Origin of the sequence: Puniceibacterium confluentis (genome assembly GCF_007923445.1) — a bacterium.
GTDB classification, from domain to species: Bacteria; Pseudomonadota; Alphaproteobacteria; order Rhodobacterales; family Rhodobacteraceae; genus Puniceibacterium; species Puniceibacterium confluentis.
In genome coordinates, this window is sequence record NZ_VOJI01000023.1 from 1 (window position 1) to 46,106 (window position 46,106).

Genomic DNA, 46,106 nt, shown 5'->3' on the forward strand with positions numbered 1-46,106 from the left:
GACCTGCACACCCGCCCCGCCATCGCGCGGGGCTTTTCCTTGGAGCGGACAATGACCTTCACCAAATGGCTGCAGTCCCGGCTGACAGCCCACCAGTTCCCCTGCGGTCCCGTCGACGGCATCGTTGGCGATCTCACCACCGCCGCGCTGCGGGCGTTTCAGGCGGCAAAGGGTCTGAGTGTCACCGGTACCGCCACGCCCGAGACCGTGACCTTCCTGCGCATGAGCGCCACCGATTTCGCGGCCCCGATGCCGGAGCGGGCGCACAGCGACCCGGCGGCCGTCTGGCCGCGCCAGAGCGATGTGCCGGAGGTCTTCGGCGCGGTTGGCGAGACCCAGACCACGATCGAGGTGCCCTTCGACATGGTGCTGGCCTGGGACACCTCGCACCCTCTGCGGCGGATGACGCTGCACCGGCAGGTGGCCGGCAGTGCGCTTGCCGTCCTGAACCGGGTGGCGGAGATCTATTCGGAGCGCGAGATCAGGGATCTGGGGCTGCACCTGTTCGGCGGATCGCTGAACGTCCGGCGCATGCGCGGCGGCAGCAGCTATTCGATGCACAGCTGGGGCATCGCGATCGACTTTGATCCGCAGCGCAACCAGCTGAGTTGGAACCGGCCCCGGGCGCGGCTGTCGCAGGAGGACGCCGCGCCGTTCTGGACCGCCTGGGAGAACGAAGGCTGGGTGAGCCTTGGCCGGTCACGCAATTTCGACTGGATGCACGTGCAGGCGGCGCGCCTGTGATCCGCTGCCCCCTGATCCCCATTACCGACCGGCGCCGCGCGCTGGCCTTCTCCGCGGCTGCGGCCGCCTCCACGCGGCGTGGCCGCTGAAAGGAACTGACCCATGAACAACCAAGTGAAATCGTTTCTCGCCTCCAGGACGATCTGGGGCGCCGTGATCGCCGTGGCCCCGCAGGTGCTGAGCCTGCTGGGCGTCACCGTCACCGCGGGTGATGCAGCTGAGACCGTCGGCTGATCGAGGCGATCGTCTCGGCGATAGGTGGCATCCTCGTGGTCTACGGTCGCGTGACAGCCACCAAGGGCATCGGGCTGTGAGGGCGCTGATAGTCGTGCTGTATCCCTACGCGACCGCTGTGCGCAGATAGCGCCGTTTGCAAACTCAGCCCTTTGACGCGATCAGGCGACTTTTCGTGCTGCACTGCCGAAAGAAGAAGCTGACGTTCGCCGCAGGCGCATTATCAAAGCACGGCCGACGGGCTGCAGTGCGGACATAGCGTGAATTCGCTGCTGTTGCTCTAATGTCTGCTTTCAATTTCTCCGGTCAGCAGAGGGAAGCATCCGACTTCGACTGCAAGCCAAGCCAATCGACAAAGGCGACAGCCTCGTCGGAGGGATGATCAGGCGTCAGCGCGACGTAGCGCTGGCCAGAGGGCCGAAATCCGAATGGGGCAAAAAGCCTGCCAGCCGCAAGATCATCCCGGACAAGAACCTCCGGCGCTATCGCGACACCAAGCCCAGCGGTCGCGGCTTCCAGCATGAAGTAAAAATGCTCAAACTCTTGCCCACCTGACGGGATAGGATTTCCGGTCGTGCTGCACCATTCAGCCCACGCGGCAGGCCGGGTCCGCGTGTGAAGTAGAGGCAGAGACGACAGGTTCTCCCTGACCTGCGACCCAAAAGCTTCCAGAAGAGTTGGGCTGAGGACCGGCCCGACTTCATCCGCAAACAACTCAGTCACATTCGCTCCGTCCCACGGACCTGGCCCAACTCGAACTGCAACGTCGAAGCGGTCCCGAACGAAGTCTACTGGCGCGTCATCTGCTGTCATACGCACGTCGATGCCGGGATGGACTTCGCGAAAATTGAACAGGCGCGGGATGAGCCAGCGCATCGCGAATGTGCTGAGACAGGACAAATCAAGCGTCCGCTTGTCTCGGCGCTGCACCCGCAGAACCGCAGCTTCAATACGGTCGAGAGCGTCTTGAAGGGCGGGCTGAAGATCAAGCGCGGCTTGGCTCGGGGTGAGTCTGTTGCGTGGCCCAACAAAGAGCGACACGCCTAGGATTTCTTCAAGCCCTCGGACCTGTCGGCTTACGGCCCCATAGGTCACGCCCAACTCCTCAGCTGCCAGCTTCATCTGACCATGCCGCATCGTCGCCTCGAAGGGCGTTGAGGGGGAGCATTCCGCGTTTCATGTGCGAATATCTCACTTACAAGTTGAGAAAACATCGTTTTTAATGACGTATCGGCAATACTATAAACGGTTATGGCACATGAATACTCCTTCCGCTTCGCCGATACCACTATCCCGAATACGATCACCTGGGATCATTTGGCGCTTTGGTATCGAAACCTTGTCACGCGCCGGGCTCTGTCCCGCCTGACTGCTGACGGTCTGCGGGATGTGGGGATCAGCGAAGCGGACCGCGTGATCGAGACCGCCAAGCCGTTCCGGCGCTGACGCATGGAGAACCACGTCTTCGCAGCCGTGCTGGTTGCCGCGTTCCTGCACGCGGGCTGGAACTCGGTCGTCAAGCTCGGGCTGGACCGGGTTTCGACGGTTCTGCTGCTGGCCCTTGTTCAGGCATTGATTGCGATCCCTATCTTGCCGTTCGTGCCCAGACCGGCGACGGAGGCGTGGTCCTGGATCGTAGCAGCTGCCGTGCTGCATACGGGATACAAGGTTTTTCTCGTTCATGCCTACGCCCATGCCGACCTCAGCCAAGCCTACCCTTTGGCGAGAGGCACCGCCCCTCTGATCGTGACGCTGGTATCGGTCATTTTCCTAGGTGTGTCGCTCGATCCGGTTTCTCTCCTCGCCATCCTTTGCATTTCCGCCGGTATACTTGTCATGGCGGCGCGCGGGTCAGCCGATGGCCGAATGCGGGGAAAGGCGCTCTTCTACGCCATGGGAACGGCAGGGTTCACGGCCAGCTACACGCTGGTGGACGGAATCGGCGCGCGGATCGCGGGCACATCATCGGGTTTTATCCTCTGGATGGTGATCGGTGATGCGATTGGCATGATTGCATATGCCCTTTGGACGCGGGGACGTTCGGCTCTTCCAGCTATCATACCCGCATGGAAGACCGGGATCGCAGCTGGAGCTATGTCGCTCGGCTCATACTGGATCGCGGTGTGGGCGTTCACACAGGCTCCGATTGCGCTGGTCGCGGCGCTGCGAGAGTCGAGCATCCTCTTTGCCGTCCCGATCGCAGCATTCATCCTGCGGGAGCCGGTGAGCGGGTGGCGTTGGTTGTCGGCCTTAGCGATTGCAGGAGGCGTTGCATTGATGAAGGTATGAATTTTCTCGAATGCGGGCGTTGGTGCAGCGCGCAGCATCGGTCAAGATGGGCTCGAAGATGACTTGCGGCAGCGCAGCATGAGGTCAGCCGTCCAAAACCGCCTCCGTGAGCGCGTCATGCGGCTACAACCAGCCCTATCTTGCCTTTCGCGCCTAGCACATCAACCGCTGTGCTGCAGTTGCGCAATCCTGCAGGAAGTTTCCCTTAAGCGGACTCCCGCAGCGCTGCTGAGGCGCTCGAAGATGCTATAGGCTGTTCGACCGCCAACAACGCGCAGAAAGCAGTCGCTGCAAAGTTGCGAACCGTGATCGCGCTAGAACGACTGTTCCTCGACACCTGCGGCCCTTAGTCTGGCTTCCAACGCTTCAACCTCTCGTACGTCAGAAAATGGCATTGACCTGAAATGCCCAAACGGCAACTCCAGATTCTTGATCATGTCCCGGAAATTTTCAGTTCTGATGATCGACGGATTGGCCGAAGCTGCAACAGCGTAGACCATCGCGTGCCATGAGGACTTTGGTGACCTCTCATGGGCTTCTTTGGAATACTGAATTGCGGCGTCGGCATTGCCGGCCAGGGTCCAGGCCAATCCGATCAGCGATTGAAAATATGGGAACTGAGGGTCGATTGTCGTCAGGCAAACGAAGGAATGCATCCGCTCAATTCCGGCAATGTGCTCTCCTGCCAGGATATCGCTTGTGGCGAGTGTCAGATGTGCAAGGTAGAAATTCGAATTGATTGCCAGGGCACGGGCGCAATCGGCGCGACACCCGGCGTGATCCCCGCGCAGCCAAAGCCGCAGGTTGGCGCGCGTGCGAAATGCAAAACTGGAAGACGGGCCAACAGCGACCGCCTTGTCGGCCAGCGACATTGCCCAGTCGGTTTCGCTATTGCTGGGAACAATCCGGATCAACGGATGCATCTGTGTTGCCGAATGTGCAAGCAGTGCCAGCGCCTTGGGATTGCCCGGAGACATCTTGACAGCGGCCTGAATGGTGGCGCGGGCGATCATGGTATCCTGGACTGTGACGCGGCTGTAGAAAAAATGCGATTTGGCCAACAACTGCTGGAGATCCAGTCGATCGTCGGGAATATCTGCAAATCTTTCACCGTCATGGGTGATAACGCTGATGCGCAGTACGCTAGCGATTTTTCGGGCCACTTTCTCTGCAAGCCGATGGGTTTCCGAAAGGTCGAAATCGAAAGACTCTGCATAGAAATGCCCGCGCGACTTCACTTCGAAGAGTGAGAGGAAGAGTTTGATGCGATCGCCGGACACACTCGCGCGACCCTGAACAACATAATCGGCCGACGATGGAGTGCTGTCCATCGTGAATATTCGCACACCGGAGCGCGGCGCGGTGACCAGCACCAGTTTATTGCGGAAGTCTTCCGCGAATTCCCGGCCTAACTGCGAATTGCCCGCGCATTGAATTTTGTCGATCAGGATGCCTGGCTTCAGGCTAGTGGCAGGAGCGGGCTGGTTGATGTCGAGGCGGTATCCCGTTCTGGAAACTGTCCGGATGATTTTCCGGTCTGAATCGCGTATCGCCTTTCTGATGCCCTTGATGCATTGCACAAGGCTGTCGTCGCTAACAAAAGTCTTGCCCCAGACCGTGCGGACCAGATTGTCCTTCGAGACAACCTCGCCCGGTGTTTTTGCAAGCTCGCCCAACACCAGTGCCGACTGATGGCGCAGCGGAACTGGCTGCCAGTCAATGTTGAAAAGCGCCAGAGTCGCGGTGTCGAACCAGAAGTCCCCGAATGAAATGATTTCAGAATTTTTCAGATTCTTTTCGGGTGGATTTCCTGACATCTCACGGCCTCTGAGGAATACTGGCAACACATAGCACAGGGCAGATATGGCCTGCGCATTTTCTTCGGGGAGCCAACCATGAGTAAACGTGCTTACGAAACTTTCGTCGCCGCTGTCGCACTGTGCGCCATCCCCCTTTCAACTGCTTTGGCGGAGACCACGCTCACGCCGGTGCTGACCATCCCGATCCAGGGCATGCCGAACACAGAGGCCAAGATCCTGATGTTTGACGTCGATCCTGGGTGGAAAACGGATCACCACATCCATCCGGGCCATTTGTTTGTCTACATATTGGAAGGGTCGCTGCAGTTGGACGTCGACGGCTCGGACCCCGTCGTATATTCGGTCGGCGAAGCATTCTACGAATTGCCGGACCTTGGAATGGTCGGTTCAAATTTCAGCACATCCGACCGTGCGAAGTTCGTGGTCTTTCAATTTGGCGAGGCAGGTAAGCCGCTTATGATCGCACAATAGTACAGGCAAAGGGGCTCGACGAAACGATGCGTGCGGCGGAGGAGGTGGAACCCTTCGCCAAACTGAACATGCCTAGGCGTCTCCCTGCGCATAGTCGCCGTCGGTGCGCCCCGCAGAATCAAAGTATGCAGCATCGCCTTGCCGAGCGCCGGCTTTCGGGAAACTGGCTTCGGAATCTCGCTCCTGCAGCAGAGAGGGCGCTGCGCCAGGCATGAATGTCGCGAAAGGGCTGCCTGCGGTCATCTGCAGTAGTGCCGACAGCAATCTAGGCCGCCGATTAGCGCGCCGCGGTGCCGTAAGGCGGCATTGAGCCCGAAGTACCGAATGCTGCGCGATGAACAAATGTCCGCGATGCCGTCTTCCTGAGAACCACGGTGCAGCGTTTTTGCTGCGCATCAAGCCACGGAAACAGTCAAGTTCGCGCCCGACGGGCCCTCAAAAAATGTGACGCAGCTTTCGACGAACGTCTGGACCAGTTTTCGTTTCGGCCCTGGTGCAAAACCCAGTGAGAGTGTGACGCCGCTGTTGCTGTCCCGGATCGGTAGGCAGCGTATGTCTTGTCCTGCGTAAGTCGGCAGATCCCGTGGTTTCATGTTCAGCAGGGAAATCCCGATTTTCGAGGCGACGAGCGACCGGACCATTTCAGTTGAATTGGCGGTTGCCACGATGCGCAGGTCTCCGCCGTTCTGTTCGAGCAGATCCAAGTAATACCCACGTGCAGCCGGTCGATCCAACAGTATCAGCGGTTCGACGACGATTTGGGAAACGCTTACCGTCTCATGCTGGGCAAGCGCATGGTCCATGGGACACAGGCAATAGGTGGGCGCATGGATAAGCGGTTGCGTCTCGATTTGCGGATTGGGCAGTTCTTCGACAAACAGGATCACATCGAATTGCCCATCCATCAAACCAGTCTGGACAGAGTTGTTGTCGCCTTCGGTCAGCGTAAACGTCACGCCGGGATTGGCCTCCAGCATCTGCGCGGCAAGCATCGGTAGAAACGCCGGAGCGATCGGCGCGTTGTATCCGATGATCAGATTACCTGAGAGGTTCGATTGAAGATCGGAAACGCTCGTGAGCAATCCATCGTAGCGTTCCAGCAGATCATCAATACGCCGTCCGACATCTCGGCCTGCGGCGGTCGGAAAGATGCCCTTGGCCCGGGCGCGCGTGACAAGCGCCATACCGAATGCGGCTTCCGCCTGATCCAATGCAGCCGCGATAGCGGATGGTGTGACGTGCGTGGCCCCAGCCGCGCCCGTGATGCTGCCATGTTTCAAGGCGGCCTGTACGTAGCGCATGGCTCGGAGAGAAAGTGTCACGGTCAAACCTCGGAATTTCTGAGGTAATACCATATTTAAAAAGAATTTTCAAAGGATAATGCATTTGTCAGGGTGATCGCGGCAAGGGATCAAGGAGCGCAGCATGAAGTCCAGGACCAAAGTCGTCGTCATCGGTGGCGGCATCGCGGGCTGCTCGACCCTGTATCACCTCACGCAGGAGGGATGGTCCGACGTGGTCTTGGTCGAACGGGATGAACTGACGTCCGGCACCACATGGCATTCGGCGGCGCAGGTCACGAATTTCGGCATGACGCAGACGATGGTGGGCCTCAAGTCCCACTCCATCGACCTTTACAAGAAGCTTCGGGACGATCCGGAGTATCCCGTTGGCTATCATCACGGCGATGGCGGCATTCGCCTGGCCAACACCGAAGAGCAGATGCAGGGATATCGGCATTTCGCGTCGATGGCGCGGGGCATGGGCGTGGAATACGAGGTGATCGACGCCGCGGAATGTGCGCGCCGCCACCCGCTCATTTCCACCGGGAACCTCCTCGGTGGACTTTGGGATGGCGAGGACGGTGATATCGATCCAGCCCAGCTCTGCCAGGCGCTTGCCTTTCATGCCCGCAAGGCCGGGGCAAAGGTCTACCGCAACACCCCCGTAACCGGGCTGACCCAGCACAAGGACGATACCTGGACCGTGCATACACAGCATGGTGATATCGATTGTGACATCGTGGTCAATGCAGGCGGATACCGCGTGAACGAGATCGGGGCGATGATGGGCGTGCAGCATCCCGTCGCGTCGATGGAACATCAGTATTTTGTAACCGAAGATATTCCCGCCATCGCAGAGGCCGGGCATCGTATGCCTCTCCTGCGCTGTCCTATATCCGACTACTACTCCCGTCAGGAAAAGGGCGGCCTTCTGGTCGGCTTCTACGAACAGGACTGCAAGACGTGGGGAATGGACGGGATCAGCCCGAGCTTTTCGAACGACCTGTGCCCTGACGATCTCGACCGCGTGATGGACGTTCTCGAGGGCGCTTTCGAGCGGATGCCCGTCCTGGCGGAGGTCGGGATCAAACGGGTCGTGAACGGCCCGATCACCTACACCATAGACGGTGCGCCTCTGGTCGGCCCAATTCCGGGAAAACGCAACGCGTTCTGTATCATCGGCTTGAGGGCCGGGCTGGGTGAAGGCGGCGGTCATGGCTGGCTTCTGGCGCAGCAGATCGTGCATGGCGAGGCGTGCTATGACACTTGGGTGATCGACCCGCGCCGGTTTACCGGCCATGCAACCGTAGAATTGACCGCGCGCAAGGCGATTGAGGATTACCAGAACGAATTCCGATTTCATTTCCCGCACGAACGCCGCCTTGCAGGACGGAATGCCAAGACAACGCCCCTGACGCCTGTTCTGGCAGCCGAGGGCGCGGAATTCACCGTTGTGAACGGGTGGGAGCGTGTTGATTACATCAAGCCTTCTCCCGAATTTCACCCGTCGCTCAGCTTCGATTTCGACGAAGCCTTCGATGTGGTCGCCGCGGAGGTCGCCAATGTTGCAGAGAACGTGGGTATGGCGGAGGTGAACGGTTTCAACCGCATCGAGATCACCGGGAAGGATCGTCACGCGTTCCTTGATCGCATGATTTGCGGGACCGTTACCAATCGCGACGGCCGCGTCGGGCTGGGGTATCTACTGAACCATCATGGATGCGTAAAAGCAGAGGCGACCGTGGCTAACCTATCCGCATCGGATCGCGGGCCGGATCGGGTTTGGTACGGATCGGCCGCCGCCTCGGAGTACCATGACATGGATTGGCTTAGGGCGCATCTGGATCCGGGGGAAGATGTGCAGCTTCGTAGCTTCACCAATGATCACACGATATTGGTGCTGGCTGGGCCAAAGGCGCGCGCCGTGCTCTCCGAGTGCGTGCGCGGCGACTGGTCAAGGGCGGCATTCCCATGGCTTTCCGTTCGCGAATGTTTTGTCGGGTTCGCACGCGCCGTGGTGATGGGCGTCAGCTTTTCGGGGGAATTGGCATATGAAATCCACTTGCCAAACGCATCGCTCTATGCAGCCTATCTTGCTTTGCGCGAGGCCGGGCGGGCGCATGGCCTAAAACTCTTCGGCGCGCGGGCCATCGACTCCATGCGGATGGAGAAAGGGTTTCTGCACTGGAAAGCCGACCTGATTACCGAATTCGACCCGTTCGAGACGGGCCTTTCCCGATTTGTGAAACTTGAAACACAGGATTTCATCGGCAAAGCGGCACTCCTGAAACGGCAGGCTGCCGGACCGCAAAGCAAGCTGGTCACGCTAAGGATCGAGACTGACCACGCCCCGGCACACCCGGGCGCGTCACTCGTGCAAGGCAACACAGTGGTTGGCACCATCACGTCCGGCGACTACGGCCACCGCGTCGGAATGAACCTTGCTTATGCCTTTGTGAAACCCGATTTTGCCGCTGTCGGATCAACGCTGCAGCTGGACCTGTGCGGCGAACACATCGCTGCGCATATTATCGAACCTTCACCCTATGATCCCAGGTTCGAACGCATGCGGGCTTGAATAGTCCCTCTCAGACCTTCCAAAGCAGCCACTGGCGCAACGGCAGCGAATTCACACTTCGTCCCGCACTGCAGTTCTTCGGCCTTCAGAAATGTTGCACGACGCATGAACGGCAGCAATGCGAATGCTGCGCTGCGGCGTTCCGCCAGACTCAAGGCGACAACCAGGTGTAATTTGCAGGATTCTGCAAAAGGTGCTTTCTGCGCATCGCTGCCTGTCGAGTGGTCTGCAGCATCGAGGAATGCAGCATCAGCTGCTCGAGCGTCAGCTTCCGGGAAGTTGCCCTCGGGATCTCGCACATGCAGCATCGACGTCGCTGCACCAGGAACGAATGTCGTGGATGGGCTGGGAGCCGCCGACTGCTCCTATAGCATCCATGCAAGACTGTCCGTCCGTTGTGGACTCGGAGCCGACTTGCGGCAGTGCAGCACGAGGTCATCCGCCCAAAACCGAATCGGTGATCGCCGCAGTGGGCCGCAGCCAGCCCTTCTGTGACCATTGGTGCGTGGCGCAGCATTGAGCCGAGCCCAGGACATGAGGGCGGGAAGCGGACCTTCGCTGCATCCGCGTGCCTCGAGGGCGTCGAAGAAGTACCGGACTTTGGCGGCGTCCGGCTCCAAGGCTTGATCATTAGTCAACAGTCGATCAGATTCTAGGTGAATTGATCCCATACGCTATTCGTGGATCGAAGCTTCTCAGGCTCAAGAGTAGTCAATCCCCTTCACAGCAACATGTAACTCTGGGCGTGCTGCCATCACCTGTCTTGCCATCGTTTCCAAATGTTCGACTACATCTTTCAACGACATCCACGCATTTGTATCGGGGTGCCGCCATCGTTTCGCTTTAGCTTGGCAAATTAGGAGACACCCGGCACGACAATTGTCATGTTGCAGGTATTGACCGACTAGCTGGTCGCTTAGAGCATGCTCTAACTCGCGAACGCTCCATGTCTCTCTTTTCAATTCGACTGTCGCATACCCGGGCATAGCCCTCGGGTGAAACCGGATATCTGTTCGGTTCTCATCGACTACAACAGCTTCTTGTGTGAAATCAAAAACGCCGTGATCTGCTTTGCGAAGCCAGAAAGCTATTGAGCGACGCAGTGCCGTTTCCTGATCTAGAGGTCGAAGCGTGTCGACTGGAGAATCTTCCGCATGCAAAATGTCATGCTCGAATGTGTCGAGTTTCGTCATCATGGCCGTGAAAAGCGATTTGTGGTCGAACGGAACGAACGCACCGTCTCGGTCTAGGGTCAGGATTCATAACCAATAGATGACGGTTGCCGCGAGCGCGATGGCCGAGAGGAAGACCTTTGGGCATCTATCGTGTCGGGTCGCCACGCGCCTCCAGTCCTTGAGCCGGCCGAACATGATCTCGATGCGGTTGCGCCGCTTGTATCTCCGCTTGTCATGGCGCACAGCCGTCTTGCGCTGTTTGCGGCCAGGGATACAGGCACGTATCCCTTTGTCTTTCAATGCTTCCCTAAACCAATCGGCATCATAGCCGCGGTCGCCGAGAAGCCATTCCACATTCGGCAGGCTGCCCAGCAGAGCCCGCGCGCCGATGTAGTCACTGACTTCTCCGGCGGTCACGAACAGGTTGAGCGGGCGCCCCTGGCTATCGCAGATGGCGTGCAGCTTGGTATTCATGCCGCCCTTCGTTCGACCAATCAGGCGTCCACGCCCCCCTTTTTCACGCCCAGGCTGGACGCTGTTCGGTGGGCTTTGAGGTAGGTCGCATCGATCATGACGGTTTTCTCTTCGGCGTGTTGGTAATCCTCCCCAAAACTAAGGTGATGCGGACGTAGAATTTTCTCAGCAAGATGACTGAGGAGAATCTGATGAAGATGACGAGATTTAGCGAACCCCAGATCCTTGCGATCCTACGCCAGGCCGAGGGCGGTGTGCCGGTGGCTGAACTGTGCCGCGAGCACGGCATGAGCTCAGCGTCCTTCTACAAATGGCGGGCAAAGTATGGCGGTTTGGATGCGTCCATGATCAGCCAGATGAAGAGCTTGGAGGACGAGAACAGGCGATTGAAGCGCATGTTTGCGGACCTGAGCATGCAGGCCGATCTGCTGAAGGAAGCTCTTGGAAAAAAGTAGATCGGCCGTCTCAGCGTCGCGAGATGGCCGCCAAGGCCGTGGAACATCGAGGGGTCAGCATCGCACTCGCCTGTCGGGCGTTCGGGGTGAGCGAGACGTGCTATCGCTACAGCCCGTTGCTCAGCGACGAGAACGAGCTGATCGCTGACCTGCTGGTCGGCCTGACCGACGCCCGCAAGACGTGGGGATTTGGGCTGTGTTTTCTGCATCTGCGCAACGTCAAAGGGCACCCGTGGAATCACAAACGTGTCTATCGCATCTACTGCGCCTTGGAACTGAACCTGCGGATCAAGCCGCGCAAAAGGCTGAAGCGGGAGGTGCCGGACGCTCTGGCTGTGCCCGAGAGGCCGAATGTGACCTGGTCGATGGATTTCATGGCAGATCGACTGGCTGACGGTCGTGCCTTCCGGCTGCTGAACGTCCTGGATGACTTCAACCGGGAAGGTCTGGGGATCGAGGTGGACTTTTCCCTGCCCGCCGAGCGGGTCATCCGGAGCCTCAACAACATCATCGAATGGCGCGGCAAGCCCAGGACCATCCGCGTGGATAACGGCCCTGAATACATTAGCCATGCGCTGCTGGAATGGGCTGAGAAACACGGCATCGCCCTCGCGCACATCCAGCCGGGCCAGCCGCAACAGAACGCCTACATCGAGCGCTACAATCGCACGGTCAGGCACGAATGGCTGAACCAATACATCATCAACAGCATCGAGGAGGCCCAACACTTTGCCACACAGTGGCTCTGGACTTACAACAATGACCGACCGAACATGGGCATCGGCGGCATCACACCCGCAATGAAACTGAAAATGGCTGCGTAAGTTCTACGACCTCGTCCCGTTAAAAACGGGAGGATTACCCAGGATGAAACATGCCACAGACTTTGGCCTCGGTGTGGAAATCTCGGCGTTTCAACGCAAGCCCTCAGTGTCGAGCTTCAATCCGTCACAGTGATAGATTTCTTTAAGTTCGCCGCCCGGAGGCCACCCGCAATGCGCGACCGTAGTGGGCGGTTCGGCCTGGTGGGGCAAGAAGGGGGTATCGGGTTAATGGAAGACCGCATCATCCATTTCTGAAGCAGCTCGCCCGAACAGGCTCAATTTTATCGCGTTAACTCTGTATTGTGACCTCGAAATAAACCGTACCGTTTTCTTGAGGCAGCAGAGATCCACTGCATTGCCATTGTAAACTGCCTTGATAGCCACTCGACGTAGGGGTGGTAGTGAGATTGCAGAGAAAATTAGCCGGGGTATCCACGACATCCGGCGCGTTCGCGGTGAGGCTTGTATAGGCGGGAGTCGTGTCGCCAATCGAGATCGCTGATATCGGCGCATTGCCAGAGTTGAGAAAGCTGATCCGATAAATCAGAACATCGCCTGCTTCGCCAGAGTTCCGGGTTGAAAAACCGGTGCCTGTGGTGAGGTCGCAGGCGCCCTGCGAAGCATTGCAAACCTGTTTCTCAAGTTCCACGGCGTTTGCGCCGTTGATGGTCACGAGATCGGTATTCGAGATCACGACGCTCTCTGTCGTGCCGGTGAATGTGGCATTGGCCGTCAGGTCGAAACTGACGGCAGTCCCCGCCGGGCTGGCGTTGGACGTCTGGACAGAGGCGACGATGCACACCTCGTCATCCGCGAGGCTGGAGATGGGCGCGTCGATCGCGGTGTCGCCCGGCGAAATGCCGAAATCACATCCGAAGTCGCGCCACAGGGAGATGCTGGTGATCCCCGGCGTGCTTTCGGCGATGTTCGCCACGGCAAAATCAGTGCTTATGTCGGACGTCGCGATAAAGCGGTGACCAATGTCGATGCGGCCGCCGCTTTGAACCACGACTTGCCGGTCGGAGGTTAGGGTCGGGTCGTCGACGACCCCGAAATTCAGCTCGGCGTAACTTGTGTTTACTGCTGGAGTAAAGGTGAGGCTGCCGTCCTGCCTGTCAGCGTCCGTGAACGGGCCAGGGTTGGAAGAGATGTGACGTTCCGTCGGCGCGATCTCGGCCAGCGAAAGGGTCAGAGCGGTCCCGGCATGGCTGTTGTCCACAGTAAAGGAATACGAGCCGTCCGAAAGCGTGCTGGCGGTGGCGATCAGCGTCGTGTCAGCGGCGCGCAGTTCAACCGTGCGCCCTCCGAGACGCTGCTCTGTGCCGTTGTAAAGCCCGTCGTGGGCCGTTCCCCCGCCCGCGCCGTTATCGTTGATCACCTGTCCCTGCAGAGTGATCGTGGCGCTGGTATCGCGGGTCACCGCCACGCTGGCCTCGTCATCGTCGGCAATGCCGTCAGACAAGTCATCGGTCAGAGGGCCGACATCGGGGTCACTGTCTGGATCAGGCAAAGAGCTTGCGATGATTTCAGCAATGTTCGTTGTGTTTCCGGTGTCGCCCATCGTGACACGAATGATCAGCGTTTCAGTCTCGCCAGCCAACACCTGACCTAAATCCCAAAGACCCGTTCCAGCATCATAGGTATCGCCATTGGCCGCAGCATCATCGGACACAAACTCGTATCCGTCAGGGATCAATTCGCTGACTTTAACACCCGTGGGTGAAGCAGGACCCGCGTTGGAAACACTGATTACAAAGTCGATGGCATCACCAGGCTGCGCAGTCGTGATTGGCAGGCCGGTTGCGGCGCTCCGCACAGCCTTGGTGATGGACAGATCGGCGACAGGCGCGTCGGGGTTGACGATTGTCACCTTGTAATCCTCGACTTCGCCGTCGGCATTGAACCCATCGAAGGGATCAGAGGCCAGCGCGCTGCTTGTCGACCAGCGAAGTCGGGCGAATGTGTCGCCATTGATGGCGCTTGCGGGCACGGGAATATCAAGTGTGATGGAGTCGTTGAAAACGCCATCGGTATCGCCCGTACCGCCGTCACGATAGTTGATAGCGACGTGTTCCTCGGTTGAGAAAACACCGTCACCGTCGAAATCAATCCAGACCTGTAGATTGGTAATGCCGGGTTGCCGCAAGGCCGGTGCCAAAAGGGCGTTGGTGTCGCTCAACGTTTCGTGCGTCGTCACGGTCAACGACGATGTGCTGCCTGCCGTGAACGGTGGGAACGCCGCGACAGCATCTTCATCGTCTGAAGCGCTGAGGTCATCGCCATCCGCATTGGCGCTGTGGATCGTGATAATATCGGAGTCTGGCAGCCCGGCACCCAGATAGATCGAGGCCACGACTGCGTGACGCGGGTCGCCGTAACTGGCTGGCGCGTCGCCGCGGTCAACAAGATCTGCCGCAGCGATCACCAAAGAGTAGTCTTCGACCTCGCCATCTGCGGCGTAGTCTGAAAACAGCAAGCCTGACTGGGTGGAATAACGGAACCGCGCATAGGTCAATGCTGTGGTCGCGTCCACCGGAACGAAAACATTGAATTGAATGACACCATCGCCTGCAACAGCGTCATCGCCGGTGCCGTCATCGCGCAGATCTGTTGCAATCCGTTCGCCGAGGGCATCTTCGAAGGCCCCATCGCCGTTGTAGTCAAGCCACGCCTGAAGAAAACCATCACCAACCACATCAACCGAAAGCGTCGTGCTGACACCCTGCGTCAGGACCGGCAGAACAATACCATCTTCATCGTCCTGATTCGCACTGTCATCGCCCAGGGCTCCTGCTCCAGATGCCGGTGCAGCCTCAATATCTGGAGCAACCGCGCCCAAATAGACCGAAGGCACGGTCGGCACGTTGTGTAGCGGCGCACCGTAGCTGATAGGCGCATCCCCATAATCCACACCAATCCCGTTCAGGACACCGACAATAATCTGGGCCTGATCGCAATTTCCGGGGTTGGCGTCTTCGCAAACTTCATAGGTTATCCGGTAGATGCCGGCGGGTGTCGAAGCAGGCACCGTGACACGACCTTCATCTGGGCCGCTGGTCTCAAGGAACGGAACGGGGTCGCCGGGATTATTTGGTGTTGCCACAGTCAAAACGGTCGCGGTCACATTGGCCGCATCGACCGGGACCAGCGCGATTGTGTCATTGGCGAACGCATCGCCGGACAATCCGCCAACGACACCATCCAACGGGCTCGCTGCGAAATCATCGTCCTCGGCGACAATCTGTGTCACGACCGGCGTGCCGACAACGACCGAGGCGGTCGCAGGGCCAACGGTTTCATTGCCGATGATCCCGACAACGCTGTTGCTGTAAACCTTGTCGCCGGCACCGAGCGACACGTTGTAGCGCAGCACAAGCGTGCCGTTCGCCGGAACAACCCAAGTGACGTCAGGCTGGGATTCCCAGACCACCGTGCCGGTCGCGCCCGTGGCAGGCACCGCAGAAGAGTTGCTTTCAGTGACCTCGCTGGTCAGATCGGTCGTGGCAAAGACCATGCCGTCAGGCAGTGTATCTTCGATCCGGTTCAACAGGGTATCGGTGGTCGAGGAATTGCTAAACGTCACGGTAAAGGTCGTCGCCCCACCCTCTGCTGGCAGGATCAACGCAGATGAAGTTTTCTCGACCGTCAGCGGATTGATCCCCGGCAAGAACGTCACTGGCGGCTGGCTGTCAAAGTTGCCAGTGTATTTGAGATTGTTGCCACTGGTCTGGGCCGAATAGGGCTGGGCCGTCGTCGACGCGCCCGAACACATATAGATCAGCTCGTATTTGACATCCAGAAGGTGGCCACTGCCGCCCTGCCGTCCCGGTGCCTGAAAATAGAACTGATCAATTGTTCCGGCGGGAATTGCATCCACCCCGGATGATATGATCTCGACCGATTTGAGGCGAAAGCATTCTGCGTCGAAATCGGTGTTGCCTGCCAGTTGCAGGAAGTATTCGTCATCCGGCGCGGCATTGCCGAACTGGTACTGCACGTCGAAAAACACCGAGTTGCCGATCACGTTGCCCGCCGAAATCGTCGTGATATTGACCAGCCCGCCTGCGCTGGCCGCAATCGAGGACAGCGTGGTCAGACTGGCGGCGCTGCTGACCGTTCCGATGGCGGTGTCGTTGAAATCAAAGCTGATTGCGTCTGTCAGATCGACCGTGCAGGGATAGGTGACAAACCAGTAGACTGCCTGCGACGCGCCGGGCTGAAGGCTGCCGATGGTCTGAACCGGGGCCTGCCCGCCAGTGAAATCAAACCCCGCCAGCGTGTCCAGCCCGCTGACCGTCGCCTGCAATCCCGAAATCGTCGTGAGCGAGGTATTGGTCACGATCCCGCCGATATAGGCAGCACGCGGGCCATCACCACCGTCGCAGTTGTTGCTATCGACGATCATCTTCTGGTTGCCGGTGGCCACATTGCCGGTGGTGAACTGGAACGAGATATCGCCCGGCGTCAGCGCAGCGGCCCCCTTGGCCGACATCGCCAACATGAAGACGGCCATAACCCAAACAATGGCCAAATGTATCGCTTTCAACATACCTACCCCAATCGCACAAAACCTTTGCAACCCATAGCATTCGCCAAGCCGGTTAACGCGGTGTGCATTCGTATATGTTAGTGAGATTTTGTATGGGTTGATGTGCTCTCGGCGCGTCACGAGCGCATCCCGCAGAGAATTTCTGGCGTCAGATGCCTATAAGGCGGGACTGATTTTCGGGCGAGGTGAAAGGTGCTTCCTCGCAGCTGTTTGTAGGCGTTAAACAGGCCTGTTTATTTCCTAAAATCGTGGCTTCAGCCGGTCCGTCGCTTTCTGAGCGAAACTTGGCAGGTGAGAGATAGAGACCCAACGGGTCAGCGGCGCTTTGTCACCACGCTCGGGCAACTGAAAACCCAAAACTGCTGTGCACTTTTCTCCAAGATGCTATTGACCTTGGAGCAGGGAAAACAGCCGTGGCGAATGTCTGCCTCTGGTTCATACCCGACCTTCGCTTCATTATTCACAAGGGTCCGCTTTGGGCCGGTCGCGTCATCAAAGGCGACCACGGTTCGCAAGTTTGCAAGGTCCGTTTACTGCGCTCCTCGGACCCTCCAGTTAACCGTTTCCCTCAGGCCTGCCCCGGCGCTACATCCGCGCCATGCACTATCTCCACCTCGCTTGCAGCTCCGGCCACTCGGATGAGATCCCCTGGCGTTCGCCGTCAGGGGCTGTCCGCGCTAAGATTCTGGCGCGTGCGCGTTGCTCTTTATGCGGCGTTCGCGGGGCCATCGACATGCGGCTGATCTGGTCGCCGGGGGCCAATGCGCTGAATGGGGCGAGGGTGGATTAACGGTTCCCAAATTCCCGATTTGTTCAGGATTTGTCCGGTATGTTCCGCCGTACCCCTGGGAAACACATTCTGATGTATTTCAATGCAATAGGGCCTGTGTAGCCTCGTTTACACCGAAGATGTCAGCGGTTCGAGCCCGTTATCACCCACCATTTTTCAGGCACCTGGGCGGAAATTGCGAAGTGCACAGGGGTTCATCGAACCTAAGCTCCCCTTTTCAGCGTTGCAAAATCAAGTACATCAACCGCGTCCTGCATGTGCCGCGGCGGGTAGCGGGCATAAGTCGAGAACGTCACAGCGGTGTTGGAGTGACCCAGCACCTGGCTGACTTTCTCAAGCAGCATTCCCATCGAAAGCATCGTAACGGCTGCTGGGTGGCGCAGATCATGGATGCGCACATGCCCGATGCCGGTGCGGCGCACGGCGGCGGTAAACCCGGTCCGGATCGACGCGACCCGGCTCCCGGCACATTCGACAACGTGATCGGACAACGCGGCCTCATATGCCGCCAGAAACGCGGGCCGGGTGGCATTGTTCATCGGCAGGATCGCGCGTCACGGCGTCGTCAATGCGCAGGTTGGTCGTGCCCGGGTCAAAGTTCATGCGGTCCCACGTCAGATCCAGAACGGCGCCAAGGCGTCCGGCGGTCCCGAGCAGCAGCACCAGAGCGAGCCTGACGTGCGGGCCGTGCGCCCCGTCGATCAGTGCCCGGGCCTCGCAGCGGTTCAGGATGCGCTTGTCCGTCTGCGGTTTTTCCGGACGCCGGGTTTTCGGCGCGCGGTCAATGGCGCGCGCGTCCTCAGCAAAGCGCATAGGGTTCAGCAGGTGCCCGAGTTCGGTCCAGACCGTGCCCTTCGCCCTGCCTGCGGCCTTTCGGGCGCGGCCAGGTGAGGGGGCGACTTCAAGTCAGGTGGAACATTCCGGCCGAAACAACAAGTGACCGGAACCCCGCCCCGTCATCGCGCGGGGCTTTTCCTTGGAGCGGACAATGACCTTCACCACATGGCTGCAGTCCCGGCTGACAGCGCACCAGTTCCACTGCGGCCCCGCCGACGGCATCGTCGGGGATCTCATCACAGCTGCGCTGCGGGCGCCTCCGCGCGGCGTGGCCGCTGAAAGGATCTGACCATGAATGCTCAAGTGAAATCGTTTCTCGCCTCCAGGACGATCTGGAGCGCCGCGATCGCCGTGGCACCGCAGGTGCCGAGCCTGCCGGGCGTCACCGTTACGGCAGGTGATGCAGCTTAGACCGTCGGCCATGTCGAGGCGATCATCTCCGCAATCGGCGGCATCCTCGTGGTCTACGGTCGCGTGACAGCCACCACGGGAATCGCGCTGTGAGGGCGGCTGTGCCTCTTTGCGACCGCCGCAGGGGCACAGAACATTGTTTGCGGAGACCGGCATTAGCCCGAACCGGCAACCATAGGCGCACTCAAGCGTCGCAAAATGGATAGACGCCCGCTGGTCGAAACCCTATCCGGGGGCCATGATCAGCGTTGCTGCCTCCACCCCGTCTACGGACCGCATCCTTGCAGGTGTCGCCCTGATGCTGGGGTTTTGCGTGACTGCTCCCCTGCTTGATGTGGCGGCCAAGCTGGCGTCGGACAGCGTGCCTGTTGGGCAGATCACGGCCGCACGCTTTGTTGTGCAGTGCGCGCTGATGGCGCCATTTGTCTGGGTCATGGGGTTGTCGTTGCGGGTGGCGCGGGGGCAATGGCTGGCGCTGCTGTTTCGCGCGGTGTTCCTGTTGGTCTCGACCTTCTGTTTCATCGCTGCAATCCGCGTCATGCCCCTGGCCGATGCCCTGGCGATTGTGTTCGTGGCCCCGTTCATCGTGCTGCTGGTGGGCAAGTTCTACCTGGGCGAAGATGTTGGCCCGCGCCGCGTGGGGGCAGCGATTGTGGGCTTTGTGGGTGTTCTGTTCGTGATCCAGCCCAGTTTTGCGGCCTTTGGCTCGGTGGCGCTGTTTCCACTGGGCACGGCGGTGGGGTTCGCATCCTACATACTTGTGACGCGAGGGCTGTCGCGGCGGATGCATCCCGTTGCCTTGCAGTTCCACACCGGCCTTGTTGCCAGCCTGCTGTGCCTACCGGTGCTGATGCTGGCACAAGGTACCGGGGCTGAGCAACTTGATCCGGTTTGGCCCGAAGGGCTTGCGTGGCTCTGGCTGCTGGGCGTCGGATTTTTCGCCACGCTCAGCCATATGATGATGACCTATGCGCTGTCTCTGGCGCCTTCGGCCACACTGGCGCCACTACAATATCTGGAGCTGCCGGTGGCTACGTTGCTGGGCTATCTGGTGTTCCACGATTTTCCCAACCCGCTGACCTTGACCGGCATCGCCATCATCATCGGCGCAGGGCTGTACATGATTCACCGCGAAAGAATTACCGCCCGCCAATTGATCACCGAGCGCGCCGCACCACCGATATAAGGTGGCAGGCACTTTGTGACAGAAAGAGCCCACAGCGGTCAGTTGGCCTCGCGTCAGATGCTGCACGTGCAATCGTCGGGTCTCTGCGCACCGCTGCTCGTCGGCCTTGGTTGAATGATGTGCCTGCGGGGACGCCAGCTTCTGCGCGCGGCATCGCAGCATGAAACGTCGCCTGATCGCGTTATAAGCCTGAGTTTGGCAAGGTCACAATTCTGCGCTTTGCTGTCGTTCCCGCAGCCCCTCGTCGTCGCGGCGCAGCGCCCGCAAAGCCGACCTTCATTGCATGCTGCAGCATTTTCACGTGTTCAATGTCCGCTCTGCGGACAAGCGGACGTTCCGCAAACTACGTTCGGCGGGCCGAGGAATATACACTGCGGCATCCCTTGCGCAGACCGTGTTCACTTCCCATCCTTCCGGGGGTCACCGGATTATGTTTGCAAGGCTAACCGCTTATGATTGAAACTTGGATTCCGTTATTGGTTGGACTTGTCCTGCTGGTAGCTGGCGGAGAGCTGCTTGTCCGCGGCGCGGTGCAGGCTGCGGAACGGATCGGCATTTCACCCCTGGTGATCGGCCTGACCCTCGTCGGCTTTGGCACCTCGATGCCTGAGCTGGTGACCTCGGTCCAAGCGGGGCTGGGCGGGTTCCCTGGCATTGCCTTCGGGAACGTCGTTGGGTCCAACATCGCCAACATTCTCCTGATCGCCGGCATATCCGCACTGATCTGCCCGATTGTCGTCGCCCGGTCAGCGCTCAGGAGAGATGCCGTCGTGATGCTTTTGGTCGCCGTCGCGTTCGCAGGGCTGGCCTTGCTGGTGCCGATGGGGCGCGTGGTGGGCGCCGGCCTGATCGCTCTGCTGATCGGCTACATCTGGTTCGTGATCCATCAGGAAAGGGCTGCGTCCGACGGCGGGGCCATTCATGACAAGGCCGCCGCCCTGGCGGGGATCGACCCAGGCATCGCCCCGCCGCACGACCGGGACGGCTTGATGATGCCGCTGCTGATTGCTCTGGTCGGCTTGGTCCTCGTCGTGGTCGGCGGCTCCTTCCTGGTGAACGGCGCGGTTGCCATTGCGCGCAACTTGGGCGTCTCGGAGACGGTCATCGGCCTGACGATCGTCGCAGTCGGAACCTCGATGCCGGAGCTTGTTACATCGGTGATCGCCGCGCTGAAGCGACAGGGGGACATGGCGTTCGGCAACATCGTGGGCTCGAACATCTACAACATTCTCGGGATAGGCGGGACCACCGCGCTCATTGCACCGTCCCACGTGCCGCAGGAGATCGTGCGTTTCGATGCCCCGGTGATGGTCGCTGTCTCCCTGGCGCTTGTTCTCTTCGCTGCGACCGGGCTGCGGATCGGACGCCGGGAGGGTGCCATTCTGGTCGCGGGATATGTTGCATATGGCTGGCTGCTCTGGCCCTGATCCCTAAGGACCAGCAAGGCAGTCCGAAGCCGACAACCAGTGGCTCGGTTTTCTTGCATATTGGCTCGCGCCTCGGTCACACCTCCGGCCGCCATCCGAAGAAAACCGTGGACAAGACTCCATCGTGAAAGGCTCGAAGCGGCGGTCGTTGCCCGCACAAGCGTGGCACACCCCACGCTTCCGGCCCGAAGCGGTCCTGCCCAGCACACCAGACCTTCGGCGTATGGTCAGTCACGTCGGGCGGGAAGCAGGTGGGGTGGGTGAAGCAGACAATCTGGTGGCGCTGGTTTCCGAGAACGGATCTGGCTGTGCAAAGGTTTTGCCAGGGCATATGCTCGTTTCACTTTGCCTTCTCCGAAAAGGAATTCCGGTCGATGTCTGGACGAGAGGTAGATCACGGCGGGCCCGAGGCCGGGAGGCTGACGTCGCCAACGGGCGTTGTCCTGGCCTACGAGGTAGAAGGACGTGGCCCGCCTCTCATTCTCGTCCATGGCAGCTTTAGTAACCACCATTCTAACTGGGCTTTGATTACACCGAAACTGGTTCAGCAATTTACCGTGTTTTCTCTCGCACGCCGTGGGCGAGGCGGAACGGATGCTACTCGGAATCACAGCCTCCTCGACGAAGCTCATGATCTTGGGGCATTGATCGAAGCAATCAATGACAAGGTTTTTCTTATTGGCCATTCCTACGGCGCACAGGTGGCACTTGCAGCGACAGGCCTGTACCGGGCCAATATCCGAAAGCTCGTCCTTTACGAGCCCCCGAAGCCGGAGAGCGTGCCCCCCAAGATACTCAGGGAACTCGAGCGCATTTCGCGAAAAGGGGACTGGGCTCTGCTTGCCGAGACGTTCTTTCGCAAGGTACTCATGGTTCCCCCGAGAGAGCTTGAAGAGCTGCGTCAATCGGTATCCTGGTCCACCATCGTCGGTGACGCCTGCGCCTCACTTCATGATCTGATCGCGCTGACAAGCCATGACTCCTCCGCCGATCACTTTGGTTCGCTGGATATTCCAGTGCTGCTACAGGTCGGCAGCGAAAGTCCCCGCGACATGTTTGCTACGGATTTGCTTGCTCGCGTGCTGCCCGATGTGCGCATTGAAGAACTGAAGGGACAAGGCCACGAAGGAATGAATACGGCCCCAGATTATTATGCCCGCTCGCTGCTCGACTTTTTGAGGTTGTGACGACCCGAACATCGGACAGTCGGTCGGACGACTTCGCTGGGTAACCGCGACTGGTTTCGCCCACACGTGGGCCGCGCGAGCCGAAGGCCAGCCAGAAGTCACGGCGTCGGCGCCTCGAATGGAGAAGCAGGGTAGGTTCAAGGGTCGACGTCGTCGTTTGCCGCAAGGGGCCCGAATGACCGCTCACGGGCGAATAGCATTCGTTCGCTGCGTTTTGCGCCTATGTCCGGAGTGCGGACCGACGCTGTCGTTCGCTGCAATTGTTGCCTTCATGCTTTTCCGCGCCTCTCCCAGCCAGGGAAGATTAGCCGAAAACTCCTGCTTCAAACGATCCGGTTTTCAGGGAACACGTCAGCAGGAGTGGAGCCAACCGGAGCCACGGTCGGTCAGGGAAACGCGAATGGACTGCTCTGACATGTCCGCCCACGCACCGTTCGACACAAATCCTTTAGCCTGAAGGGTGTTGCCTATGTCGGCAAAGCTCAACTCCCCGACGGAAAAACGCTTTCGTTTGGAAGCACCGCCGCGTCGCCACTCCTTTTTTATCGCGTGAATGACCAAAGGCGGCGTTTCCACGAAAGCTTTGACATGGCGCACCAGAAGATCAATAGCGGTCGAGTTTCTTCTGGCTATGATGGCGACGCGCTGGTCGCGCGGCATGGCCATGGCAAGCAAATGCAAAGCGGAGCCGTCTGCGGCAATCACATGACGCGCTGCGCGATACCGGGAGATCTGCACCTCCAGACTGTGCGCTTGCGGATGAAAGATTTCATAGCCTTCGCGCGCCAGTAGCTCTTCGAGATAGGTCTCGCCCAGGATCGAGCCGAGCTCAGGGCTCAGTCGTGACCGGCTGATATAGAGTTTCTCGGGGCCATCCGGGGTGACGGTAGGGGCAAAGCGAGATGCAAATTGCCGCCGGACCTTGCTGGTTCCTGCGGAAATTTCACCAAGTCCCAATCCCTGGCCCGGAACGAGCAAACGCTCTACGCGCGTCGGGGCTTTCAGGACATGGATGGGAAGATTGACCCCCATCAGGTCAAAGAAGCGCTTTTGAAAGCCATTCAAGTGCTTGGTGCGTGGGCATTTGTGCGTGAACACCACACCTGCAATCGGCTCCTCGATCTCGTCGAGCGCCCAGAGGCGCCCCGTGCTCTCGGTCAGGAAATGGCCGAAATGTGACCGCATGGTACCACCCCAAAGCCACTGCCCGGGCAGAGTGTTGGTCACCTGCTCGGGCATGTCCGGTTCGATCGTCAGGGCGCGGTGTTTGCGCCAGGTTGCACCGTGGTGGCAGTACTGGCCCTTTGCATCCATGACACCACAGGCCTGCACGAACCCGGACTGCGTAGGCGGTACAACGGTTGCGTGCCTCAGGGTCACGATCGACTCGGACCAGCCGCTTGTCGACAGGGGTTTGGCACTACACGTCATGACCGCTCGTCTCATCAGTGTTACGGATGCAGGCCCAGACCGTTCTGGTCGAAACCTCCTCATCTTTCTTGAAGCCGGCGCGCCTCAAGAGCCGCTTGCATTCGCGCATACCCTCGGGGCCGTAGATTTTGGGGTGGAACTCCAGCACGATGGCGCGAAAATCCGACAGGTCCGCATGGCGCAGCAGTTCCAGTTCGCCGCCCTCGATATCCATGACCAGCACTGTGGGTTTCAATTCGTTGCAGGCATCCGGGAAACTGGCAGTCGGCACATCGACCCGTTCTGTCGAACGGATCGGATTTGTGTTGAACAATGACGATCCAAGATAGCTTTTGTGCAGGTGGAAGGGCAGCGTCGCCGGGGCGTCTGGCGTGGTGACCAGGACCGCGTTTGTCACGGATATCCGGTCGTTCAGACCGTTCAAGGCATACAATTCCTCGATAACCGGAATGAGGTTGGGATTTGCCTCAAACGAGGCGACTTTGAGGGGCTTTGCGTTGGCAGCGATCACCGCCCCGACTAGACCGATGCCGGCGCCGATCTCAAGCACGACATCGTCTTCAACAACGATGCGAAGGCCTGCCTTGATCTCCTGGCCCTCATACTTTCCAGATCTGATGCGAGCCGCCCGGCCTTCGTGGACAAACCGCGATGCGGGCACCTCGACGCCCAGGAATTCGGCGGCGATCTGGGTCGAGGTTGGTGCGAGTTCTTGGTCCAAGGCAGAGTCCACGATTAGAGAGAGATGGCACTTCAAGCGGGATTTATTAACCACTTACCGTAAGAGCGATTTACGGCAAAATTTGGGTAATTAGTGCTCTTTTGTTTCTTTCTCATCGCCAATCCGGTGTCGGCACTGGAACATATCATGCGGCGTTGCCGCAGGTCTTTTCCGAGCCCAAACTTACCTGTGCTGCACTGCAAGATTGAGCTTGATCTTAGCCTTTGACAGTCTGGGGCTGCTATGGTCGGCCGGTCCAGCACCCTGCAGACTCTCGTCATGAATGAGGGACCAACAGCGGGCAGGTCAAAGAGTCACACAACAACCAGAAGCGATATTGCGCCGACAAGAATGAGGCTCAGCGCCCAAACCAGATCCAGGTTGAACCAGCTTTTCGACAGGAACCGCAACCCGAACCAGCGGTAAACTCCAAAGGCCATCAGCCCGCCCGACAGCGACATCGCCAGGGTGTGGACCAGGGCAACGCTCATGGCTATTCCGGCGTTTCGCGCCATCAGGTCTTGTGCCGCTGCGTGTCCGGCATCCGTGTCCACCGTGCGGCACAGGCCGAGATAGATCGGCACCAGCATCAAGCCCGCACCATGGGCCGTGGCCGCCAGAAAGGACCACAGCGCCAGTTGCGACGGCGGCACCCGCGCCAGAAAGCGCGGATGGCGGCGGTTGACCATCAGGTAGAGGCCGAGCCCGATCACCAGACAGGCCGCCGTGATCTGGATCTCGCGCTGCCAGCGCGCAAGAAAAAGCAGCGCCGTGAACGGAAACAGGATTGCCGCCATGGCCAGAAAATGCCCGGCGGCCAGAGCCAAGGTGGCCTTCAACAGGCTCTGCTGCGACCGATCCATCAGCGCGGCGGAAACCGCAAGGGGCCAGCCCATGCCCGGATTGATCCCGTGATAGATGCCAGAGGCAGAAACGGCCCACCAAAGGGCCGTTGCCGTCGTCATGTCCATCACCGGTTACACGGACGGGTAACAGAAACTGTCAGTCGAACAGTCGCCGCCTTCCAGCCGGATCTGGTGGCTGCGATACCCCTTCGGGAAGTCGACAAAGAAATCCTCTGCCAGGGTGATCCCTCCGTTTTCGCCCACATGGGCCATCACCATCTGACCGCCCTCGTCATCGGGATAGAACTGGTCGTCCCAGGTGGAATACAGCGAGTTGGTCCAGTAGACCCGTTTGCCGTCGCGGCTGATCTCGACCATCTGCGGACCGAAGGCAAAGGGCTTGCCGTTGGGATGTTTGGTGCCGCGGGCGATGCCGCCGATTTCGACCTTGCCGGCGAGTTTGGGGTTCATCGGATCGGATACATCATATTGATGCAGCTCGCCCAATCCCCAGCAGGCGACGTAGAGATACTTGTCATCAAGGCTCAGGTCGATGTCGGAGACCAGCGGCGGCACCGCTTCGAACCCTTTCAGCAGCGGCGGCAGATTTTCCGGCGATTCAGGGCGCGGATCAATGGTGAGCGTCTTGCGGGCCTCGAAGGTGCCGTCGTCCTTTTGCCACCATGTGAAAATCGCGCCCTGGAGGTTGGTCGTGTCGACCACCACGCCACAGAAGCCGTAGTCCTTGGAGGGGTCGTGCGCGGGGCGGATTTCCAGAGCCATCTGGTGATTTGCACCCAGGTCGATGGTCTGGACATTCTTGCGCTGACGCAGATTCCAGAAATGGATGGAATGGCCGTATTTGTTGGCCAGAAGATCTTCGGCAACGATGCCGTTTTCGAACTGCGGCGGAAGACCCCATTCGCTGCTCACCATGTAATCGCGCGGCAGGTTCCACCAGAAATCGTAGTGCTTGTCCTGCTTGCCGCGGTCCATCTCGTAACGGCCCAGAATCTCGAAGGTTTCGCAATCCATGATGAAGATGCCCGGAGGGCCGTCGGTGCCGTCCTTGCCACCGCCACCCAGGGTCGAGACGTAGATTCCCTCGGGGCCGCAATGGATGGTGTGGGGGCGCGAATAGCCGGTTTTGGCGAAGACCTCTTCGGGTTCGATGATCTTGTGGATCTTCGCCTTCAGCGGTTCCTTCACGTCGACAATATAGATGCGCGACGACCGGATGCCGGGAATGATCAGGTAGCGGCGCTCCAGAAAGGCGTGACCGGACAGGGGCGACAGCGACGAGGAGCAGGCGTTCCAGCCGAAATGGTGAAACTCGTCCCCGACGTTGGGCATGATCACCTGATGGACGATCTGGCCATAGCTGCCGGATTTTGGATCCACGTCGACCACTGCCAACCCGTCGGGTTGCGACCCATCGGGGCTGAGCATCAACGTAAAGGCCAGGGTTTCGACCGGTGCCTTCATGGCGAGTTTCGGGGTCGCGTGGAAAGTCGGATCTGGTCTCAGGTTCATCGGTAGTTCCTCCCTTGAATTGGACTTCAGACGCCTGCTCGATCTCCTCGGTCTGATCGTATCCTATATTTCAAAGCGTGATACGCGTTTTCTCGCTGGCTGATCGCAACCCGTCCGCTGACCGGTCCTGTAGTCCGACCGCGAACTGCGCCTTCCGTGCGCCCGATCGCGCGGACCGAAGTTCCGGATCAGTGTCGTCCTGGTGCGAGGGGGCGGCAGAAAGGTGAACCGCACCGACCCCCTGAAGCCCGCCAGAAGGGCAGGGTGCCGAGCGAGTAGCTGGTCGGCAACCCTTGCAAACGACGACCTGTGGCAGGCGTGGGAGCGCGCCGTGAAATCTGATCCACGGGAACGTGGGGCCTTGTTGCACAAATCAGTGGAGGGATGGACTTGCCCCTTCCGTTGACGGACTTATCCTGCGAGCTCGGTGACAGGTATGCCAAGCGCAGTGTAGTCGTTGAGCACGGCGACGCGGACCTGGATTCCCGTAACCTGCCTTTCAAAGTCCCTTGCCATCAGCGACTGGCCGAGTGGTTTCATGCAACGCATTTTGGTTTCGACACGGCTTCGGCAGTGGTCTCCACTCCACCGTCGCCACAGAGTGCGGCCCAGATATCGCTGTGCATTGATCGCTTCGTTTCGGGCTGTGGCTGCAGCGCTCGTCGGCTTCCAGGGTTTGGCGTTCTTTGCTGGCGGCATCACCGCATGGGTACCTCGGGCGGCAATCGCATGGTGGCATCTGCGCGTGCCATAAGCCTCATCTGCGGTGAAGCTGCTGATGTCCTGACCAGGAGGGATTTGATTCAGGAGTTCCGTCAGCATGGGCGCATCCCCGATGTTGCTGCTGGTCGGCTCGACAGCCCGAACGTCCAGTATTCCTGCGTCACGTCCGGTGCGAATCTTGCACCAGACGCGGCGTTTCGAGCCGCCATGCTTGCAGGCGATCCATTCACCCTCGCCCTCGGATCTGGTCCCGGTGCTGTCTATGAGCAGGTTCAGCGGCCCTTGCAGCCGCGATACGGCAGGCTCACGTTGGTGTCCGCTGACGACGACAAGGTCGGTATCCGCACCTTCCATCCAAGTGGCGAAGGTTTCGCCGGTGGCTTTGCGGCGGGCTACCTCGGCGCGCTCCTGCGATTTGGCGTCCTTGTCGAGCGCCCGTTCGAATGCCTTGAACGCGCGCTGTTTCGGCGTCAGCTTGGGCGCCTCGCCGTCGGAGCCGCGTTGGTCAGCAGCGGCGAAATAGAAAGTTGTTCCGGGCAAGTTTTTCATAGGTGTTTCTCCTTTCCTGGAGAGCTAAGTTGTTGTGTCCACCGGGCGTCTCCCGCTGCGGATGGAAATGATTTCGGACCGTTTGAATTTAGGACTCCCGGTTTCTTGAAATTTTTTTGCAGGTAGGTGGTAAGATACTGTTCCAATAAGTTTCTTTTTTACGTTTGAATGTCGTGCTCTGCACTCGAACCGGCCTTTCAGGTGCCTTTATCGGTTCGTGACCGATCCGGCAGCACCACGATCCGGCCAGTCAGAGAACGCCGGATTTTGGCAATCCGTGAACGCGCCTCCTGTGGAGGCTCTGCCGTAATCTCAACGATCACATCATCGGCGCGATTGATCCCGGCTGGGTCACGGCGGATCGTATTTTCAGCTTCCGCTTGAGCTTTGGCGCGCAGACCGCGCAAGGCCGCTGAAAACGCCCGGATTGCGCGGGCCTTTCCTTTTGCCGACCGTGCGATCCGCGAAAGGAAAGTGTCAGCCTCCGCGGGTGCTGCTTTTGGCGCCGCTACAAGTTGGGGTCCCTGGCCGTCATCCTTCAAGTCGAGGATTCCCGTCGCCAATCCGTCAGCGATAGTCAGAATGGCTCCAGCCTCAAACTCGCGGGTCTCGACCTGTTTTTGTCGGTCACGAAGGTCTTCTTCGTCACCGTTCAAAGCCGTTTCGCGCCGTGCCACTTCTTCCTGTTTTGCGCCGGCAGATTCCTTCTGAACGGCGACCGCCGCCGCGTTTTTCCGGATCTCCAGCTCTTGCTCTTTTCGCCAATCAGTCGTCTTTGGATGCTGTCGGTAGGGTGGGGGCTCGTCGCCGGATTGCCGGGCCGCCCTCACCTCCGCGGCGCGTTCCCTGCCGCGCACAAGCCCGATCTTGGAAAACCAAGCGCCGCCGCTGTCCTTCGCCGCCTCATAGTCCTTGATCATCGCGTGTTTGGAGGGTTGCAACATCCAGCGCTTGCTGCCGTTCAGATCGACCTAGACCTTTGGCACGATGACCGCGTGGATGTGATAGGTCGTCTTGTCAAAATCGGCGCGGGCATGCACGAGATCCTCGCCAAAGTTGTCCAAGAGCCAAGACTTGGCCAATTCTGCGAACGCGCGTTCGCGTTTGGAAAATCAACAATTCCGTCCGCATCTTCCAGGTCCCAATCGGCCCAATCATTTCCGGTGCACCGCCAACCTGCTCCAAGCAGTTCGCAAACCATCGCCTCAACCAATAGGTCTCGGAGGTTGTTCTGCATCTGCGGGACGTCAGAAAAGCTATGGATTTTGCCGAATATTCTTTCCTCATAGGCCCAGGATGCCGCCTATGATGCAATCATAGCAAACCGGTTGAAACCCGCCGCCTGATCGAAGGACCTGAGAATCTTACGGAGCTTATAGAGGGCAACTTCGGTGAAGATGCGTCGCGGCGATGAGCGCTTCGACGGAGGGCCTGTGAGGGCCGTCCTCTACCGAGGCGGGGCCACTCGAATCGCAATATCGTAGCTGACAGGCGCCCTGCTCTGGTAAATTGGAACCAGAAGCGCGCCGTTATCGGCAAAAATAATCTCTTCTAAAGATGCTCAGACCTGGAACGCCCAACAGCGTCATTCATCACAAAAAACCGTTAACTGTCAGAGGCTTGAAAATTTGGCCTTCCTTCTTTTGGTATCACCCTTGACAAGGGCGTGCACGAAAAACGAGTCTGATGCGCACACTTTTCGTAATTTGGCATCGGGCGGCCATAGTGGCGCTCCCTGAAGGATTCGAACCCTCGACCTGTCGATTAGAAGTCGACTGCTCTATCCAGCTGAGCTAAGGGAGCATCCCCACGCCCTGTCTAAACGGTCGGGCCAAATTGGGCAAGCAGGTCATGGCACTGAAACCCTTGCCAAGTTGGCGCTTAGGTGTTCAGTCCCGGCATTTGGTGGATCGGATTTGGGATGAAACGATCTGGCTCTGAAGTCCTGATCTTGCAGATGTATTCGTAGGGGGTGAGACCGTTGAGGGTCTTGAGCCTGCGTGCGAAGTTGTAGGCATCCATGAAGTCGGTGAGATGCGTCTGCAGTTGATCGTGGCTGTCGTAATGGAAGCGTTTGACGGCCGCCTCCCTGATGGTGCGGTTCATTCGTTCGACCTGGCCGCCCCTCGGGAAAACAGGCCCCCGGACTGTTTTCTGATCCTCGTGGCTCCAGGGATGGTTTGGCTTGGTCAGGCGGTGCTCGATCCCGTTGGCCTCGCAGATCATGTCGAAGCGCATTGGCCGCGAATATGCGGTGTTGCGGTTGCGAGACTGCTCGGCGAACTGGATGCCGTTGTCGGTCAGGATCGTATGGATACAATAGGGGACGGCCTTGAGCAGATGTTCGAGGAACTCCCAGGCGGTCTTGCGATCCGCCTTGTCCACGAGTTGCGTGACCGCGAACTTGCTGGTCCGGTCAATGTCCACAAAGAGATAGAGCTTGCCCTCCACCGTCTGAACCCCGGCGATGTCCATGTGGAAGAAACCCCCTCTCGGCGATGCCTGCATCGCCTGCCGGGCAGTGGATGGGATAGCGCTTGAACTTCTGCCGCTTTGGCTTGTCACCCTCGACATCTGGCAAGCGCGAGATGCCATGCCGCTGAAGGCAACGATGCAGTGCCGACCGTGTCAGGTGCGGGACAGAAGGCTGAAGAGCATAGAGGCAATCATCCAGCGGCAATAGCGTGCGGGCGCCGAAACGCGACGATAGTGGCCTCCTCTGCTTCGGTGAGAACGGTCGAACGCGGCTCCCCAGGCCCGGTCTTCAAGTCCTCGACCGTCGCACGCTTGCGCCACTTTGCGACAGTTTTGGGGTTGATGCCCAGCTCCTTGCTCAGTTGCGCGAGCGAAGCTTGCCCCTCTCGGGATCATGCTTCGCATAACCCTGCCGGGCAATGGATCGCTGTATTGTAGCTCTGACGGCGTGCGTGCCCTCTCGGCAGATTTGCCGTGCAAATCGCCTGCCGGGTAACAGTACGTGGCGCTCCCGTGACGAAACTGTCCCATAATGCTTACTTCCATTCTCGAGAAAGGATCACACCATCAAACCGTGGGAACAAACACCTAAGTGATACCGCTGACTGCTCATAGGTAGCGAGCTACAGTCGGGTGGCGATTTCTAAATCGCCCGTGCTTGTGTTTAGAAATTAGATGGATTGAGCGGCGATGCGACTTGCGTCAGTTTTGGTTGAACCTTCAGAACGAGGACGGACAGCTAAGGATCCATTGCTCTGTCGCGCCTGTGTGCCTGACAAGCAACTAGAAGTCGTCGCGTTGCAAAAACGAAAAAAGGCGAACCCGAAGGTTCGCCCATTTTATCTAACTATCAAGTAGTTAATTGGTTCCGGCGGTAGGGGCCTTTGCCATTTCTGTTACCCAATTGATTCCAAATAAAAAAAGTATGCGGCTGCGTACAGATCACACATCGACTCCAGGATGTGCCCGGAGTGCGTGACGTACTCAGAGCACCAATTCAAGTACCATTTCGACTCTGTCGCGATGCCGTCGAAGTGGTCGGTGGCAGGGTGAAAATCGGATAGTCAGGGCTCAGGGAGACAAAAATGCGCATCCACTACATTGTTGGCTTGGCGAGTTCGGCAGTTCAGAGAGACCCGTCTGGGTTTGATCCGACCGATATCAAGCAACAACTATCGCTACACGCTGAGCAGCCCGATCGATGAAAGTTGGACGACAATCAGTTCTTCATCCCATTTCTTCAGGTCGCAAGCTGATCTGAAGATCTCGAAGATCGATGGTATCGTCCGAAATGTTAATGCCGTCGAGAAAGGAGAGAAGATCGTCTTGCCTCGGCTGGCCAAACGCCAGCCGGTAAAGCGCAACGGATCTCTTCAGCCACCCAAGCAGCGTAGCTTCGCGGCTATAGGGCAGGGATAGAGCGTAGCGCTCAATGCAGACATCCCCATCCAGCAACCAGAAGGGTTCCAAATCGCCCGGGCGTTCCGCCTGACGGTGCGCGGTTTGGAACAAGTCTTGCCACGGGTCGGCGACAGGGTCGGGGCGGTGCAACGTGTGGGCGTATCTGGATGCGAGGTTGAGCCGGACGGCATGGTTCTTGTAGCGGTGAACACGGCCTTCGCGCTGCTCCAGATCGACGGGATTTGAAGGCAGGTTCCAATGTACAAGCCGATGGCAATAGGGGTGGAAATCCAAGCCTTCCTGCCCGACTGAGGTCGAGGCCAGAACAAAGGGCCTGAAAGGGGAATTGAAGGCGGTACGGACAGTGTCAGTGCGTTGCACGATACCGTCTTCCTGACCACCTTGCAGCAGACGTGTCGCGAAACGGCCCCGCATACGTAGCGCTGGCTGAATATCGATGCGCCCGCGTTTGACGCGATATTGCTTGATCTCGATCTGTGCCGGTTTGAGCGAGAGCGCATCGTCGATGACTGCGGCAAGCGATCCCACCGCTTGGGCAGGAGCCGCGTCCGAAAGCCCTTCGGACTCCACGAGGATATGAACATACTCGTCCATCACGGATTGCAGGTCATGGCTTGCGCAATGATCCAGAACCGTCTGCCAGTAGACATCGTCGCTGTCGCTTCGAAGTAAAGCCTGGCTTTCAGGCTGATTGAACAGCCCGCGAAAGGCCATGCCGATCCTTGCTGCCGCGTTCAGAATGGCCGGATTGTCGTATCCGAGATCGGGGGCAATGCGGTGTAGGGCCCGTAGGGCACATGTCGCCGGACTACCCAAAGCGAGATCGGTCAGATGGTCCAGCAGACTGTCGTTGTCAGGTTGCCCTGCAAGATGATCTGCGTTTGCGGCGTCACTCAGGGCCGACACATGATCGTGCCAGCTTTCTTGCCCATCGTCGCGGATGATATCGGACAGAAGGCGCCCGCGTGCCAACCATGATTGATAGGGCGCATGAGCCACGTCGAGGGATGCCGCACAGGCCCAATCCCAGTTCGTGGCACGGTCGGCGTCGGGCTCCTTTGGTTCATTTGCGCGCATGCCGGAAAAAAGCCGCGCTACGATACCGCCGCGCTGGACTGCCCGTAGCCTGCCACGAACGCTTTGAGCGTGATCCTTGATCCGTGCGCGGACTTGGGCGCGCATGGCCGCCGCGTCGGGCAGGGTCACGCCGCTTCGGAAAATCTCCAACGGGTCGGCTGCTGCCGCGAGCGTCGGTGAAGGGATCACCAGAGGAAGCGCCCGTAACCCCGTCAAACGGCCCTTGGTGTGCCGGAAGTTTAACGGCTGGCTCTGTTTGCGAAAAGCATCCGTATAGCGATGGTTCAACCCGTCCATCCCCATCGCACGCTCACTGTTATAGGACAGCAGGGCGGCAATGGCATCGGGCACCATGGCCCATTGCGAAAAGATCAACAGTTTGCTCGCTGAAACGCGCGGCCCAAAGTAGGGGAGGCTGGGCGGCACCCAAAGGCGTTTCGCCATGTCGTCCTGAAAGGCGATCGTTTTCAACGCCCGCATGCGGCCGTTGTTTTCGGGAACCGGGCGATAATTCTCGATATCTTCAACGTCGATTTGTGCCGATCTTGCCGCCCGGATGGCATTTGCCAAAGCCTCTGATGGAGCGTCTTTGAGATGTTCCAGACGCTGTCCCAGCTTGTAGTCGCGCAGAAAGTTGAGCAGATACGGCGCGGATTTCCAGTATTCGACAGTGCCGGGGGCGTCCGCTGCAGCCGCGACATGGGCGATGGCGCGGGCCTCGATCAGATCGGCGGGTTCAACGGTTATCGGTACATCGATGTCCCGCATCATGGCGTCACGTTGTTCGGTTTCCGAAACGCGTTCTGTTCGGGCGATGACCTGGCGCAACGTCCCTTCGATCCCGGACTTGACCTGACGCGCGGTGTCAAAGCTGCCGGGCAGGGCCTGCATTGCATTGCGAAAACGGCGCATCTCGGTTTCCAGCTCCGCGCGCACAGCAGGGCCCCGGTCCCCGAACAGAAACCCCAGCACATCGAGAAACTCGCGGTAGTGATCTCCGGCATCGGCATCATCCTCGCGCAGCGACAGCATCCGATAGGGGGTGGCCGAGAGCAGCAGGACCTTGGCCCGGTTCCCTTGCGGGTCTTCGGCATCAAAGAGCCTGCGTGCAAGTTCCGCGGCCTCTCCGTCACCGTGCAGAAGGTCGGTGAAGCGCTGGAATTCGTCCAGAACGATCAGGTCCGGTTCAAGGGCTTCGGCGCTTTCGCGGGCAAGGATGGTGCGGAAGGCGCCAACCAAAGATTCGCGGCGGCGGTTGAGATCGGTGTCGTTGTGCCGGACGCCCTTGTAGCATTGTGCGCAATCTTCGAGTTCGCGCAGCAGTTCGGGGCGTGCGCCCACTGCCTTTTGAAATCTCTCTGCGATTTGCGGTTCGATCGGCTGTGCGTTTATCCAGTCGCGGGTGGATCGCCACCCGGCCGCGCCGGCGTAGCCTTGCAGCATTTTGGCAACCGCACGACGATCAACCAGATGGGCCCAGATAAGCCGGAGGATCAGTGCGCGCTCTTCCTTTGTGCCGCCCCCTTGTTTTAGGTCCAGCGACGTTCCGGGGGTCAGGCTGAAAAAATTCACGCCTTCATCTTTGATGCCGCCAGCGCGGGCCAGTTCCATTGCCAGCATCGTCAGGCGTGTCGGCAAAACCCGTGCATTCGCGTCGCCCATGACATTCAGGCGGGCGACGTTCTGCTTGGCGATCGCGCCATTCGAGCAAATGTAGACAATATCGATCCGGGGAACGGTGTCTTGCAAGGCCTCGATTGTGCGGGCGATTACGCCGCGCGCCACCATCGTCTTTCCCAGTCCCACCTCGTCGGCCACCAGAAAATGCCTTACGGAATCCGCATCTGTCAGCAGGCGGCGCGAGACATAGGCGACCGTCGTGCGCTGAAAGGACTTGAGCGGGCGCAGCGCGTCCTCGGCGCTGAAACGTTCAGTCATTGCGGCGCTCCTTAGGCAGCACTTGTTGGAATGTTGCCCAAAGGTCGAGAAACTCTTCCGGGATCACGTCGCTTTTGCCGGTGTCCGGATCGCTGAGGCGGGTCACCAGCCGTTCGATGTCGCGCAGTTGACGACCATCACCAGACAGCGCGCGCACCATGTCCTCAAGGATCGGCGATTCCTGGCCGGAGCCGAACATGCCCGAAAAACTGCCGCCCTGACCCGCCGCGAAAAGCGCCTTGGCAGCCTCGGACACGTCGCCCAGCAGAAGGCGGATGTAGCGAAGGAATTTGTCTCGATCTTCGATGATGGATCGAAGGATTTCGGCAGTGCGGGTATCGGGCAGGTCGATCAACTCGGTGCCCAGGGTGAATTCCTGCCTCACACCCGTCGCGTTGTCGTGCAATTGCACGCCGATCCAGCGCGTGACGTCTTTCAGGGCGAGCCGTGCCAGCAGGCGTTCACCGCTGTCGATCTCTGTCAGGTTGATGCCGTGTTCCCTGCCAGGGACCAGCGGCCAGATCCGCAGGGCGATGTCGTGGGGCAGTTGGGTCGGCTTTCGAAACTCAAGCAACAAATGGATGCGTCCCTCATCCGCCGGGTCGTCTTTGCAGCGTAGCACGGGGTCCGCCTCGGCCAAACGGCGTCTGGTCTCGTCCAGACGCCTGTCTGCTTCGACCTCTGCAGAGATATCCTCGGGCGTGAAGGGCACGAATTCGCGCAAATAGCGGCCCAACCGGTCAGGCGTCATTTGTTCTTCCACGGTGCCAAGGTCGCTGGTTCGTCCTGAGAGCGTGGCGAAAACTTCGACATTTTCGCCACCAATAAGCGCGGGGGCTGTGGCGTTGCCGGACCCCATGGTGATTTCGGTGTTCGAGTAACGTTCCGTGATAAAGGCCTTTGCGTGCAAACCGCGCGCGGGGACTGGGCCTGTTCCGGTATCCTCGGTTTCCTCGCCGTCTTCTGTTTCCGCCATTTCATCCAGCACGTATTTCTTGCCGAAACGGGCAAGGGTTTCGGGCTTCAAGAGGGCCATTTCCTCTCCACGGCCCAGAAGACAGGCATTGTCCGGCGAGATGCGGGCAACAAGTGCTGTCAGCGCGCTGTCTGTCATGAAAGGCGAGACGATCCCCAAGGTGCTGCCGACCCGGGGTCGCCAGACTTGCTCGGTCAACCCGTTGACTGCGAAGCTGATGCTGCGGATCTGTTCCGGTTTGTCCCATTGTGCACTTGTCAGATCATTGGCCAGCGAGGTCACCATGTCGACGACGCGACCGGGCGCAGCGCGACCCGAGGCAAGGTCGGGCAGCGCTCGGACCAGCGCGACCAGTGGAGCGTTGGCGGCGACATCGGAGCCGCCGGCCACACCGTCCAGCGACAGCGACAAATCCCAAGAGGTATCCGTCGTCAGGTTGCGCGACAAAAGGGCAAGGCGGAGGCGCGGTTGCCCATGCCCGCCGAAGGGGGTGAAGCGCAACAGCCACAGCTTTGGGTGAAATGCGCCACCGCGCGGCGCGGTCACTTCGGTCACCGTGTCTTCAAGCAGTGCGGTCAGGGGCGTCGATCCTTTGGGGACGGCTTTGATCCGCCCCGCCTCGCAGAAGATCGCGATGCGCGACGACAGCCGTTCCAACCCTTCGAGCAAGGCCAGTGGCGTGTCGAGTGTTTGCTGTCGGGTCTCTGCCGCATGAAAGGCCAGCGTCGCCGGGATCACGAGCGCGGTTTCGAAATCAAGCGTGTAGGTTGTCGCCAATGCAACATCCAGCTCGTAACCTGCCGGAGCGCGCAGGATTTCCCCATAGAGCGCGCGGTTCTCGGGGTCGAGGGCGGCTCTATCCGGCATCTACAAGATCCTTTATGTGGTTCGAAACTACGGGTCGCCAGCGATAATTCATCTGGGTCGTGCCAGAGGCCCCACTCCAGCGCATCAGCGCTCCGTCATTGCGGAAACGGGACTTTGCACGCTTCAGGAATACCTCTCGATTTCGGACAAGTGTGCGGGCTTCGGCATCTTCATGAACGCGGCCTTTGGTTCGCGTGACAATGCCTCGCCAAGTTTCGATGAAGCGACGGCTGTGCGACTTGACGTCGTGGCTGGTGTCGCGGGACAAGAGCCACAGATCAGGAAGATCCCACCCCTCAAAGACCTGCACTGGTGTCTCTTCGGCCCATTCGTCGATGCGGGCGGTGTAGGTTTCGATCCGGTCATGCCAGGAGGACTCTTCGGTGCCTTGCATGGCCGCTGCCCTTTCGGACAGCATGAGATTGTAGAGCAGAGAGGCCCCTAGCATCAGGCGCGAAAACCGTTCGGCATGATCGACCAAAGTGCCGATCCGGGTGGGCCACTCAGCGCGGTTGGGATGTTGCCAGATCATGTCGCAGTCCGGCGCGCTGTCCTCGCGGGACAATAGCGTTAGAAGGCTGTTAGGCGCCGCTTGCGTCAGCCGATCGCGTAAAAAGCCTGCTTCTTCAGAGGTTAGTGTGAACAGTGCCGTGCTCTTGGCAGAGTCCAGAAACCCGTCAGGTGGTTGCGGCAGGCCCGCGGCCCAAAGTGCAGAGGCCTCACCCGGCGTCGCCTCAAGACAAGCGTTGCGGCTTCCCTGAAACCGGCGGATGCCAAGGGTCAGCAGACCTGCCCAATAGACATCGCTGGGCAGGCGTTTCAGTTTTTCTCGGGCTTCGCTGCCGATGACATTCTGTTTCTCTCCGCCCTTAACCAGCGCGTCGATCAGTCGAATTTCAAGCCCACGCGCCCGGTCCCGGCGTGCGCCAGCCGTGCCGGTCTGGGCCCCGGCCATCCGGTAGGTCCAAGGCACGAACAGCATGTATCGCAGGCGTGTCTGGATCGTTGAGGTTCCGGGAAACATCAAGTCTGCCAGTGAATCCCTAACCGAGCCAAGGCCCAGTTCATCCCGGCTGTCTTCGCTGTCGAAAAGATCCATGATCCGGCGCGTTCGGTCGCGGTCGGCCTGATCGAAATCGATCCAGGCAAGAAATGACATCAGGCGGGTTCCTTGATTGTGGAATGGGACATGGAAAGTGCTCCTTCGCTCATCCAGTTGATGGCAATCCCTTGCAGCGGCTTGTCGCGCCAGTGGGCGCGCACCAGATCGGCATAGGCCATCAACTGGGGCTGATAGGTGGCAAAGCGCGCCGTTGGATCGGGGCAGGGTCCGGATTTGTGATCGACGATCAGCAAGCCATGCGGCCCCTCGGCGAGGCAGTCGATGATGGCGTTGATCTGTGAGCCGTCCGCGGCGACCGCTTGAAGAGGCAGTTCAAAATGTATTTGGTCATAACCTTGCGCCGCAAGCCAATCGACGAGGGCCCGTGCCTGCGCTGCAATTTCTTGTAGAGTGTTGTCGTTTAGCCCTGATGCGGCAGGCAGCGACGTTGCAAGGTCTGGACGTTGCATCATAACGCGCAGTGCCAGATGCCATGCTGTGCCGCGCTCCGCCGCGTTATCTTTAAGGCTGTCCTTAATACCGGCGCTTAGCGTCAGTGTGTGCAAGTCAGCCGGTGCCTGCGGCGTGCTGCCCTGTAGTGAAGAGGGGTTGCGCCGCCACGCTGTGCGCGGACCATCAACTACCGACTGCGGCTTGCCAAAACGGACGTGGCTTTGCACTGCCGACGCTTGAGGCCGTTCGGGCAATTCAGGGATGCCCTCATAGACGTGCGCGGCGAAGTCCGTGCCACACAGCGACAAGGTTCCCTCTTCGGCCACCAATCCGGCCCGGTCGCGCAGCAGATCGACCATGCGTTCGGCGCAGTCGCGGGGGGCTTTCTTTTCTTTCGGCAGGGCCAGGACCAGCCGATCTCGGGCACGTGTCAGCGCGACGTAAAGCTCTCGCGCTGCTTCGCGCTCGTCCTCTGGGCGCTGCGCTTCGGCAAAGACCGCCTGCGTTTCGGGGGCCACGAAATCTGGCAAATAGCGCAATCCGGCATGGTCCAGAACCTTGTCGAGATCATCGAACCCCTCGAACTCGGCGCCCAAGGTGCCCGGGTGTTCAGCGATCTTCTGGTCAAGCCCCGCCACCACGGTGATCGGCCATTCGCGGCCCTTGGCAGCATGCCAGGTGCATATCTCGATGCCCGACCCGGACCAGCCGTCGGGATCTGGATGGTGGTTCCAGGATTTCTCTATCTGGGCCACGATCCAGCCCAGAAATACCTGAACCCCGCACCCGTGAAACCCGGCGGCAACGCGGAGATCAAGGGCCATTCGGTCAAATTCCTGCGCCTCAGCTTCCAGCCGCGCGAGATCTGCCAGCGCCTGCGCGGGTGCATCCAGACCCGCGGCCCATTCATGCAGGCCGCTCACCCGGAGTACCGTCGCGACCGTATCGGCGACGGTTCGCAACTCAAGGTCGGCGTTCAATGCGCGAAGTGGATCCAGCGCGTCGTGGGTGTCGATCACCCCGTCTGCGGCGTTCCTGAGCGCATCCTCCAACCCCATGCGCGGCGGGCCAAGCGTCAGCCACGTCAACGCGGCATGGCGGTCCTGCGGATCGGCGGCATAGGCCATAGCGGCCCGGGCGGCGCGCATCGCGGGCGCAGTCAGCCAGCCTTCTTGCTGGATGCGCACCGGCAGGCCCCGCGCTTCCAATGCCGCGGCGACGGCACTGGATTTTCCGTGGGTGTAGCACAGCACCGCGATATCGGTCGGTTTGGCAGGGCGTAACGCGTCGAGCGTCTTGTCATAGATCTCCGTCCCGTCGGCCAGAATATCGGAGATCCGGTTTGCAATACAATCCGGCGTCGTATCGGTCCTTCCGCCGGGCAGGTTCATAACCTCCATCGCTGTAACCCCGGTCTCGTCGCGCTGAGGCGTCAAGGGATCATAGCCCTCAGGAAACAGCACGGGGCCCAGCGTATTGACCACCGCCATGATGCGCGGATCGGATCGCCAGTTCCGAAATAGCGGCGTGACTTTGTCTGGATGACGGGCCTGCAAAGCCGCCGACAGGCGGGCATCCGCGCCCTGAAACCCCATGATCGATTGTTTGGTGTCTCCGACGATCAGCGCGCGTTTTGCGTGATGCGCCAGCCGCCAAAGCATAGCGAATTGCACGGGGTTGGTGTCTTGGAACTCGTCAATCACCACACAGTCGATTTCGCCGAGCACTGCGTCAAGGATCTCAGGGCGGGAGCGCAGCAGCTCCTCTGCCTCGACAATCATGTCGGCATAGTCGATCAGCCCGCTGTTACGTTTGGCGGCCTGGTAGGCCTCAAGAACCTCTTGCGCGCCGGTCACGAGGGAGGTCAGCTTGCCACGCGCATCGGCCAGCGGGCCCGGGAGTCGAGGCAGGGCGCCGGCGGCTGCGACTACGGCTTCGGCCAGGGTATCGTATCCGCCCGGCGTCGGGGCGCCTCGTTTGGACAGGCGCAGTTGCCGCAGTTTCTGCCAAAGCGCCCAGTCGCCATCAAGGACACCGTCGCGGGCAGCGCGTCGCAAGTCTCGATGGTTGGCCGAGAATTCCTTGCCGGCGGATTTGTTGCCGCTGAACAGGGCTGCGATATTGTCGGGAAACGCGTCAAGCAACTCAGTTACGGCGCGATGGAGGGCGTCGGTCAAAAGGGCACCGTCAGTCTCGCAGGGTCCGTAGCCTGTATCTAAGGCACCCAACGCCGCGGTCAGGATGTCGGGCGAGGCGCCACGCGCACCAAGCCCCCGGATCAGGTCTACAGTTTTCAGCACATCGGCGCGAAACCCGTCTTCTGCACTGGCACCGGACAACGGATTCCATGCGTAGCCGAACTTGGACAAATCGGCCATCAATGGAATCAGTGCTTCGCAGCGGCCCATCTCCATCCGGATCAATAGGTCGCGTTCCGGCTCGCTCAAGAGACGGCTGGCAGGCGAGCGACCTGCGGCAAAGGCATGTTCTGTCAGAACACGCTGCCCGAGCGCATGGATCGTGCCCATGTAGGCTCGATCGATTTCAAGCGCGTCATGAATGCGGCCTCTTGTCATCAATTCACCGCGCACCCGTTCACGTAGTTCCGATGCGGCGGCCTCAGTAAAAGTTACTGCAAGGATGCGGCCGGGGGCGACTTCGCCGCTTTCGACCCATGCGCCCAGTTCCTTTTGGATGTGATAGGTCTTGCCCGCGCCTGCACCGGCAGGAACCAAAGAGAGATTGGTCATTCCGTGTCCTCCTCGGGCATCATGAAGGCGGCGACAAAGGCGTTGTCGGATAGCGCATAGGCCTTGATCCCGCGTTCTTTCTCAAAGGTCTTGGCATCGCCAGAGCGGTTCAGGCGTATGGTGCCAGCGCCGACCTGTGCCACCAACTCAGCAAGTTCGGTCATGGCATGCGCAGAGGCATCCGCGCCCGCCGCCTCGACGCGTGGCACCCCGCCGCCTGCGGCATCCGACAGAACCGTGGAATCCAGCATTGTATGATAGGCGGTGATCACCTCAGCACCATCGGCCACCAGCTGGGTCAGGGCGGTTTCCTCGGAGGGGCGTTCCAACATGGCGCGATACAGGGCTACCTGCAGATCCCATCCCTTGGTCATCCGGTCGCGCCGGTTGCCGGAACTGGATCGCTTGTGATCGACCACAAGAATACGTCCATCCGGCAGACGCAGCAGGCAATCCGCTTTGCCATGCAGCAAGAGACCTCCGTGATCGCCTTTCAGCGCGATTTCGTTGTGCAAGACTTCAGCACCTGTCGCTGTCAGAAAGCCTGCCCAAGCTGCGCAGACATTCTGTGCCTCTCTCAACAAGCTGCGCCGTTCATTGTCCCAAGACGGTCCGGCCAGCCAAGAGGCATGACGGCGGATCGCGGCATCAAGCGATTGTGGTATCGACTTGTCGAGGGACGTGAAGGTGGGGACCGGGGCACCTTCGGGAAAGCTATCCTCCAACACTTGATGCAGGATTGTGCCAAGCGTCATCACGTCCAACGCTTCGGGCGCCCAAGTTCTATCCTTTGCGCCCAGTTCGTCAAGCAACCAGGCCAAAGGACTGACAAGCAGCGTTTCCAGTCGTGAGGGAGATTGCGGCACCGGGCCGCCCATAGGATCCTCGCGTAGGCGTAGCAGATCGAGACCAGGCTTATCCGGCGTGCCCAGCCCACGGTTCAGATGTATGATGCCATCGGCCGGCAGCTCCGGCGCGCCGCCCATCGGCACGGCTTCGGGTGTTTGGGTTGCGACAGGCCAGCGCTCCTGCGGCTGTGCGCGGATGTCTTGCAGCAGATCAAACGGCTCCTGCGCACCCAGCATGTGCGCAATCAGCGCCAGCCCGGTCGAGGGCGATAGCCGGTCACCGCGCAAATCCATCGCGGGGATCAGCAGCGTCAGCCCGTCGGTCGCAGCGCAGAGCTGACGGCGAAACAGCTCCAGTCCACGGGCCAGCTTTTTCCGCCGACCGGGCAAAGCGAGCCCGGTTGTGGTGCGGATCAGCGCTACCTCGCCTTCGGTAAAAAACGGGTCGGATCCGGGCAGGTGTGGCCAATGCGCTCCGGCCATCCCAAGAACGATCAACTGCGACACGGGCCGCCATGGCAAAGCGGTTTCCTTGAAGAGCGACACGCCTTCGACAAAGCGCTCCTGCCCCGAGGCTGCGACGACCTGCGGTGCGACCAGCGTGCGCATCAGTGGCCAATCAAGCATTTCACGCGTGACGGCACGCAGCTCGGCGATCCGGGAATGAAGCGCGGCATCAGGCGCGGCGCGAGCTACGACACCGAGCCGCGCAAAAAGCTGTTCGGGCGTGGTGCACGGTCGGAGCGCGTCCAAAACGTCGCGCGCCGGACCGTCGAGCTCTGCGGCGGTGCGCGACCACCCTCGATCGATCACCTGACGCGCCATTTGCCGTCCTGTCTCGGGCGGCCATGGCATGAGTGGCGAAATATAAAGTGATGCCATGGCTGTGCGCGGTGCCGGTCCTTGCATCAGCGCCAGCAAAAGGGACAGCAGCTCTCTTGTTGCATCACGCAAGACGGGCTCTGCGGGCAAACCCGACAGTGGCAGCCCGACACGGTCAAACGCGTCGCCAAGCCCAATCTGATAGGTGGGATCGTCCGGGACCAGCAGGCCGATCTGGTGCGGAGCAGCGACGATCCCGTCCTCCAGCATCCGCACGGCACGGGCGGCGGCAAAGTCCATTTCTTCTCGTGGATCGCGCAGACCATAACAGGTTACCGTGTCATCCGGTGTCGCTGGTTCTGTCTCTCGGCCCAGGTTGTTCTGAATCTGCGCCAGAGACCCCGTGCCAGCGCTTTGGCGGGTGGGGTGTCGCGGGGCCCAGGATGCCAAGGCAGACGCCGGGGCTTCACCGTGATAGGCTTGCAGTGTCTCGGCCAGCGCGGCCTCAACGGGATCGGCGAAGGGGCAGGGGGTGGGGTCAAGCAACGGTAAAGGCTCTAACGCCTGCGACGCTGGGCTGCGCAGCACATGCGCCCAGATGGCGAGCGGGCCGGGAAGAGTTTCAACGTCCCGCCAAAGATCGCGCAGCGCAGTCAGATGGGACCGCGCTCTCCCGTCTGGCAAAGCTGATGGGGTCAACGCCTCTGGATCAAGGCGTGTGGTCGCGCGGGCGACTGTGATCAGGCCTTTCTCCACCGCGCGGGCGGTCTCCTCCGGGGCTGCAGCAAAGCTCTGTGCCCAAGGTGCAGTGTGCCCGATCAGGTAATCCGAGATGTTCGGTGCTTTGCCCTTCGGCGCCAGGTAGACTTCTGCCAGCAAATTGTCGGTTACATGACGCACCGCGCCTGTCTGCGCGTTGTGGGTCAGGAGGGGATTGATGCGCATGGTTTGGGCGTTCCTCGAAAATTGTTTGTCGTGAACTGTTCACCCAGTGTGAGGGAGTGGGGTGACAAAATCTGTCGTGATCACTACGGAAGCGCCGGAAAGTCCGCGCGCCTGTGTGCCGCGACCATCTCTCGTAAACGACCAGGTGCGAGAACTTCGACCTGATCCCCCCATTGGTAAATGTACCAGGCCATCTCCAGATGGCCCGACGCAGCGAACTGCACGGTCAGCGAGCCATCGGCCTCTTCGGTCATCTCTTGGTTTGGATGGAAAACAAACTGGCGGGCAGTCGCCGCAGTCTCGGGCGTGAAGCGCCAGGTGACAGGTCCGAATTCGACCTCTGAATGAAACGAGCCGAATGACTGCGCTGCAAAGCCAGACAAGTCGAAATCAGGATCCCGGGCGAAGCTGTTTGATGTGATTTCGGCTGTTTCGATCCGATCCAGTCGGAAGCGGCGCATGCGTCTATCGCCATCGGAGGGCCGTGCGACCAAATACCGGCGAACGCCCAGTAGCAACCCGTGCGGTTCGAGCAGCCTTGTCTTTGGCGCTTCGTCGCTTGACCCCAGATAGCGGATTTTCAACTCCCAGGGAGCGCGCAATGCCTCTGTCAGAACGCCCAATAGCTGCAAATCAGAGACAACGCGTGGTCCGGGACGAGAGGCGAAGCCCTGTGCCTCCAGCAAGGCCTCTGCGTCGGCCTCGGTCCGGCGTGCCTGGCTCGATGGCATGGCGGCCAGCAAGCGATCTTTAAGTGTTTGCAACCGTGCCGCATCGTCCGGTGCACCGTCCCGCTCGGCCCGTTTGACCGCCATTTCCAACGCCGCCAATTCGCTGTCGCTGATGCCCTGTGCCCGCAGCCAGCGCGGATCGTGTCGCGGCATATGCCAGCGCCTGCGCCTTTCTGCATCGTTTGAAATATCCACTTGGGGAAAAACCGCCTCGAATGCACGCATCATGCGCTGCGCGGTCCGGTGATCGCAGCCGAATTCAGCGCAAACATCTTGGAGCGCGATGCCGTCGAACCGGGCCATCGCCATCTCTGCAACGCGTAAAAGATCTGTGGCCTTGGAAAAGGACATTTGAAATTCCCTGGCATGAATGATCCGCTATCGGAGTTCTTAATGGTGACAGCTTTTGCCACGCTCAACTGGAATTACCAGATTGTCAACGTATCCAAATGCCGAAAGCGGCTCTCTTGCACGATGCTTGTGATACCATGAATCCCCCATCCCCGAACGAATTCATTCCGCGGATACTGTGACAGGGATTGTATGGTCCGGGGCCCACTTCAAAGCCATCTTCATCCTCGGGAATGGAGAATAAGGAGGGCTGCACTCGATCAGTGCCGAATACGCTCGCTTCGCCGGCCCCGTCAGGTCGCCCCCGATATCGCAAAGACCAAGCAACATGCCGTTTCAGTGCGGTTGAGGAAAGAAGATAGAGATACTATTTGGCCACCTCAAACTAATTCTCGGGTTGAGGAGATTACGATTGCGTGGTCCATGAGGTGCAAATGACGAACTCCTCCTCGCCGCCACAGTCAGGACCTCCGCTAATTGGCCAAGATCTTTCCGCCACCGCAAGAAGTGGGAAAAGTCTGATTGGAAAGGCGCTCGGGCCATGTTTAAGAGCTGATTTTCCGCACGCGCATAACGTTGTTTTTTCGACAGGAGGGTGGGAAGCGGATGTTCGCCGCATGCGCAAACGCAACCCAGACCAACCGAAAAACCGCCATTCAGCCATCGCCTTCATCTCGCCGATGAGGCTGGCGCCCATGCCACGTTACTTCGCCTGCCATTTGTATTGCGTTGCGCTTGACCTGCTGCCCTGAGAGTCCTCGTTTATGAGTTGGCTCTGTTCAGGTTTTGGTCTTCTTTTGACCGGTTGGCATA

General features: G+C 59.6%; 32 protein-coding genes, 1 tRNA gene and 4 pseudogenes. 13 read left to right on the top strand and 24 right to left on the bottom strand.

The window, feature by feature from the left end:
* Together FOY53_RS18590 and FOY53_RS24000 are read left to right on the top strand one after the other, a co-directional pair.
* Positions 1-744 (top strand): peptidoglycan-binding protein (locus tag FOY53_RS18590; protein ID WP_222435289.1); only part of this gene is annotated, 744 nt, incomplete at its 5' end.
* 102 nt (positions 745-846) lie between these two features.
* Positions 847-978, top strand: a complete 132-nt coding sequence (locus tag FOY53_RS24000; protein ID WP_281289592.1) for a hypothetical protein — start codon at positions 847-849, stop codon at positions 976-978.
* A gap of 306 nt (positions 979-1,284) precedes the next feature.
* Here the strand turns inward: FOY53_RS24000 and FOY53_RS18595 are convergent, their stop codons facing one another.
* Positions 1,285-2,115 carry a LysR family transcriptional regulator gene (locus FOY53_RS18595; RefSeq protein WP_146591679.1) on the bottom strand — a complete coding sequence of 277 codons (831 nt, stop codon included), beginning with the start codon at positions 2,113-2,115 and terminating at the stop codon, positions 1,285-1,287.
* Positions 2,116-2,229: 114 nt separating this feature from the next.
* On the opposite strand from FOY53_RS18595, the gene FOY53_RS18600 reads away from it, so the two are divergent.
* Positions 2,230-2,424, top strand: coding sequence for a DUF1127 domain-containing protein (locus tag FOY53_RS18600; protein ID WP_146591681.1), 195 nt, complete (start codon positions 2,230-2,232; stop codon positions 2,422-2,424).
* Positions 2,425-2,427: 3 nt separating this feature from the next.
* The gene (locus FOY53_RS18605; RefSeq protein ID WP_146591683.1) at positions 2,428-3,267 is read left to right on the top strand and encodes an EamA family transporter; all 840 of its coding nucleotides are present in this window, start codon (positions 2,428-2,430) and stop codon (positions 3,265-3,267) included.
* Between the two features lie 314 nt (positions 3,268-3,581).
* Here FOY53_RS18605 and FOY53_RS18610 read toward each other — a convergent pair whose 3' ends face one another.
* Complete coding sequence (locus tag FOY53_RS18610; RefSeq protein ID WP_146591685.1) at positions 3,582-5,084, bottom strand: winged helix-turn-helix domain-containing protein; 1,503 nt, start codon at positions 5,082-5,084, stop codon at positions 3,582-3,584.
* 78 nt (positions 5,085-5,162) lie between these two features.
* Between FOY53_RS18610 and FOY53_RS18615 the strand changes: the two genes are divergently transcribed.
* A complete protein-coding gene (locus FOY53_RS18615) occupies positions 5,163-5,558 on the top strand; it encodes a cupin domain-containing protein (RefSeq protein WP_146591687.1) in 396 nt (131 codons plus the stop codon).
* Between the two features lie 395 nt (positions 5,559-5,953).
* On the opposite strand, the gene FOY53_RS18620 is transcribed toward FOY53_RS18615, so the two are convergent.
* Positions 5,954-6,859: a LysR family transcriptional regulator gene (locus tag FOY53_RS18620; RefSeq protein WP_246107466.1), complete on the bottom strand. Its 906-nt coding sequence runs from the start codon at positions 6,857-6,859 to the stop codon at positions 5,954-5,956.
* A 124-nt stretch (positions 6,860-6,983) separates the two neighbouring features.
* Here FOY53_RS18620 and FOY53_RS18625 point away from each other — a divergent pair, with 124 nt between their 5' ends.
* Positions 6,984-9,419, top strand: a complete 2,436-nt coding sequence (locus FOY53_RS18625; RefSeq protein WP_146591689.1) for a GcvT family protein — start codon at positions 6,984-6,986, stop codon at positions 9,417-9,419.
* Here the strand turns inward: FOY53_RS18625 and FOY53_RS18630 are convergent.
* From FOY53_RS18630 to FOY53_RS18640, 3 genes and pseudogenes are all read right to left on the bottom strand, one after another.
* Entirely contained in the window at positions 9,386-9,727 is a 342-nt protein-coding gene (locus tag FOY53_RS18630; RefSeq protein ID WP_146591691.1) for a hypothetical protein, read from the bottom strand. The genes FOY53_RS18625 and FOY53_RS18630 overlap by 34 nt on opposite strands.
* Before the next feature lie 393 nt (positions 9,728-10,120).
* Complete coding sequence (locus FOY53_RS18635) at positions 10,121-10,612, bottom strand: hypothetical protein (RefSeq protein ID WP_146591693.1); 492 nt, start codon at positions 10,610-10,612, stop codon at positions 10,121-10,123.
* 66 nt (positions 10,613-10,678) lie between these two features.
* Positions 10,679-11,187, bottom strand: a pseudogene (locus tag FOY53_RS18640) (IS5 family transposase); the annotation flags it as partial.
* Positions 11,188-11,259: 72 nt separating this feature from the next.
* Here FOY53_RS18640 and FOY53_RS18645 point away from each other — a divergent pair.
* Positions 11,260-12,347, top strand: a protein-coding gene (locus FOY53_RS18645) for an IS3 family transposase (RefSeq protein WP_146591695.1) whose coding sequence is annotated in 2 segments (ribosomal slippage) — positions 11,260-11,521 and positions 11,521-12,347 — 1,089 coding nt in all. Because the reading frame shifts where the segments join, the coding sequence is not laid out codon by codon here.
* A gap of 289 nt (positions 12,348-12,636) precedes the next feature.
* Here FOY53_RS18645 and FOY53_RS18650 read toward each other — a convergent pair.
* The 3 genes from FOY53_RS18650 to FOY53_RS23785 all read right to left on the bottom strand — a co-directional run bounded on the left by FOY53_RS18650 (position 12,637) and on the right by FOY53_RS23785 (position 18,499).
* The gene (locus tag FOY53_RS18650) at positions 12,637-16,860 is read right to left on the bottom strand and encodes a GEVED domain-containing protein (protein ID WP_222435290.1); all 4,224 of its coding nucleotides are present in this window, start codon (positions 16,858-16,860) and stop codon (positions 12,637-12,639) included.
* A 1,029-nt stretch (positions 16,861-17,889) separates the two neighbouring features.
* Positions 17,890-18,225 carry a tyrosine-type recombinase/integrase gene (locus FOY53_RS23780; RefSeq protein ID WP_246107467.1) on the bottom strand — a complete coding sequence of 112 codons (336 nt, stop codon included), beginning with the start codon at positions 18,223-18,225 and terminating at the stop codon, positions 17,890-17,892.
* Complete coding sequence (locus FOY53_RS23785; protein ID WP_246107468.1) at positions 18,185-18,499, bottom strand: site-specific integrase; 315 nt, start codon at positions 18,497-18,499, stop codon at positions 18,185-18,187. Before FOY53_RS23785 ends, FOY53_RS23780 begins: the two co-directional genes overlap by 41 nt.
* Before the next feature lie 175 nt (positions 18,500-18,674).
* Between FOY53_RS23785 and FOY53_RS23215 the strand changes: the two genes are divergently transcribed.
* From FOY53_RS23215 to FOY53_RS18670, 4 genes are all read left to right on the top strand, one after another.
* Positions 18,675-18,812, top strand: coding sequence for a hypothetical protein (locus tag FOY53_RS23215; protein ID WP_186766665.1), 138 nt, complete (start codon positions 18,675-18,677; stop codon positions 18,810-18,812).
* Between the two features lie 360 nt (positions 18,813-19,172).
* Entirely contained in the window at positions 19,173-20,120 is a 948-nt protein-coding gene (locus FOY53_RS18660) for a DMT family transporter (RefSeq protein WP_146591699.1), read from the top strand.
* 452 nt (positions 20,121-20,572) lie between these two features.
* The gene (locus FOY53_RS18665; RefSeq protein ID WP_146591701.1) at positions 20,573-21,547 is read left to right on the top strand and encodes a calcium/sodium antiporter; all 975 of its coding nucleotides are present in this window, start codon (positions 20,573-20,575) and stop codon (positions 21,545-21,547) included.
* 260 nt (positions 21,548-21,807) lie between these two features.
* Positions 21,808-22,734 carry an alpha/beta fold hydrolase gene (locus FOY53_RS18670; RefSeq protein WP_146591703.1) on the top strand — a complete coding sequence of 309 codons (927 nt, stop codon included), beginning with the start codon at positions 21,808-21,810 and terminating at the stop codon, positions 22,732-22,734.
* A 351-nt stretch (positions 22,735-23,085) separates the two neighbouring features.
* On the opposite strand, the gene FOY53_RS18675 is transcribed toward FOY53_RS18670, so the two are convergent.
* The 15 genes and pseudogenes from FOY53_RS18675 to FOY53_RS18745 all read right to left on the bottom strand — a co-directional run bounded on the left by FOY53_RS18675 (position 23,086) and on the right by FOY53_RS18745 (position 45,293).
* Positions 23,086-24,048 (bottom strand): glycosyltransferase family 61 protein, encoded by a 963-nt coding sequence (locus tag FOY53_RS18675; protein WP_186766666.1) that lies wholly within the window; start codon positions 24,046-24,048, stop codon positions 23,086-23,088.
* 106 nt (positions 24,049-24,154) lie between these two features.
* Positions 24,155-24,940 (bottom strand): FkbM family methyltransferase, encoded by a 786-nt coding sequence (locus tag FOY53_RS18680; protein ID WP_246107469.1) that lies wholly within the window; start codon positions 24,938-24,940, stop codon positions 24,155-24,157.
* Positions 24,941-25,200: 260 nt separating this feature from the next.
* Positions 25,201-25,851, bottom strand: coding sequence for a hypothetical protein (locus tag FOY53_RS18685; protein WP_222435291.1), 651 nt, complete (start codon positions 25,849-25,851; stop codon positions 25,201-25,203).
* A 12-nt stretch (positions 25,852-25,863) separates the two neighbouring features.
* Positions 25,864-27,264 carry a selenium-binding protein SBP56-related protein gene (locus FOY53_RS18690; protein WP_146591709.1) on the bottom strand — a complete coding sequence of 467 codons (1,401 nt, stop codon included), beginning with the start codon at positions 27,262-27,264 and terminating at the stop codon, positions 25,864-25,866.
* 411 nt (positions 27,265-27,675) lie between these two features.
* Positions 27,676-28,346, bottom strand: a pseudogene (locus tag FOY53_RS18695) (IS5 family transposase); the annotation flags it as partial.
* Between the two features lie 387 nt (positions 28,347-28,733).
* Positions 28,734-29,456 (bottom strand): hypothetical protein, encoded by a 723-nt coding sequence (locus tag FOY53_RS18700; RefSeq protein WP_146591711.1) that lies wholly within the window; start codon positions 29,454-29,456, stop codon positions 28,734-28,736.
* A 51-nt stretch (positions 29,457-29,507) separates the two neighbouring features.
* A complete protein-coding gene (locus FOY53_RS23460; RefSeq protein WP_222435292.1) occupies positions 29,508-29,600 on the bottom strand; it encodes a plasmid recombination protein in 93 nt (30 codons plus the stop codon).
* A gap of 662 nt (positions 29,601-30,262) precedes the next feature.
* A tRNA-Arg gene (locus FOY53_RS18705) sits at positions 30,263-30,339 on the bottom strand.
* 78 nt (positions 30,340-30,417) lie between these two features.
* Positions 30,418-31,400 (bottom strand): annotated as a pseudogene (locus tag FOY53_RS18710) (IS481 family transposase); the annotation flags it as partial.
* 838 nt (positions 31,401-32,238) lie between these two features.
* Positions 32,239-35,448 (bottom strand): helicase-related protein, encoded by a 3,210-nt coding sequence (locus FOY53_RS18720; protein WP_146591713.1) that lies wholly within the window; start codon positions 35,446-35,448, stop codon positions 32,239-32,241.
* Positions 35,441-36,979: a phospholipase D family protein gene (locus tag FOY53_RS18725; protein ID WP_146591715.1), complete on the bottom strand. Its 1,539-nt coding sequence runs from the start codon at positions 36,977-36,979 to the stop codon at positions 35,441-35,443. Before FOY53_RS18725 ends, FOY53_RS18720 begins: the two co-directional genes overlap by 8 nt.
* 301 nt (positions 36,980-37,280) lie before the next feature.
* Positions 37,281-38,450, bottom strand: coding sequence for a DUF6361 family protein (locus FOY53_RS18730; protein ID WP_146591717.1), 1,170 nt, complete (start codon positions 38,448-38,450; stop codon positions 37,281-37,283).
* Entirely contained in the window at positions 38,450-41,596 is a 3,147-nt protein-coding gene (locus tag FOY53_RS18735; RefSeq protein WP_146591719.1) for a UvrD-helicase domain-containing protein, read from the bottom strand. The genes FOY53_RS18730 and FOY53_RS18735 overlap by 1 nt, the downstream gene beginning before the upstream one ends.
* Positions 41,593-44,211, bottom strand: coding sequence for a PD-(D/E)XK nuclease family protein (locus tag FOY53_RS18740; RefSeq protein WP_146591721.1), 2,619 nt, complete (start codon positions 44,209-44,211; stop codon positions 41,593-41,595). Before FOY53_RS18740 ends, FOY53_RS18735 begins: the two co-directional genes overlap by 4 nt.
* An 83-nt stretch (positions 44,212-44,294) precedes the next feature.
* The gene (locus tag FOY53_RS18745; RefSeq protein ID WP_146591723.1) at positions 44,295-45,293 is read right to left on the bottom strand and encodes a helix-turn-helix transcriptional regulator; all 999 of its coding nucleotides are present in this window, start codon (positions 45,291-45,293) and stop codon (positions 44,295-44,297) included.
* Between the two features lie 291 nt (positions 45,294-45,584).
* Between FOY53_RS18745 and FOY53_RS18750 the strand changes: the two are divergent.
* Positions 45,585-45,815, top strand: a pseudogene (locus FOY53_RS18750) (IS5/IS1182 family transposase); the annotation flags it as partial.
* A 95-nt stretch (positions 45,816-45,910) separates the two neighbouring features.
* Positions 45,911-46,045, top strand: a complete 135-nt coding sequence (locus tag FOY53_RS24005; RefSeq protein ID WP_281289594.1) for a hypothetical protein — start codon at positions 45,911-45,913, stop codon at positions 46,043-46,045.
* Positions 46,046-46,106 lie beyond the last annotated feature (61 nt).

Coding starts and splice junctions, on each gene's coding strand:
- FOY53_RS18735 (WP_146591719.1), bottom strand. CDS start 41,596: ATGACCAATCTCTCTTTGGTTCCTGCCGGTGCAGGCGCGGGCAAGACC.
- FOY53_RS18635 (WP_146591693.1), bottom strand. CDS start 10,612: ATGACGAAACTCGACACATTCGAGCATGACATTTTGCATGCGGAAGAT.
- FOY53_RS18665 (WP_146591701.1), top strand. CDS start 20,573: ATGATTGAAACTTGGATTCCGTTATTGGTTGGACTTGTCCTGCTGGTA.
- FOY53_RS18745 (WP_146591723.1), bottom strand. CDS start 45,293: ATGTCCTTTTCCAAGGCCACAGATCTTTTACGCGTTGCAGAGATGGCG.
- FOY53_RS18605 (WP_146591683.1), top strand. CDS start 2,428: ATGGAGAACCACGTCTTCGCAGCCGTGCTGGTTGCCGCGTTCCTGCAC.
- FOY53_RS18595 (WP_146591679.1), bottom strand. CDS start 2,115: ATGCGGCATGGTCAGATGAAGCTGGCAGCTGAGGAGTTGGGCGTGACC.
- FOY53_RS24005 (WP_281289594.1), top strand. CDS start 45,911: ATGCGCAAACGCAACCCAGACCAACCGAAAAACCGCCATTCAGCCATC.
- FOY53_RS18620 (WP_246107466.1), bottom strand. CDS start 6,859: ATGCGCTACGTACAGGCCGCCTTGAAACATGGCAGCATCACGGGCGCG.
- FOY53_RS18675 (WP_186766666.1), bottom strand. CDS start 24,048: ATGGATGCAAAGGGCCAGTACTGCCACCACGGTGCAACCTGGCGCAAA.
- FOY53_RS18740 (WP_146591721.1), bottom strand. CDS start 44,211: ATGCGCATCAATCCCCTCCTGACCCACAACGCGCAGACAGGCGCGGTG.
- FOY53_RS18610 (WP_146591685.1), bottom strand. CDS start 5,084: ATGTCAGGAAATCCACCCGAAAAGAATCTGAAAAATTCTGAAATCATT.
- FOY53_RS18600 (WP_146591681.1), top strand. CDS start 2,230: ATGGCACATGAATACTCCTTCCGCTTCGCCGATACCACTATCCCGAAT.
- FOY53_RS18660 (WP_146591699.1), top strand. CDS start 19,173: ATGATCAGCGTTGCTGCCTCCACCCCGTCTACGGACCGCATCCTTGCA.
- FOY53_RS23780 (WP_246107467.1), bottom strand. CDS start 18,225: ATGAACAATGCCACCCGGCCCGCGTTTCTGGCGGCATATGAGGCCGCG.
- FOY53_RS23785 (WP_246107468.1), bottom strand. CDS start 18,499: ATGCGCTTTGCTGAGGACGCGCGCGCCATTGACCGCGCGCCGAAAACC.
- FOY53_RS23215 (WP_186766665.1), top strand. CDS start 18,675: ATGACCTTCACCACATGGCTGCAGTCCCGGCTGACAGCGCACCAGTTC.
- FOY53_RS18685 (WP_222435291.1), bottom strand. CDS start 25,851: ATGACGACGGCAACGGCCCTTTGGTGGGCCGTTTCTGCCTCTGGCATC.
- FOY53_RS18630 (WP_146591691.1), bottom strand. CDS start 9,727: ATGCTGCATGTGCGAGATCCCGAGGGCAACTTCCCGGAAGCTGACGCT.
- FOY53_RS18690 (WP_146591709.1), bottom strand. CDS start 27,264: ATGAACCTGAGACCAGATCCGACTTTCCACGCGACCCCGAAACTCGCC.
- FOY53_RS24000 (WP_281289592.1), top strand. CDS start 847: ATGAACAACCAAGTGAAATCGTTTCTCGCCTCCAGGACGATCTGGGGC.
- FOY53_RS18700 (WP_146591711.1), bottom strand. CDS start 29,456: ATGATCAAGGACTATGAGGCGGCGAAGGACAGCGGCGGCGCTTGGTTT.
- FOY53_RS18730 (WP_146591717.1), bottom strand. CDS start 38,450: ATGTCATTTCTTGCCTGGATCGATTTCGATCAGGCCGACCGCGACCGA.
- FOY53_RS18615 (WP_146591687.1), top strand. CDS start 5,163: ATGAGTAAACGTGCTTACGAAACTTTCGTCGCCGCTGTCGCACTGTGC.
- FOY53_RS18720 (WP_146591713.1), bottom strand. CDS start 35,448: ATGACTGAACGTTTCAGCGCCGAGGACGCGCTGCGCCCGCTCAAGTCC.
- FOY53_RS18625 (WP_146591689.1), top strand. CDS start 6,984: ATGAAGTCCAGGACCAAAGTCGTCGTCATCGGTGGCGGCATCGCGGGC.
- FOY53_RS18650 (WP_222435290.1), bottom strand. CDS start 16,860: ATGGCCGTCTTCATGTTGGCGATGTCGGCCAAGGGGGCCGCTGCGCTG.